Genomic DNA, 56,625 nt, shown 5'->3' with positions numbered 1-56,625 from the left:
ACCACCGGTACGGCTCAATCGTATAGCCGTGCAACGGAAAAGAGCCGCCCTTTCGGACAACTCAAACTGTAATGGGGCTAAAAAGACTGGTGGAGTACACGAGCTGGCGGATCGGCGTGTCGATGCGGGTGTCGGCGCCGCGCCCGCTGTTTGTTTCCAGACTGTGTATCTGCGCGTTGGAGAACCCGTCTCGCGCGCACGCCATGTTGTCAATGGGTTACAGTATGAACGGCGGCTATGTTTCCGCCAACGCACGAGAGAGTCGTCAACAAGGAGGATGCACGACGATGCAGCGTGCCAAACAGATATCGGAGTCTATTGAGCTGGGCATCATCTTGGCGCTCGCCGGTGGCTTTATGGACGTGTATTCGTACATTGGGCGCGACCATGTTTTTGCCAACGCGCAGACAGGCAACATCCTGCTCGTGGGCGTGAGCATTTCGGAGGGCAACTGGGCCCTTGCGGGGCGCTACTTCTTTCCTGTGGTGTCGTTTGCCGTGGGTATTATGCTTGCCGATTTGGTGCACGAGCGGTTTGGCAGCGTGATCCACTGGCGTCAGGTGACGGTGTTCTTTGAAGCCGTCATCTTGCTGGGCGTGAGCTTTATCCCGGGCGGCAATTTCAACCTGCTCGCCAACTGCCTCACCTCGTTTGCCTGCGGCATGCAGGTCGAGAGCTTCCGCAAGATCCACGGTCACGGCATCGCTACGACCATGTGCATCGGCAACTTGCGCAACGCGCTGCAAAACGTGGACGATTACATCATCACCCACAGGCGCGGCTTTTTGGAAAACGGCCTGCTGTACTTTGGCGTGATCTTTACCTTTGTGTTTGGCGCCGTGTTGGGCAACTGGTGTATTGAGCGCATGGGCCTGCACGCCATCGTCGTGGCGAGCTTGCTGCTGTTTGTCGCGTTTGCCATCATGTTCATCGACCGCGAGCGCGACTTGCGCTTACGCTGGAAGGTTGCGGCCGAGGCTTGGAAAGAGGGCTGCCGAAAGTAACCGAATGCGGCAAAGGGGCTGTCCCTTTGCCAGATAGATCGATAATGGGGAGGGGACGGCCATCTCGGCCGCCCCCTTTTTTGAGTCTTAAGCCTAAGGTGCATGTTTGTAATGACAAGATTTGACGTCAGCAAAGCGTGCTGCTTAAGGCTATAGAATAAAAATGTCATCTTTCTAGCTATAATTATTAGTTGAGGGGATGGACATATGCCAGAGCTTTTTATTCAAAAATAAGACGACAGTAATCAAGTTGATAATCAAGGCGGGGAACTGCCCTCTTTATTGCTTTGTAGAGCCTTTCTGAGCAGCTATTCTATTATTAGTCTAGATGAGTTTTGCAACAATTTAGATAGTGTTTCGATATCCTTTTTGAAAGTAGCGTTTACGCAGGAGATGAAAAAACATACCGCCATTACTGCGGATCATGGACATGGTTTTGAACAATTTGCAGACTATGTAATACAGTTCCAGGAGCCAGAAAAAAACTATCTAGCTCCTGAATGTTGCTACGAACTGCTTTTTGCGATTTATTCGAGATGCTCTTCAATCCGAGCCCTAAGAAGGGCAATGGCTGTAGGTATTCCAATTGCGGCGGCTAATTCGGCTTTATCCAAAACCTGTATGCTAAAGCACGATTGTTTATCACATTGAAGGACGATAACTGAAGATAGTTTCACTTCCCGTTGGCTGAATATATCGTAATCTCCAAATAGGAAGTTACCTTTTATTGAGTAATTCGGTATGTTCGTTACGCACTTCATCTCAAGTCTGTTTAGGCCATAATCAAACACCGCAACTTCCTTGTGTTCGATGATGAGCGCAACCCTGGGCATGTTGCTAAAACCACCGTCGACGACAGTGAAGAGTTTTTCATTTGCATCGTCATAAACGGTATATTTAAGACTCAATAGCTGTCCTAGTGGACCCGTGAACCCATGTTTTTTGATGGTGAGGTTGTCTCCCGCTGGGTTGATGAGGGCCAGAGTATGCGGATAAGGGTTACCTTCAATTGAGATTCGATATTCGTTTGTAGCCGTCTTGCTCGATTTAGGACCAGTAGCCACCACGTGTCATCGCCTCGATCGAATTGGAACCGCCTTCTGCTTCGTGCGGAGAATTACGCTGTACGTTGCAGTACATGCAGCTGCAATAACCGCATGGGCAATTTCTAACAAAATGAATGACGCTATCTGCTTCATGCATGTTATTTACTATAAAGTATCCTTTTATAAACGTATTGTCAAACATATATTGCTAAAACAGAAACAATTTATAGACTGAGTTGGTCGTATTCTTTGGGCGATGCTCCTATAATCTAGCCTCCGCTGCTGTCGGGAGGGAAGGACTAGGGCTCCGTTATTCTGTTGAAACGCTTTAACACTTTTGACGTTCTCACGCGTTTTTTGTTTCAAAAGCGTTAGGATGGGAGCCATAGCGTGGGGCGTAATGGGTGCCCCGCACACGATGGGAGGCTATCAATGGCTAATCGTTTCGTTCTCAACACCATCTCTTATCATGGTTCTGGCGCCATCAAGGAGATCCCCGGCGAGCTTCAGCGTCGCGGCTACAAGAAGATCTTCGTCTGCTCCGACCCCGATCTGGTCAAGTTTGGCGTTACCGCTAAGGTGACCGACGAGCTCGACGCTGCCGGCATCGCTTGGAGCCTCTACTCCGAGATTAAGCCCAACCCCACGATCCAGAACGTCAAGGACGGCGTCGAGGCCTTCAAGGCCGCCGAAGCTGACGCTATCGTGACCATCGGTGGCGGCTCCTCCATGGACACCGCTAAGGCCATTGGCATCATTATCAACAACCCCGAGTTCGCCGATGTCCGTAGCCTCGAGGGCGTTGCTCCGACTAAGAACCACGCCGTGTTCACCATCGCTGTGCCGACGACCGCCGGTACCGCCGCTGAGGTGACCATCAACTACGTGATCACCGACCCCGAGAAGGTCCGCAAGTTCGTGTGCGTTGACACCAACGACGCCCCCGAGGTCGCTGTCGTCGACCCCGATATGATGGCCTCCATGCCCGCTGGTCTGACCGCTTCCACCGGCATGGACGCTCTGACCCACGCCATCGAGGGCTACACCACCAAGGGCGCTTGGGAGCTCTCCGACATGTTCCACTTTGAGGCTATCAAGCTGATCAGCGAGAACCTGCGCGACTCCGTCGCCGAGGCCAAGTCCGGCAAGCCCGGCTCCGGCCGCGAGGGCATGGCTCTTGGCCAGTATGTCGCCGGCATGGGCTTCTCCAACGTTGGCCTGGGCATCGACCATGCCATGGCTCACACCCTGTCCGCTCACTACGACACCCCGCACGGCGTCGCTTGCGCCATGCTGCTGCCGATCGCCATGGAGTTCAACAAGCCGGTTTGCGCCGAGCGCCTGGCCAAGGTCGCCGTCGCCATGGGCGTTGACACCACGGGCATGAGCACCGACGAGGCTGCCGACGCTGCTATCGCCGCCGTCAAGCAGCTTTCCGCCGACGTGAACATCCCGCACGTCTGCGAGGCCATGAAGGCCGACGAGATCGAGGTCCTGGCCAAGGACGCCATGGCCGACGCTTGCTTCCCGGGCAACCCGCGCGAGGCGACGCTCGACGACGTCATCGAGCTCTTCAAGAAGATCTGCCCGGCTGCCTAACTTGGTTCGGCGGGCCCCTGCCCGTTAGCCCCACAATCGTCCTCGGACATGTCGGAAGCCCCCGCTGCGCACTTCGTGCGGCGGGGGCTTCCTCCGTCCTGCGGAAAGATTGTGGGGCTAACGGGCAGGGGCCCGCCGGCTCGTTATCGTGGCGGGCGCAGTTCTGGGGAGCTCGATGGGTCATCTCGCTAGGTAAAAAGATGGTTCGCGGTGGTATTGTTGCTGTGGGTTTAACTCGATATGAAAGGGTGACTTTGGTGTCCAAGATGGATTCTACGCTCTCCTATATTACTGACCAGTTGAAGGCGCTGACTTCTATTGCTTCGCCTACCGGCTATACCCGTGCGGCGACTGATTATCTGATGGAAACGTTGCGCGATATGGGCTTTGGCCCCGAGCGTTCCAATAAGGGCAACGTGCTGGTCGAGCTTGGCGGCGAGGGTGAGCCGCTTGTGTTGGCGAGCCATGTCGACACCCTGGGCGCCATGGTGCGTTCCATTAAGGACAATGGTCGCCTGCGCCCCACGACCCTCGGCGGGCACCAGTGGTCTACGGCCGATGGCGAGAACTGCACCGTTTATACGCGCGACGGCAATGTCTACACGGGTGTGGTCCTCAATACCGAGCCTTCGGCGCACGTGGCCGACGAGCCGGTCAAGACCATCGAGAAGAACATGGAAATCCTGCTCGACGAGAATGTCGACAGCAAGGACGATGTGCTTGAGCTGGGTATTCAGACCGGCGACATCATCGCTATGGATCCGCGTACCACGGTGACGGAGAGCGGCTACATTAAGAGCCGCTTCCTGGATGACAAGCTGTCGGCGTCGATTCTGCTGGGTCTGGCCCGCGCCGTTGCTGACGGCGAGGTGTCGCTTTCGCGCAAGGTGTCGCTGCTCTTCACCGTGTACGAGGAGGTCGGCCACGGCGGCGCTTTCGTGCCGGCCGACACGCGCGAGATGATCAGCGTGGACATGGGCTGCGTGGGCGACGACCTGGGCTGCACCGAGCGCATGGTGTCGATTTGCGCCAAGGATTCGGGTGGCCCCTACAATTACGATTTGGTGACCGAGCTGTCCAATATCGCGCGCGAGCTTGAGCTTGATTATGCCATCGACGTGTACCCGCATTACGGCTCGGACGTCGAGGCCACGCTCTCGGCCGGCTACGACATTCGCCATGGCCTGATCGGCCCCGGCGTGTACGCGAGCCACAACTACGAGCGCAGCCACATGGACGGCGTGCGCAACACCTACGAGCTCGTCCGCGCCTACGTCCAGCGCTAGGGGAGCAGCTTGCGACTCGGCTGACCAATCACTAAGGCCCGATTTCTCGGGCCTTTTTTCTCTTTAGGACGTTTAGTATTATGATGTATGTAATCTATTAACTAAACGCGTAAATTACTTAACGAGGTGATGCGGCGTATGGATACGTCTGAGTACTTGTCTATGGGTGACGCCGCCCACCTGTTGGGCGTTACGAAAGCCCGCATATCTCAACTTTCCGCATCGGGAACGCTCGCGTGCGATATTGTGGGCGGACGGAAGATGGTTGAGTATGATTCTGCGGTCGCTTATCAAAAGGTCCGCAAACGTGGACGCCGTCCTGCGGCCGATGTGGGGCGCAAGTTTACGCTGATGTCCGCCGACCATGAGGTTGCGCGTGTTTCGTTTGATCCGACGCGCGAGTTTCCCTTCGAAATCGCCGAGGTCCTCGATGCGCAACGAATGCCGTTTGGCACATGCTCGAGCTCTTCTCTTACGGTGAATAAACGGGAGCTCAACGTGTGGTGGAGCCATCGGTCGGTGCCTGACGTCCGCCCCGGGCTCGTCTCGCGCTATCGTGAACTGGGAATTGCCAGTGGCATCGAGGTTCCGGTTCGGTGCCTGGGCCTATCACTTTCGGATTGTTATTGGCTGCGACCGGCAGAATGCGACGGGCTCGAATGGCGAAACCTCAATTACTTCGAGAATGATTTTGAGCGATCGGCGCCCGAAGAGCGTTCGGGTTGGCTGGAAGGCATCGGTCTTAAAAATCCGGATAACACGTCCGAGGGCGAGCTCCCTAAATCGTGGATGATCCGAAACGGCATTCGCGTTTTGGCTAAAGGGTGCGGGATGGACGATCAGCGTCCCTTTAACGAGGCGGTTGCAACGGCTCTGCATCGTCGCTTGCTGTCGGAGGGCGAGTTTGTTTCTTATACGGTTGAGCGGATGTTCGATGGCCCTGTGTGTCTGTGCGACGACTTTCTAGACGGCCGCGAGGAATATGTTCCGGCTGTTTACGTTAAGAACGCCCTTGGCGGCCAGCGAGGAAGCTCGACGTACGACCGGTACTGCCGCTACCTCGGCAAGCATGGTGTCGATGAGGCCGCTGTGAGAAGGTCTATGTCGCAGATGATTGTCTGCGATGCCCTTTTGGCCAACAGCGACCGCCATTGGCGAAACTTCGGCATCATCCGCAATGTCGATACCCTGGAGATAAGGCCTGCTCCGCTGTTCGATAGCGGCAATTGCCTGTGGTACAACGTACCAACTGCCGTGCTCGCAGCTGGGGAGTTTGGGTTTTCCGCTAAGCCGTTTGGGCCCGACCCTTCCGTCCAGCTGGCGCTTGCGGACTCGCTCGATTGGTTCGATCCATCGCGGCTCAACGGATTTGTTGATGAGGCGATCGAGATTCTTTCGCAGAGCGAATGGGCGACGGCGGAGGGTCGACTCGAGGCCATTTGCCGCGGCCTCGAGCGTCGCGTAATCGAGGTTAGTGCCGCTGTTGAGGTGCTTCGACACGTGCAGCGATAAACCTGTGGCTACTTAAGTGCGCCGGTCACCGTGCCGCCGCCCAGGACGACGTCGCCGCGATAGACGACGACGGCTTGGCCGGGGGCGATGGCTCGTTGCGGCTCGTCAAAAGTTAGCAGCATTTGCCCGTCTTCGTCACGCGTAAGGGTCGCTGCCTGGTCTTTCTGACGGTAGCGGTACTTGGCACCTACGCGAATGCCGCCGGCATCCAGCTCGGCCTCCATGCGTGCGTCCGGCGCGCTCCAGATCCAGTCATTGGCCGTGAGCGCTGTGGCCGTCAGGTCCTCGGCCTCGCCCAGAAGCACAATGTTGCTGGCGGCGTCGACGCCCGTTACGTACACGGGATGCGCCATCGCGACGCCCAAGCCTTTGCGCTGACCGATGGTATAGCGCAGCGCGCCGTTATGGCGTCCGACCACGCTGCCGTCGCGCCACACAATGTCGCCTGGCTCGGCGGCATGTCCGCAGCGGCGCTCGATATAGCCCGCGTAGTCGCCGTCCGCGATAAAGCAGATATCCTCGCTCTCGGTCTTCTTGGCGTTTATGAAGCCCTGCTCGGCGGCAATGCGGCGCACGTCGCGTTCTTTGTCTAGGCCTGCCAGCGGAAAGATCGTGCGTGCCAGGCGCTCTTGTGTGAGCGAATACAAAAAGTAGCTTTGGTCCTTTTTAGGGTCCTCGCCGCGGTGCAGCTGCCAGGTGCCGTCGGACGACTGGCTCGTTTTGGCGTAGTGGCCTGTGGCGATGTAGTCGCAGCCCATATCCAGCGCCGCATCGAGCAGCGCACCAAACTTAATATGGCGGTTGCAGATGATGCACGGGTTGGGCGTCAGCCCCTCCTGGTAGGCGGTCACGAAGCGCTCGATAACATTGCGGTCGAAGGTCTGCTGCAGGTCGAGCACATGGTGGGGTATCCCCAGGCGCTCGGCGACGGCCTTTGCATCGGCGATGTCGCGGTCGACCTTGCTCATGCCCGTGATGGGATCGGGCACGGGGCAGGTGAGGCGCATGGTGGCGCCGACGCATTCGTAGCCCTGGCTTTTGAGCAGATAGGCAGTCACGCTGGAATCGACGCCGCCGCTCATGGCGACGAGCACGCGCTTGTTGTGCATGGGGAGGTTCTCCTTGGTGGCATGTGGCCAAAAAAGAAAAGCGGCGCGGGAGGCTGGTTCCGCGCCGCAGACATTGTAGCAAGTTCGGACGTCTCGTGGGACACCCTGATGGGATGGGCTCAGACTGCCGGGAGAGAGGAGGCCGGCTCGTCCCTGAGCTCAACCTATGGGCGACGGGCCCTAGTCCTGGAAGAGTGCCGTGGACAGGTAGCGCTCACCGGTATCGGCGAGCAGCGCCACGATGGTCTTGCCCTCGTTCTCGGGGCGCTTGGCCAGCTGCAGTGCGGCCCACACGGCGGCGCCGGACGAAATGCCCACGAGCACGCCCTCCTTGTGGCCCACGGCGCGGCCGGTGGCAAAGGCGTCCTCGTTCTCGACGGGGATGATCTCGTCATAGACCCGGGTGTCGAGGACGTCGGGCACAAAGCCGGCGCCGATGCCCTGGATCTTGTGCGGGCCGGCCTGGCCCTTGGAGAGCACCGGGGAGGTGGCGGGCTCAACGGCGACGACCTTAATCTCGGGGTTCTGCTCCTTGAGGAACTCGCCCACGCCGGTCACGGTGCCGCCGGTGCCAACGCCGGCGACGAAGATGTCGACCTTGCCGTCGGTGTCATCCCAGATCTCGGGGCCGGTCGTGGCCTTGTGAATGGCAGGGTTGGCGGGGTTCACAAACTGGCCGGCGATGATGCTGTTGGGCGTCTCCTTCTGCAGCTCCTCGGCCTTGGCGATAGCGCCCTTCATGCCCTTGGAACCGTCGGTGAGTACGAGCTGTGCGCCATATGCCTGCATAAGCTTGCGGCGCTCGACGGACATGGTCTCGGGCATGGTGATGATCACCTTGTAGCCGCGGGCGGCCGCCACCGAGGCGATGCCGACGCCGGTGTTGCCGCTCGTGGGCTCGATGATGGTGTAGTCGCCGCCGCGCACAAGCTTGCCGGCCTTCTCGGCCTCGTCGATCATGTTCTTGGCGACGCGGTCTTTGACGGACCCGGCGGGGTTGAAGTATTCCAGCTTGACGAGCACGCGGGCCTTGAGGTCCTCATCGGCCTCAAAGTGAGTGAGCTCCAGAAGCGGAGTGTGACCGATAAGCTGATCGATGGACGTGTAAACATTGCTCATGGTGAACCTCCAAAGTGTTCAAATGACTGGATACCGTGTGGTTTTACGGTGTGTGTAACAGCGAAACCCATAAACCTTATAGGTTGTTCGTTTGCTGTTGGCAAGCATAGTAGGCACTAAAGCCTAGTAACGCAATAGGAAATAGAAGATTATTACGAGTCGATTAACCAGCTTGACGGGAATAGGTATTTTCAAAACCAATTTTTCGGCTAGAATTTCTACGAATTAAAAGACCGAAAGGCAGCAATATATATGTTGGTTTCCACAAAGGGCAGATATGCCCTGCGCGTTATGGTTGACCTGGCCGAGCACCAGGCGGCAGGCCGCATTCCCCTCAAAGAGATCGCTGCGCGTCAGGGGATTTCGGAGAAATATCTGGAGAATATTTTGGCCACGCTCGTGCGCGCCAATATGCTCTCGGGCATGCGCGGCAAGGGCGGTGGTTACGTGCTCACGCGCCCGCCCGAGCAGTACACGGTGGGTGAGATCTTGCGCCTGACCGAGGGCAGCCTGGCGCCGGTCGCATGCCTGGACGGCGACTGCAAGGGCTGTTCGCGTTCGGATGAGTGTCCCACGCTCGACGTGTGGAAGAACCTGGACAAGCTCATCAACGACTACCTCGACGGCGTGACGCTCGATGCGCTCGTCGCCCCCAACGAGGGCTACGACTACGTCATCTAGTCCCACCTGCCATTTGGGGACGGGGTAGAAATGGTAGATTTTCTTGCCCTCTGAGGCTTGACAAATGACAAGGCCGCCCATCGTTGCGATGGACGGCCTTCTTTTGGCGTGTTGCGGCGGTCCGTATCCGGTCGCTTTAGTTCCTGGCGATGCTGTCGAGAATGCTGCGCATGATGGATACCAGGATGCTGCCCATAAAGGCTGATCCAAAGCCGGCAATGGAGATACCCGCGCCCAGCAGATTGACCGACAGGTAGCTGGCCAGCTCGAGCATAAAGCTGTTGACTACGAGCTGAAAAATACCAAGCGTGATAATAGTGAGCGGCAGCGAGATGACCGTCAGGAACGGCTTGACGAGCGAGTCGACGATGTTGAGGAACAGTCCCACGAAGGCAAAGCAGACCCAGGCGTCGGCCATGCCGAAGGGCTGAATGCCGGGGACGAGAAACGTTGCTATCGCGATGGCGATTGAGGTCAAAAGCCAGTTGAGCAAAAAGCGCATGGTGGGAATCCTTTCTTGCGCATGGCGTGGTGAGGGGGCGTGAGGGGCACATACCTTTGCAACTCGGATAGATGCGCGGGCTCGGCCCTGTTCGGCCGCCCATTGTCTCAGATATTCGTGGAGCTTGCGTGCGCATTCGGTTTCAAAACGGCGTTCGTCCTAAAAAACGTGCCGCTGGCAGAGAGTCTTGTCGCTTTAGTTTGGTGGTGTGCTAAACTGCTACGGGCAAAAGCCACAGGCGTTGCCCTATTGCATATTACGGGTGAACGATGCCCGATGTCAGTATCAACTTCGATGCCTTTTGGCGGGTTTGGCGGTGATCGATGAATATCGAGAACATGTTTGACAAGCCTGATGTCAAGCAGCTGGTCCACGCATTTAGCCTTTTGGACGACGAGAAGGATATCCAAGCGTTTTTGACCGATATCTGCACGCCGCGCGAGATTTGCGATCTATCGCAGCGTCTGCAGGTCGCGCGTTACCTGGACGAGGGCGAGCCCTATGTCGAGGTTCAGGCACGTACCGGCGCTTCGTCCACCACGGTGAGCCGTGTGTCCAAGGCGCTCAACGGCGAGTACGGTGGCTACCGCAAGATCCTCATCAAGCTGGAGGATGGCGAGTAGGCCGCGCCAAAACGGATTGTGTAAAACCGCTCCTTCGGGGGCGGTTTTTTGATCCCTTGGGGACGGAGGAAAACGGATCATCGAGGGGATCTGGTGCAAAGTAGCCTGACCCCGATGCGCCAAAACATGTTGGTGTGGTGCCATGTTGTCCGTGCGGGCGGGTAGGATAGATGCGTTGAATATTGCGAACAGTTTGAGTGGAGGACCATGCCTGTTCGAATCTATACCACCAATGCCGGCACGGATTTGAGCGATGCCGAGGCGGCGCTGCTGGCCGACCTGGTTGCCCGCCACGGGCGCGCTGTTCTGTTGGCGCCCTCGTTTGCCGAGCTCGACTTGTGCCGTCATGATGCGGCAGAAGCCGGGGTTTCACTGGGTGTCGATTACAAGACGCCCACATCGTGGCTCCGCTCGCTGTGGGAGCTTATGGGCGATGGCCGCAGCTTTGTGGATAACCTTCAGCGCCAGATGCTGTTCTCGGACATGATCGACCGCCGCGACGACGCTGCTCTGCAGCCGCTCTCGCGCAGCCAAGGCACGGTACGCATGCTTGCGCGTATGGCCCGCGACGTGTTGCCGGGCGTGGCGGGGACGGGCGACGAACGCTGCCGCGATGCCGCCGCTCAGCCCGAGCCCAAAAGCGACGCCGAGGCCCGCGTGTTCGAGCTGTTGAGCGCCTATGCGAGCGGCTTGGACCGTCGAGGCATGGTCGAGCCCTGCGAAGCCGCCGATATGATGGCGGAAGCCCTGGCGAACAACCTGCCGGGGTGCGCCCGCGCCGTCTACGTGCGTGGTGTCACGTCGTTTACGCATGGTCTGCTCGAGCTGTTGTCGGCCGTGGCGAACCGCGGGGGAGAGGTTGTCGTGCTGCTCGCTTGCGAGCAGGCGGCGATGCGCGAGGAACTTGCTGCCGCCTTTGATGCCCGCGGTGTGCTGTTTGAGGCCGCCCCGTTGGGGGAGGACGCCGGCGCGTCCGAGACCGCTTCTGCGCCTGCTGCTCAGCCTATTTTTATAGAGGTGGCCGGTCCCCATGCCCGCGCCCGCGCTTATGTGGATGCTCTTGAGAACCTGGTCGCGGCATGCGAGGAGTCCATGTCGCGCGACGGCGCCGCGACGAACTACGACCCCGCGCGCGTGCTCGTAGTTTCCGCCCGGGCGCCCCAGCTGTTCGTCGAACTCGCTGCCCGTTTGGCGGCGCGTCACATTGCGGCCGAGACGACTGAGTTCACGGCGTTTTCCCAGTCCATCGCGGGCAGGCAGTTCACGGCACTCGCCAATCTGATCGAGCGCATGAAGGCTGCCGACGAGGGCACCGCCTCCAAGACCGAGTGGTGGCCCGCGCCGGAGCTTACCGACTGGATTTATAGCCCGCTTTCGGGTGCCGACGCCGCGAGCGCCCGCGGCTTCGACAAGAACATGCGCCTGTCGCGCAACAAGACCACTGCGGGCGTCAAGAGCCTGCTGCAGAGCGTGCAGGGCCAGGTGAGGGGCGCCCGCAAGGCCGCCAGCGAAGATAACTGGTTTAAGAACGTGCCATGCGTGGTCTCGGACGTGTTTCAGGCGCTGTGGCGCGACAAACCTGTGACGGCGCTCAAGGCCATGCTCGCCGTTGCCGAGGCGCTGCCCGATCGCGCTCTAGGCGGCCTTGACGGCCAGGCCCGTCGCCAGGCAGAGACGGCTTTGCTGCGCCATGCCATCGACATCCTTATGAACGATGCTCGCGCGCTCGACGTGTCGCAGGCCGCGACCGTGCCGGTTCTCGACGGCGTTCGAACCAAGGTGGACAAGCGCAGTACCGCTTACGATTACGAGACCTACGAGGTCGATCGCACACCACGGGCACAGGTGCGCTTCGTGCCGCTTGCCGATGCGTCGGTCCTGCGCCCTGGCAGCTACGATGCCGTGCTGTTTGCCGATGTCGACCTGGACAGCTATCCGCTTTCGCACGAAGAGGGCCCGCTTGCCACGTTGACGGCCGAGCTGCGCCGCGACGGTGTGTCTTTGGAGCCCGCCGCCCTGCTGCGCGTGCGCTTTGGCCGTGCAATGCAGGCGGCGAACGGTCCGGTCGCGCTCGCCCGCGTGACACACGATCGCCAGGCACGCGAATGCTACCCGGCAGCCGTATGGACCGAGCTGCGGGCACATGCCGAGGCCGCTGGCGCTGTCAAACCCACGCGCGTGGGCGAGGGCGATATCATCGCCGACTTTGATCCTGCGGCAGGCGAAGGTCTTAGGCGCGAGCGCGTGACCTGCGAAGCTCCTCAGCATCTGAGCGATGAAGCCATTCCGTATCTGGTCCTGCGCCGTCGCGATGGCGAGGGCGAGGATGCGCCGCTGGTGCCGCGCCTGACGTCCGCTTCGCAGATCGAGGCCTATTCGACCTGCCCGCTATGCTGGTTCGTCTCGTACCGCGTGAAGCCCCAGTCGATCGACGCCGGCTTTGGCAATATGGAGAAGGGCAACTTTGTCCACGACGTGCTGGAACACCTGCACGCCCGTCTGCCCCAGGAGGGCATGGAGCGCGTGACGCCCGAGAACCTGCCACGTGCTCAGGAGCTGCTGCGCGAGGTCTTTGACGAGACTTTGGCCGAGCATGCCTCCAAGCGTGGCAACGAGGGCCCGCTCGTGCCGCTCTCTCCGGTAGAGGAGCGCCAGGTGGCCGAGATTCTGCCGCAGCTGGAGGGTGTGCTTGCCTATGAAGCCGAGGCGCTGGCTCCTTTTGCTCCGCGCTACCTGGAGTTTGCCTTTAACGATCTTAACGTTGAGTATGCCGGCTGGCCACTCGGCGGGCGCATCGACCGCGTGGATGTGGACGCCGAGAACCGCGCTGTGGTGATTGACTACAAGCATCGTTCGGGTGTCGAGGAGTTTAAGCTCGCCGACCCCACGGTGCGCGACGAGGAGTCGGGCGAGGCCCCCATCGATGATCCGCGCTGGCTGCCGCCCCATACCCAGACACTCATCTACGCGCAGGCCATGCGTCGGGCACTGGGCCTAGATACCCGCGCAGCGCTCTATTTTTCGACCAAGGGCGGCAAGCCCGCACTGCGAGGTGCGTCGAGCGCCGAGTTGCTCGAGGAAGAGCGCGGCGACGGTCGCATCCCGGGCCTTAAAAAGGGCTTTCCCGGCGAGGGCGGCAACATGGACTTCGATGCGCTGCTCGACCGCGTGGAGGCCGGCATCGCCGAGCGCTTGCGCGAACTCGAGGCGGGCAACGTCGCCGCTGTCGACCCGACGTCGGCACAGGCCGCGCATGCGCGCTGCTCGTATAACCACGAAGGAACGTTTGTAAGGAGGGACGTGTAGACCATGGATCTTTCGACTTTGATGCCGCAACAGCTGCAAGTCGTCAAAACGCTCGACCGCCCGCTGTTTGTCTCGGCGGGTGCCGGCTCGGGCAAGACCTTTACCCTCACGCGCCGCATCGTCTACGCGCTCTCGCCCGAATCCGGTCCGTTTGTCGAGCATCTGGACCAGGTGCTCGCCATTACCTTTACCAAAGACGCCGCGGCCGAGATTCGCGACCGTGTGCGCCGTGCGCTTATCGAAGAGGGCATGGACGAGGAAGCACTGACCGTCGACGACGCGTGGATCTCGACCATTCACGGCATGTGCTCGCGTATCCTGCGCGCGCACGCGCTGGAGCTGGGTATCGATCCCGAGTTCACGGTGCTTACCGATACCGATGAGCTTATGGATCAGGCTGTCGAGCATGTGCTGGGGCGCGCGACAGCGCCCGATGCCGCGCCCGAGCTCGCCGCCTCGCTTAAGGCCCTCTACGCTTGGTATCCCATGGCGGGTGAGGGCGGGCCGTTTGGCGCCGGTACCACCATCAAAGGCCTGGTGCGCGACCTGTTGGAGCTATCGAGCCAGCTGCCGGGCGGCATGGACGACGTGTGCGTGGCGCGCGGCCAAGCCGACACCTCGGCGCTTGCCGATGCCTATCGTGCGGCGCTGGGCGCAAGCAAGGCCACGACCGAGAAAGCGCAGGTGGCACTCGACGCCATCGACGCGTTTGAGGCGAGCGGCAAAACCATGGAGGATGCGGCGCGACTCATGATGTCGTGCGGCATGCCTCGGGCGAGCAAGGCGTTTCCTAAGGAGCAGGTGGAGCTACTCAAGGCCGAGGCCGCCGATGCGTTTATCAATATCGTGCTTGCCTGCGGCGGCCCGGCGCTCGATGCGCTGGTGGGGCTTGCCCGTGCCGTAGAGGCGGAGTACCGTGCGCTCAAGGCCGACCAGTCCGCGCTCGATAACAATGACCTGCTGCGCATGGCGTACGAGGCGCTGCGCGACTACCCGGCTGTTCGAGCTGCCTATGAGGGCCGCTTTAAGATGGTCATGATCGACGAGTTCCAAGATACCGACCAGATGCAGGTCGATCTGATTCGCTATTTGACGGGTGCGGGCGAGCGCGCGCTGTGCACGGTGGGCGATGCGCAGCAGTCGATCTATCGCTTCCGTGGTGCCGAGGTCGAGGTGTTTCGCCGCCAGGAGCGCAAGGTGGGTTCGACGACGGCGTCCGAGACGGTCACCACGTCCGATGCTCCCGCCGGCGAGCTCGTCAAACTCGTGCGCAACTTCCGCAGCCACGACGAGGTGCTGCGCTATGTGGCGCGCGTCTTTGACGGCGACACCGGTGGTTTGATGCAGGGGTTCTTGGATCTTGAACCGAGCGACAAACGCAAGGACATGCTCAAGGCAAAGGCTTCGCGCCGCCAGGCGCTGTTCGTTGCCGGCGGCAGTATGCAGGAGCGCACGCAGGCCAAGGCCCGTGCGATCGCCGAGCGATTCCATGCGCTTGCCGATGCCGGCCAGCCCCAGGGCGGCATGGTGCTGCTGCTGGGTCGCATGACCAATGCCGGCGTCTACGCGCAGGCCTTCCGCGACCAAGGACTCGACTGCGTCATCGCAGGCGGCTCGGTCTTTGCCCAGGCGGCCGAGGTGCAGACGGTGCGTGCCCTGGTCTGCGCGCTCGCCAATCCGGCCGATACGGCCCAAGGCCTTATGCCGTTGCTGGCCTCGCCGATGTTTGCACTCGGCGCCCAGGAGTTCCTGGCGCTGGCGACCAAGCTCGACGAGCAGACGGGCGAGACGTCGCGCCGCAATATCGATGTGGGCATCATGAGCGATTCCGATGTGCCGGGTTTGCAGAACCTGCCGCTCGTGACGCGTGCCCGCGAGGTGCTGCGCTACGCGCTTCGTCGCGTGGGACGCGATTCGTTCGCCGCCATCGCGCGCGATGTGGTCAATGCCTCCGGCTGGTTCGTGCGTCTGGCGCAGCGTGGCCCCGAGGGCAAGGCCATTGCCGCCAACGTGCTCAAGGCGCTCGACGCCGTGGCCGAGGCAGAGGCCGAGCTCGGCAATTCTCCGCGCTCCATCGCGCTCGCCTTCGACCGCTTCTTGGCGGGCAAGGAGGCCCCGGGCGCCCTCAACGAGGAGGGCGACGGCGCGGTGCGCATCATGACCGTGCATGCGTCCAAGGGCCTGGAGTATCCGGTCGTGGCGGTTGCCGAGTGTTTTGGCGTGCGCAAATCGTCCGGTGCGGCACAGATGGGTCGCGTCGAGGGCGGAGCGCAGGTCGTGGCACTGCCGGCACGCTTCGACGGCGTTAAGCTCGCCGACGGTACCTTTGTGAAGGGCGACGACGTCAAAAAACAGTTTGAGCATGCGTTTAAGGGCAAGGGTACGTCGCTGTGGCTGCCGCCGGAGCTCATGGAGGACGTCTGTGCGTCGGGTTCTCCCGCCGAGGCATTTGCTCGCCTGCGCAACGACGACCTGCAGCTTTCGCTCGAGGAGCGGGCCCGCTTGCTCTATGTTGCCATGACGCGAGCGGGCGAGCTGGTGATCTTGGCGATGGATGCCGGTGTGAGCCGCGGCAAGGTGACGGCGCCGACCTTCGACGTCGAGACCGATCTGACCTACGACGTGCTGCGCCGCATCCTGCCGACTGACAGTCTGGACATGCCGCAGCTCGATAGCGACCGTTTGGTGTTCGACAACTCCAAGCCGGGCGACTACGAGCTCATCTCGCTGGCGGACTTTACGTTTGGCGAGCAGGCGTTTGAGGCCAACGCTTCGCTGGATGTCGAGGGCAGGCTTGTTCGTGGCGATGTCGATGCCGCCGATAATGCTGCGCACTCAACTGTGCCCGGTCCTGCCGACCCCGAGTCCGATGCGTTTGAGCTCGTGTATCCCCAGGCAGTGGGCGTGCGCATGGGCACCTGTCCATTCCCGGCGCGTGACTCATATAGCTACTCGTCAATCGCCGCGGCACTGCATGCCGAGACGGAAGACCGTGCCGCCGAGGCTCGTGTTCCCATGGACGAGTCCGGCGATGATGCAGAGTCGGATGGCTCGGAGATGACCGATGCAGACGTGGCCGCCGTTGAGCCCGTCGGCAATCCCATGGCCTTGGGTTCGGCCTTCCACGCCGCCTGCCAGTGGCTCATCGAGATGGGTGCCGACGCGTTGCCCGCTGCGCGCGCCGATGCGCTGGCGCGCCTGTGGTGCCTGACGCCGGAGCAGCGCGAACGCTTCGACGTTGCCCTGAACCGCTGGCTCAAGTCAGCTGTTCGTGCCGACCTGCTCGCGTGGCCGTGCGTTCGCGCCGAAGTACCGTTCTTCTCACTGGGCTGCGAGGACGAGGACATCGCTCGCTACGGTGCATATGCCGAGGGCGCCATCGACGCTTTGGCGACGAATCCGGCGGATTCGTCATGCGCGCTGGTCATCGACTACAAGACGGGCGGCACACCGGATGAGACGCCGGAACAGCTGCAGGAGAAGCACGCCCTGCAGGCGCGCGTCTACGCTAATGTTCTGCACAAGGCGGGCTTTGAGGCCGTGACCGTCAAGTTCGTCCGCGTGGAGCAGCCGGATCCAACCATCTTCGTCGAACCCGCCGAACCTCAAGTAGTCACCTACAATCTCTAGCCCTCAGATAACTTGCGGTGGAATACGGACTGTTTTGGCCAAAAAAGCCGCCAAACAGTCCGCATTTCACCGCAACTGCAAGAGGAGCCGTGTTGGTTTGGCTAGGTTCTGGTGCTGTCCGTGCCGTGCGGTAAAATCGTTCAGTCAGAACACGAACCCGCATCGGAGCTCATCACATGGCATTCGTCCATCTGCACAATCACACTGTTTTCTCCATGCTCGACGGCGCAACCCGTATCCAGGATATGGTCAATCGTGCCGTTGAACTTGGCATGCCCGCCGTGGCCATTACCGACCACGGCTACATGTATGGCGTGCCCGACCTAGCGCTGGCCTGCGACGCCGTCAATCACAACACGCCCGAGTACAAAACCTGGAGCCACGACAAGGCCTTCTTGGAAAAGGACCGCCGCGACGAGCTGGTGGAGCCCGACCCCGAGGCAAACCCGCGCGAGCATGCCCAGTACGTCAAAGACATGGCCATGTGGGACGAGAAGGGCAACATCGACGAGCTCAAACCGCCCCTGGTCATCAAGCCCATCTTTGGCTGCGAGGTCTACTTTACGCCGGACGAGACCCTTGCCCGCGACCACAAGCCCGAGCTCTACCACATGATCCTTCTGGCCAAGGATCAGGAGGGCTACGTCAACCTAATGCAGACGGTCTCCGAGGCCGCCGTGCAGGGCTTTTACTACAAGCCGCGCGTGACGCTCGACAACCTGCGCCGCCATGCCAAGGGCATGATCTGCACGAGCGCCTGTATCGCGGGCATCATCCCCAAATACATCGACCGCGGCGACATGGAAGGCGCCATCAAGTGGGCCGAGACCTTCCGTGATACCTTCGAGCCCGGTGACTTCTACATCGAGATCCAGGAACACGGCATCACCACCGACAACGGCCTGACTGACGAGCAGATGGACCGCACGCTCATCGACATCGCCAAGCAGGTGGGCGTCAAGGTCATCGCCACCAACGACTTCCACTACCTGCGCCGCGAGGATGCGCCCGTGCAGGACGTCATCATGTGTATTGGCATGAACGCCAAGGTCGATGACCCCAACCGCATGCGCATGACCGGCTCGGAGTTTTACATGAAGACCGAGGAGGAGATGCGGGCGATGTTCCCGTATTGCCCCGAGGCCTGCGACAACACGCTCGAGATCGCCGACAAGTGCTACGTGGAGCTGGACTGGGACTCCATCATTCTGCCGCGCTTCCCGTTGCTCGATCCCGGTGAGACGCACGAGAGCCAGTTCCGCCGTGAGTGCGAGAAGGGCCTGCGCCAGCACTATGGCGACGACTGGGCCACGCGCGAGATCGGTGGAGTCAACATCAAAGAGCGCTTTGAGTACGAATACAAGGTCATCTGCGACAAGGGCTTTGCCGCCTACTTTTTGATTGTTGCCGAGTACGTGCAATGGGCCAAGGACAACGGCATCGGCGTCGGCCCCGGCCGTGGCTCGGCCGCCGGCGCTATCGTCGCCTACGCCATGAACATCACCGCGTTCGACCCGCTTGAGAACGGCCTGATGTTCGAGAGGTTCCTGTCCCCGCAGCGTACCGAGATGCCCGATATCGATATGGACTTCGACGATGAGCGACGCCTCGAGGTCGTGGAGCACGTTCGTCAGCTCTACGGCCCCGAGAAGGTCACCCACGTCATCACCTACTCGACCATCAAGGCCAAGCAGGCCATCAACGACGCCGCGCGCGTCCTGGACTACCCGGTCTACATGGGCCAGCGCCTGTCCAAGATGGTCTCGAGCGACCCCAAGGTCAAGCTCAAGCAGGTGCTCGACAAACAACCCGGCAAAGAGGATCTGTTTAACCCCGATTTTGCCGAGGCCTATAAAAAGGACGACGACGCTCGCCGCATCATCGACACGGCGCTCTCGATCGAGGGCCTCACCCGTGGCGAGGGCGTGCACGCGTGCGCCGTTCTGATCTGCCGCGACCCCGTCAACGAGCACGTGCCCACCAAGCTCGACACCAAGGGCGGCGTCGAGATTACCCAGTACGAGGGCCATACCGTCGCCGACATGGGCCTGCTCAAGATGGACTTCTTGGGCCTGCGCACGCTGACGGTTATCTCCAAGGCCAAGGCAAACATCAAAAAGAACTTCGGCATCGACATCAAAGAGGAAGAGATTCCCTTTGACGATCCCGAGATCTTTAAGCTCATGGGCTCCGGCCACACCGCCGGCGTCTTCCAGGTCGAGTCCGCCGGCATGACGGCCACGATCAAGAACATGAAGCCCACCGAGTACAAACACGTCGTGGCATTGATCGCCCTGTACCGCCCGGGCCCGCTGGGCGCCGGCATGGTCTCGTCCTACATCAACCGTATGAACGGCAAGGAGCCGGCCGTCTCCTACGACGACCGTCTGGACGACATCCTGGGCGAAACCTACGGCACCATGGTCTACCAGGAGCAGGTTATGCTCATCTCCGTCGAGATGTGCGGCTTCTCCAAGGGCGAATCGGACTCGCGTATCCGTAAGCCCGTGGCCAAGAAAAAGATTAAGCTGCTCACGTCGACGGTGCTCCACTGGGAGGATGGCTCGGACGAGACCACTTACGACCACTGGATGAATGGCGCTATCAAGAACAACTACACGCGCGAGGTCGCCCAGAAGATTTGGGACGATGTCCTTGAGTTCGCGTCCTACGCCTTCAATAAGTCGCACTCCGCCGGTTACGCCATCCTGGTTATGCAGACGGCATGGCTCAAGGCGCACTATCCGCATGAGTACATGGCGGCCGTTCTGACGTCCTATACGGGTAAGACCGACAAGATCGTGCACTACGTCTCGGCGTGCCGTCACGACGGCATCCCCGTGCTGTCGCCAGATGTCAACGAGTCCGGTACCGAGTTCACGGCTACCAAGGAAGGCGTGCGCTTTGGTCTGGCCGGTATCCGCGGCGTGGGCACCGGCGTGGCGCAGGCGATTATCGCCGAGCGCGAGGCGGGCGGTCCGTTTAAGACGCTGCACGACTTTGTCGAGCGCGTGGACTCGAGCCAGGCCAACCGTCGCGTGATCGAATCGCTGATCAAGGCAGGCGCCTTCGACTCCACGGGGTATCCGCGTCGCCAGATGATGCACTTTGTGGACAAGAACAACCCCGAGAACATCATCGATGCCGCGGTAAAGCGCCAGAAGGACCGCGCGAGCGGCCAGACGTCGTTCTTCGATATGTTTGGCGACGTTGAGGGCTCGGGCTTTGAGGTGAGCGTACCCGATCCGGATGGCCAGGAGTGGGACCGCCACCTTAAGCTGAGCCAGGAGAAGGAGGTCCTGGGCATCTATGTCTCGGACCACCCGCTGCGCCCGTTTGAGTATGCACTTAGCAAAGCGCGCGACTTCTCGTTCTCGCAGATCGACACCGGCTACGAGGTTCAGAATCCTACGGGCGGCACCATCAACCAGGAGATTCCCGAGGGTAAGGCGCTGTGGTGGGCCGGCATGGTCTCGAGCGTGTCCAAGCGCGTGACCAAAAACGGCGACCCCATGGGTATCGTGCAGCTCGAAGACATGGAAGGCGAGGCCACGGTCGTGGTGTTCCCCAAGACCTACAAGGAGGCCGAGGGGTACCTGTACGGCGAGGTCGATCCCGAGACCGGCGCGCAGCTGTCCGATGCGTTTGTGCGCATTAAGGGCAAGCTCGAGCGCTCGGACCGCGGCGACCAGATCATCGCGCAGGAGATCGTGCCGCTGGAGCTTAGCGAGGAGAAAAACAAGCCCAAGGTCTTTGAGGTCATGGTGCCCAACAGTCGATTTAGCCAGGGCAATATGGCGCGCCTGGCCACGGTGCTCACCACCAACCCGGGCGGCGACCGCGTGGAGATCTTTATTGAGCAAGTCGACGGGCGCGTGCTGCGTGCTGAGGTGCCGGCCAAGGTCAATGCACGCTCGATTCCGCTGCTGGCCGAGGCAAAGGCCATCGTGGGTAACCAAGGCAGAGTGACGGTAATTTAAGGACGGCGTTGGCGGGGTAGCTAATTTGGGACGGGGCTATTTTAGCTACCCTTTGACTGACGGCGAATGAGTCGGGGTCGGAATGCATCTCAACCGACATATGGGGGTAGCTAAAATAGCCCCGTCCCAAATTAGCTACCCCGGGTGAGATTGGAGGAAGTGATGGCGCAGGGGACGTTTGTGCAGGCGCTTCGCAAAGAGGCGGCGTTGAGCGGCACCTTTATGAAGGGGCGTTCGCTCATGCTCAACGGCGCCGTGCTGTCGATCGAGGACAGCGGCTCGCGCTTCTCCAAAAACGTGACGGTTGAGGGCTCGGTGCGCGGTTCGCGCGGCGACCTGTACAAGACGCACGTGGCGCTCGACATGGACGAGCACGAGGTGATCGACTACGACTGCGATTGCCCCGCCGCCTATCGTTACCCCGGTATGTGCAAGCACGCTATTGCCACGGCTCTGGCGTATTTGGATGCCAGCGGCGCCGAGCCCGTCGAAGGTTTGCGCACGCCGGTCCGCACGTTTACGGCGCAGCCGAAACAGCCCGCGCGCACCGCGCTCAAAGCGCCGGCCGTCAATCCCAACTTTCCCTTTCCGGCGCCCGTCCCCACGAGTCCCAGCCTCATGGCGGCGCTCTCCGATCTTTCGGACGCACGCATGGATGAGCTGGCGAGCATGCGCCGCAAGCTCGCTGGCAGTGTGGATCCCGATGCCCCCAAGGCGGTGTTGGAGCCCTCGTTGGTGCCGTACTACAATCCACTGTTTGCCAACCGCTTTAGCTGGGCGCTCGAGCTTCGCATTCGTTGTGGATCGGTCTCCTACGTGGTCAAGGATATCGACGGCATGGCCGACGCCTATGTCCGAGGCGGCACCTTCTCGTACGGCAAGAAGCTCACGTTTGTCCATACGCCCGAAGCCTTCGAGGACGTGTCGACAAAGCTGCTCAACCTTGTTGTGACGACAGTTGCCTATCTCGATGACATCACAAGCTCGCGTTCGGCGTCGTACGACTTTGCCCGCAGCGGTTTTGTCGCCGAGCGTCAGTTGCCGCTGTCCGAGCATAGCATCGTATATGTGCTGGACCTGCTGCGTGGCCAGACCATCTCCTTTGAGCCCGCCTGGTCGCGGGGGACGACGACGCATCGCACCTATGACGTGGCGGTTGAGATGCCTCCGGAAGGGGAGGACGAGGCTCTGTCTAAGCGCCCACCGCTCCTTGCCGCCAAAATCGCGCCGGCGGCTGGCGGCAGCTACGATCTACGCCTGCCGGCCGATGCATACTGCTTTGCTTCGGGCGACGTTGCCTATCTGGTCGACACCCGCCGTGCGCGCCGCGCCGATGTAGCGTTTGCCCAGCATGCGGCGCCGTTCCTATCGCGCTTACTGCCCTGTCGCACGCCGATCCATATCGCTGTCGACCAGGTGGGGGAGTTCTGTCGTATGGCGCTGCCCATTTTGCGCGACTACACCGACCTTACCGCGCCCGCCGTGCTCGACACCGTGGCGCCCGAGCCGAGCTTTGCCATGGCAATCGGTGTCGACGACGGGCTCGTGACCTGCAAGATTACGGTTTCCTACGGCGACTGGTCGGCAGATCTCTTTAGCCTGGGTGCTCCGGGAAGCCCCTTCGAAGAACAGCGCCCGGGCGTGCCGCCGCGCGACGAGATAGCAGAGTTTCGCGTTATGGACACGGCGGCCCTGTATTTCGACTTTTACGAGGGCGGCCTGGCGTTTGAGGAGCGCGACGACGAGAGCCTGTTCTGCTTGCTGACCGAGGGCCTGTCTGCCCTGTCCGAGCTGGGCGAGGTCATGCTCAGCGACCACCTACGCCAGATCTCGGTGCGCCCTGCGCCCAAGCTTTCGGTGCGTGCCACCGTCAAGAGCAACCTGCTCGATGTTGAACTGGGCGCGAGCGGTCTTTCGGCGGCAGATCTTGCCATCTACCTCGACTCCTACAAGCGCCATCAAACGTTTGCGCGCCTTACGTCCGGCGACATCATTCGCCTGGACGAGGGCGCTCGAGCCGCGTTTGGCCTCGCCAAGGACCTGGGCGTCGATGCCGTCGACCTGCTCGACGGCGTGTCGCTTTCCGCATCGAGCACCCTGTTCGTCGATAGCATGCTCGCGCGCACGCCCGCGCTCGAGGCCGATCGCGACGCTGCGTTCCGCCGTACCGTCGAGCGCCTGGACACGCTCGGCAAGATGGACTTTACGGTACCCGCCTCGCTCAAGGCCACGCTGCGTGGCTACCAGGTCGACGGCTACCAGTGGCTCGGCTCGCTTGAGCATCTGGGCCTCGGCGGTATCTTGGCCGACGATATGGGCCTGGGCAAAACGCTCCAGATGATCGCGCATATCCTGGTGCGCGTGGAGGCGGGGGACAACAAGCCCACGCTCGTGGTATGCCCGGCCTCACTCGTGTACAACTGGACTGCCGAGCTGGAGCGCTTTGCGCCCTCGCTGGATGTGTGCGCCATCGTGGGCGCCAAGGCTCAACGCCGCGTGCAGATAGCAGGCGCCGACGAGCATAACGTGGTCGTGACGTCGTATGACCTCATGCGCCGCGATATCGACGAGTATGCCGAGCGGGACTTTGCCCGCGTGGTGCTCGATGAGGCCCAGTACATTAAAAACCCGCTCACCCAGGTGGCGCGCGCCGCAAAGCGCCTGCCTGCCGGCGTGCGCTTTGCCCTGACGGGCACGCCCATCGAAAACCGCCTATCCGAGCTCTGGAGCATCTTCGACTTTTTAATGCCGGGCCTGCTCGGCACGCGCGAGTCGTTTGCCAAGCGCTTCGAAAGCCCGGTCGAGCATGCCGAGGGCGACAGTGCCGCTCGCCTGCAAGCGCTCGTGTCGCCGTTTGTGTTGCGCCGTGTCAAGGAAGACGTGGTGGCCGACCTGCCCGAGAAGATCGAGGATACGGTCATGGCGCAGCTCACCGGCGAGCAGCGCAAACTCTACCTGGCCAACCAGGACCGCATCGCCCAACAGGTGCAGCATCGCGAGGCATCCGAGTTTAAGAAGGACAAGCTCAAGGTGCTCGCCGAGCTCACCAAGCTGCGCCAGATCTGCTGCGACCCGCGTCTGCACTACGAGGATTACAAGGCGGGGAGCGCCAAACTCGATACGTGCATGGAGCTCGTGCACGGCGCACTCGACGGCGGACATCGCATCCTGTTGTTCAGCCAGTTTACGGGTATGCTCGATATTATCGGTAAGCGCCTGGCCAAGGAGGACATCGCCTTCCTTAAGCTCACGGGCGCTTCGTCTAAGGAGAGCCGCGCCAAGATGGTCGCGCAGTTCCAAGCGGGCGAGGTTCCGGTCTTTTTGATTTCGCTCAAGGCGGGCGGCGTGGGCCTTAACTTGACGGCTGCCGACGTGGTCATCCACTACGACCCGTGGTGGAACGTGGCGGCGCAGGACCAAGCGACTGATCGTGCACACCGTATTGGCCAGCAGCATACCGTGACCGTGTACAAGCTCATCGCCAAGGACACGATCGAGGAACGCATTATGCAGATGCAGGAGTCCAAGCGCGACCTGGTCAACAGCGTACTCGGCGGCGACGGCATCTCGTCGGCACTGTTCACGCGCGAGGATGTTCTGGCGCTTCTCGGCGGCGACGGGCGCTAGCCGCGCGCGGGGTGGGACTGCTGGAGTGGGCAGGACGGTCGACGCATTTTGGCCCGACCGCTTGCCTGATCCGTTATGTGTTCATTTGCAATGCCGTGGATGGTTTGTCTGCCTTTGGGCATAAGAACCATCAAGAACATTGGCACATCAGCAAAGGAGAACATCATGGCGAAATTCTTTAAGGACCCCGACGGTAAGCTCATCGCTGCCCTTGGCGACGACGTTGCGACCCCTGCCGGTTGCACGGAACTGACCGCAAACACTGAGGACGCGGCGCACGAGAAGCACGTGCCTGTTGTCGAGACCGAGCGCGACGGTCACGTGATTCGTGCACGCGTTGGCTCGGTCGAGCACCCCAGCCTGCCCGAACACTACATTGAGTGGATTGCGCTTGAGGCCGAGGGCCGCTTAGAGGTTCATTACCTTGAGCCCGGCATGAAACCCGCGACGTTTTTCGCGGGCGGCTCCAAGACCGGTACCGTCTATGCCTACTGCAACCTGCACGGGCTGTGGTCCGCGACATTCTAGGAGCGCGCCCCCGCTCGGGGTATCATAGCTAGCATATGCACATGCAAGCGCCGGCTGCATTATGCGGCCGGCGCTTTTACTACGATTTCGATGGTTTACGACGGAAAGGGCTGGGGCATGAAGCTCGCGCTTGCACAGATCGATATGCGCCTGGGTGATATTGAGGGCATTTGCGGCCGCATCGAGGACCAGGCTCGTCTGGCCCACGAGCGCGGGGCGCGCGTGCTGTGCGTTCCGGCTCCGCTCTTTATGGGTGCCATGCCCGGTGGCCTGGTGGGCGCTGCCGACTTTGAGCACGACGTGCTTGCCGGTTTGACTGGTGTCGCCGAGCGTATCCAGGAGCTTGACATGATCTGCATCGTGCCCGCGGCGGTTTCGTTTGAGGGCCAACCGCTGCTCGACTACATGATGCTCAAGGACGGTCATGTGGTGCCGGCGCGTTCGAGCATTGCCCTGCAGCGTGGCGAGAACAACGACACGCGTTGGGCGCCGCCGGTGTTCGACGTGGACGGCGTGCGCATCGCCGTGATTTTTGACTTGGACCGCGAGCTCGAGATGTTGCCGACCGGCGTCGACCTCATCGCGTATTTCCAATTCAACGCGTTTGACATGACCGACCGCGAGACTGCCGCCATTGCCGCCGTTCGCAGCGGCGCCTACCGCAAGATCGCATCCAAGCGCAGCGTGTGGTTTGCCTGCATGGCGCCGGTCGGTGCCTATGACGAGTCGGTGTATACCGGCGGTTCGTTTGTGCTCGACGACTGCGGTCGCGTGGTGGCCCAGGCGCCGTGTTTTGAGGAGAGCCTGCTGGTCCAGGAGATTCAGCGCGGCGTGATGCTTGATGCCCTGGAAGATCACGAACTGCCCGAGTTCCGTTCCGAGGAGTGGTTGTGGCAGGCGCTGGTGCTCGCCGTGCGCGACAACGCTCGGGCCCACGGTGCGTCGCGTGCTGTGGTGGCACTCGAGGGTGACCTGCCGTCATCCCTGCTGGCGGCGCTGGCCGTTGACGCTCTGGGTTCGCGTAACGTAATTGGCCTGGTGCTGGGGCGCAACCGTATCTTTACGCCGGCGCAGGAGGAGGCCGAGGCTGCCCGCTGTGCCGCCGTCCGCTCCATTGCCGAGCGTTTGCACATTCGCACCGTCGAGCGCGATGCACCGGATGCGGCGCGTGTGCTCGATCGCGACGTGTCGGCGGGCGATGCCGAGCGTCTGCGCTCGCGCACGCTGGGCCTCATGCTGGAGGACACGGCGCTCGAGCTGGGTGCGATGGCGCTGAGCCCGCTGTCCAAAACCGAGTATGCGCTGGCGGCGCCGGCGCTTTGCGGCGGCTACCAGGGCGACTTTGCGCCCTTTGGCGATGTGTACCTGTCGACGCTTGAGTTTGTGGCGCGTGTGCGCAACCGCACGTCTGCCGTGGTGCCCCAAGAGCTCGTGACGCTCAACGCGGTGGAGGATTGCATGGAGCGCGTGCTGGCGCAAGCGCTCTCGACGATCGACGGTCCGGTCGATATGCTCGACCGCGCGGCACAGCTGCTCGGCGGGCTTGAGCCGGGTGAGGTCGATGGCGCGCTCGAGGCGCACGTGGACCGCAATCGAGCTTTCGACGACATCCCGATGGCCGCTGGCAAGCCTGAGGCCTGCTCGCTGCTGCTGATGCTCGTTCGACAGGGTGAGGCTGCCCGCCGCATGTTGCCGATGGCGCCGATCGTCTCGGCCCGTTCGTTTGCCGAGCGTGCCTGGCCGTATATGCTCGCGTGGTCCGACCTGGGGCTTAACGGCAAGGAGCGTATGACGGTCGATTCGCTGGCGCGCGCCGAGGTGCGCCGTTTTGCTGACGAGGATACGAGCGAGCGCGTGCGAAACGAGATGATGGGCGTGCTGGGCGAGCTACTGGGTATTTCGCCCGAGCAAATGGAGGAGCTGCGCTCTGAGGACGGTCAGCGTCGTTTGCACGAGGGAATGAAAAAGTTCGAGGGCGAAGTTCAGGACGCCATCGATAAGATGATGGGCGGTCAGGGCGGCTCGCAAGGTAGTCCCCAGGGTGGCCCGATGCCGCATCCGCCGGTGGATCCGAGGCAGTTTCCCTTTTTCTCGCAGAACTAAACTGGGGATGGGATTTGCTCCCAACCCTGATACTTCAACTAAGCATCTTGACCCCGTTGTGTTATTCTAGAACAGACGTTCGTGAATGATGCGCGGGGCCTTGCCTTGCGCTGTGCTTGTGGCGAGGGGAGGTCGGCTTGGTTATCTTGGGCATTGACCCCGGTTTGGCTCATACGGGTTGGGGGATTATCGAGGAGCGGCGTGGCGAGGTTCGCTGCCGTGCCTATGGCTGCATCGAGACCAGTGCCGGAAGTCCGCTCGCGGTGCGCCTGTCGCATATCGCCCATGACCTTAAGGATGTCGTTGAGCGTTATCGACCCGACACGGCTGCTGTCGAGAGCATCTACTTTGGTGCCAACGTTCGTTCGGCCATTCCCACGGCGCATGCCCGAGGTGCTGCGCTTGTGGCGCTTTCGGAGTGCGCGCTCGAGATTGGCGAGTACACGCCCATGCAGATCAAACAGGCTGTGGTGGGCACCGGCGCCGCGGACAAGCGGCAGGTCGCCTACATGGTACGCACGCTAACACAGCTCGACCACGACCCGCATCCCGACCATGCCGCCGATGCCCTGGCCTGCGCCATCTGCCACGTAAACCTCAGCCGCACCCGCGCCCTCACCGGTGGCGAGTTCTATCAACAGAGAGGAACCGGATACTGATGATTTCCCAGCTCCACGGAACGCTTGTCGAGTCCACGATGAGCTCTGCTGTCGTCGATGTGTCGGGCGTTGGCTTTGAGCTCGGCATTTCGGGCAGCACTGCGGCCACGTTGCCGACGCCCGGTGGCGAGGTCCGCCTCTACACGCGTATGCAGGTGCGCGAGGACGCCATGACACTTTTCGGTTTTTCCTCAAAGGATGAGCGCACGATGTTCGACCGGCTCGTGTCCGTTTCGGGCGTTGGCCCGCGCCTGGCGCTTGCCGTGCTTTCCACCTATACCGTGGGGCAGCTGTATTCGCTGGTGATGGCCGAGGACGACAAGGGCATGGCCAAGGTACCCGGTGTGGGCAAAAAGACAGCTCAGCGCCTGATCCTGGAACTCAAGAGCACCTTTGCCAAGGATAAGGGCTTTGTGCCGGTCGACGTGATTCCCGGACAGGTTGCGATGCCCGTGCCCGCTGCCGCTCCCTCGGCGATCGATGATGCCCGTGCGGCGCTCCTTTCCATGGGCTTTAGCCCGCAGGAGACCGATGTTGCCCTGAGCGGGTATGATGGGCAGAATATGCGTGTCGAGGATCTGCTCGGCGCGGCGCTTAAGCGACTCGGAATGGATGCGTGATGTGGGAAGCCGATGACTCTCAGGACCTGTGGGCGACGCCCGGTAACTCGCCGGCGGCATCCATGGCGCACGGCGAGCGCATGGTGGGCTCGGAGCTGACGGCCGAGGATCTCGATGTCGACCGCACTTTGCGCCCTCAGCGCCTGGACGATTACTGCGGCCAGGAGCACATCAAGCAAAGCCTGCGCGTGTTGATCGAAGCGGCGCAGAGCCGTGGCGAGACGCTCGACCACGTGATCTTCTCGGGTCCTCCGGGCCTGGGCAAGACCACGCTGGCCACCGTTATCGCCAACGAGCTGGGCGCTCAGATCAAGACCACGAGTGGCCCTGCCATCGCGCGCACGGGCGACCTGGCGGCCATCCTTACTAACTTGCAGCCGGGCGATGTGCTGTTTATCGACGAGATCCACCGCCTCAACCGTTCGGTCGAGGAGGTCCTGTACCCCGCGATGGAGGACTTTGCCCTCGATATCGTGATTGGCAAGGGTCCGGCGGCGCGCTCGATTCGCTTGGATATCCCCAAGTTTACGCTGGTGGCGGCAACGACCCGTTCAGGCATGTTGACCGGCCCGTTGCGCGACCGCTTTGGCATTTCATATCGCCTGGATTACTACACGGTCGAGGAGCTCGCGCAGATTGTGACGCGCTCGGCGACTATCCTGGGCGTGACGATCGACCATCCCAGTGCACTCGAGATCGGCTCGCGTTCGCGCGGCACGCCACGTCTTGCCAACCGTCTGCTCAAGCGCGTGCGCGATTACGCACAGGTGCGCGGCAACGGCCCCATCGAGCTCGATATCTGTCGCCAGGCGCTCGAGTTCTTCGAGATCGACGAGCTCGGTCTGGACTGGATGGATATTCGCATTTTGGAGACGCTCGCCAAGACGTTCTCCGGTCGCGCCGTGGGACTTACGACCCTTGCCAGCGCGGTGGGCGAGGACCCGGGCACGCTCGAGGATGTCTATGAGCCCTATTTGCTGCAGTGCGGATTGATGATTCGTACGCCGCAGGGCCGTCAGGCAACCCTCCGCACCTTTGAGCACCTGGGGATTGAACCTACCGTTTAGGGCGTTTTGTTTTGGCGGGCTGTTGGACTATCGCTGGGCATCGGGTAAACATATCGCCGTTCATCGGTTATGGGCGTTTTACTATTGCGCGCCCGTGCTATGCTGAATTGGTCTTTTTCTCATTCGGTAACGAAAGGACCGCCCATGCCTACTGACATCGAAATCGCACGTTCTGTCACGCCGCTGCCTATTACCGAGGTGGCCAAGAACGCCGGCGTCGACGTTAAGCACCTTATTCCGTACGGCTTCGACAAGGCTAAGGTCGACTATTCACTGCTCAACGAGCCGACTGATCACCAGGCCAAGCTCGTCCTCGTGACCGCTATCAACCCAACGCCCGCGGGCGAGGGCAAGACCACCACGACCATCGGTCTGGCCGATGGCCTGCGTCGTCGCGGCGTCAAGAGTGCCGTGGCCCTGCGTGAGCCTTCGCTCGGTCCCGTCTTTGGCGTCAAGGGCGGTGCCGCTGGCGGCGGTTGGGCCCAGGTCATTCCCATGGAGGACATCAACCTGCACTTTACCGGCGACTTCCATGCCATCGGTGCTGCCAACAACCTGCTGGCCGCCATGCTCGATAACCATATCCAGCAGGGCAATCAGCTCGGTATTGACGTTAAGCGCATCACCTGGAAGCGCGTTGTCGACATGAACGACCGTCAGCTGCGCCATGTTATCGATGGCATTGGCGGTAAGGCCCAAGGTGTGCCGCGCGAGGACGGCTTCGACATCACCGTTGCCTCCGAGGTCATGGCAATCCTGTGCCTGTCTACGAGCATCAGCGACCTCAAGGAACGCTTGGGTGAGATTGTCGTCGGCTATAGCTTTGCCGGCGAGCCCGTCCGTGCCCGCGACCTCAAGGCCCAGGGTGCCATGGCCGCGTTGCTTAAGGACGCGCTCAAACCCAACCTGGTGCAAACGCTCGAGGGTACGCCCGCGTTTGTCCACGGCGGTCCCTTCGCCAACATTGCCCACGGCTGCAACTCTATCATGGCCACGCGTATGGCGATGCGCTTTGGCGATGTTGCCATTACCGAGGCCGGCTTCGGTGCCGATCTGGGTGCCGAGAAGTTCCTCGACATCAAGTGCCGCATGACGGGCGTTCGCCCCAGCGCCGTCGTGGTCGTCGCGACCGCTCGTGCGTTGAAGTACAACGGTGGCGTCGCCAAGGCCGACCTCAACGAGGAGAACCTCGAGGCCCTCAAGGCCGGCATGCCCAACCTGCTGCGCCACGTCGACAATATCCAGAGCGTCTATGGTCTTCCCTGTGTGGTCGCCATCAACCGCTTCCCGACGGACACCGAGGCAGAGCTTGCGCTCATCGAGTCCGAGTGCCAGAAGCTCGGCGTTAACGTTAAGCTGTCCGAGGTTTGGGCCAAGGGCGGCGAGGGCGCGCTCGAGCTGGCCGACGAGGTCATGCGCCTGATCGAGCAGCCGAGTGAGCTCAAGTTTGCCTACGAGGACGGCGCCGATGTTGCCGATGCCCTCGAGGCCGTTGCCACCAAGGTTTACCGCGCCGATGGCGTCGACTTTACGCCGGCTGCCAAGCGCCAGCTCGCCGAGCTGCGCGAGAACGGCTTTGGCAACCTGCCGGTGTGCGTCGCCAAGACGCAGTACAGCTTTAGCGATAACGCCAAGGCTCTGGGCGCTCCCGAGAACTTCCGCATCACCGTGCGCGAGCTCAAGGTTTCCGCCGGCGCCCACTTTGTGGTCGCGTTGACTGGCAGCGTTCTGACCATGCCGGGCCTGCCCAAGGTGCCCGCGGCGGAGAATATCGACGTCGACAACGACGGCAACATCACCGGCCTGTTCTAAGCCTGCTGCTCATAGCCGCTTGCCCGCCCCGCCGCGCCCACCAAGGCCCGGCGGGGCTTTTTGATCCTTGGGCACGCGCATGTCTTGTAGATACCGGCGGGCTTTGCCCATCATAGGCTTTTGCGCGGGTAGAATGCATGGATAACTTGATGCTTACAGGCGACGGAAAGGAAACGTTGCATGGACCAGGACAAGACGACCGTGATGGGCGGATATGGCTCCGCACAGGCTGGCGATAGCGCCGATGCGACTCGCGTTGTTCCCAACCCCGGTTATACCGACCCCGCCGCGACGCAGACGTCTGCCGAACCCACACGGGTTATAGGCTACGGCGATACACCACGGGATCCGTTTGATTATGCACCGCAGGACCCGTATGACAATGCGGCGCCGGACCCGTATGGCAATGCGGCGGCAGGCGCTTATAACAACCTGCCGCAAAATCCCATTCCGCAGCCTCAGCAGACGACGTATATGCCGCGCACGGCGCAGGCCCAGCCTCGCTATGAGTCGCGCGATCCGTATGCGCGCCAGCCCCATCGCGAGTATCCCAAATCGATTCCGCAGTATGGTGAGGACGAGGAAGAGACGCCGTCGCGTTCGTCGAGTGTGATCAAGAAGATCCTGATTGTGCTGGCAATTTTCTTTGCCCTCTCGATTGTGTTCGCCATTGTGACGGGCATGCTCAACAAACGAGGTGCTACAACCAGCACGACGGCCGAGCAGACAGAGGTCGACCAGACAGGTGCAGTAGAGCTGAGCGATATCCCGGGACAGTACTGGTCCAACGCCAAGAAGCTCCTCAAGTCGCGCGGAGCCGACCTTTCGAACGCCGTGATTCTGACCGACGATGGCTCAACGCCCGTCATCGATTCCAACTGGGTTGTTACGAATGCCTACTATAACGACAACGGCAACCTGGAGATTCAGCTCACGCACAAGAACAACTATGGCAACTCGTCCGGCGGCCAAAGCGGTACCGACAGCTCGAGCTCCAATACGCTGGAGGACTTGAGCAACAAGGCGCAGGAGTTGGGAGATAAGGCGCAAGAGCTGGGCGATACGGCACAAAACCTGGGTGATACTGCTCAGAATCTGGGCGATATGGCTACCAATGCCTGGGACGCTCTGCAAAACGGCATTTCGGGCGCACAGGGTAACTAGCTGTTAAGCGGGCTACAGCTGCCCTGCCGGACGCTCGGGCGAGCTAAAGCCCGAATCGAACGTGACGACGCATGACGCATCGGGCCGGCGCTCGTGCACGATGCGCGTGACGAGCTCCAGCAGCTCCTCGTCGGATATGTCAAAGCCGTCGGGACGCACCAGGTCAAACGAAACAAAGCCGTCGTGCTCATGTAAGTCGTGGATGGAGAGCGCAGGGTCGATCTGCGCTACGCCGCGCTTTACCCAGCCGCGCAGGTCGTCACCGGTTGTTGCAATGGGATCGCAGTGCAGCGTTATGGCGATGCCCATCTGGCGTTTGATGTCGTGTTCGATGGTGTCCAGAATCTCGTGGTGCTCAAAGGCATCGCCCTCGCCGGGCATTTCGACGTGTGCGCTGGCAAACTGGCGGCCGGGGCCGTAGTCGTGCACCATGAGGTCGTGCGTGCCTAGAACCTGGGGGTATGACATGATCCTGTCGCGGATTTCCTGGACGAGCTTGGGGTCGGGCGCTTGCCCCAACAGCGGGCTGATGGCGTCGCGCACCAGGCCCATGCCGCTGATGCAAATGAAGATGCCAACGCCCAGGCCCGCCCAGCCATCGAGGTCAAAGCCGGTCGTCTGCGAAATAAGCGCCGCCACCAAGACCGAGCCCGAGGTGATGACGTCGTTTTTGGAGTCCTGCGCCGTGGCGATGAGCGTCTCCGAGTCGATGCGATCACCCAACGTGCGGTTGAACGCGGCCATCCAGAGCTTAACGAGCATGGATGTAGCCAGTGCCGCAAGGGAAACAAGCGTGTAAGCGGTGGGGGAGGGCTTGATGATTTTGGTGACCGACTCCAGGATTAGGTTGATGCCGACGGCACAAACGAGGACGGCGACAACCAAGCCGGCGAGGTACTCGTAGCGGCCGTGGCCATAGGGGTGGCCTTCGTCGGCCGGGCGGCTGGCAAGTCGGAATCCGAGCAGACTCACGATGTTGCTCGAGGCGTCAGAGAGGTTGTTGAAGGCGTCGGCGATGAGCGAGACAGAGCCGGCGAGCAGGCCCGCCCCGCCCTTGGCCAGACACAGGGTGATGTTGAGGCCAATGCAAATGAGGCTTGCGGCAAAGCCCGCGTTGGTGCGGCAGGAGGTATCGACCGGTTCGCTTTCGCTGCCGGGAACAAGCGTATGTACCAGCCGATTTACAAATAACATAACGATCGTCCTCACAATCATGGTTAAGGGGATAGTGTAGCTCGCATGGGCGCACCGTGCGCCGGTGCTCAGAAAATGCAGCAATGGTCTGCCGGTGCTAACGAGCGCGAGGCGGAGGGGGACGACTGCCCGCGCGCCTTCCCGTCCGACCGAGTGCTCCATTTTGGGCCACATGGGTATGGGTACGCGCCGATTTGCTCGACATACTTAATGTCGACAGCCCCTGTGCAAAGGAGGACGTATCCATGGACGAGATGTTTGCCATTAAATGCCAAAACTGCGGCGGCCCTATGTACTCACACCAGGCTAAACGCAGCTTTGAGTGCGCCTATTGCGGCACGGTCGTTCCGTGGCAGGCCGATGCGGGGGAGCCCAAGAGCGCCCTGGGCATTCGCCATACGCCGCTGACGGTTGTCGATGGACTGCTTAAGCTCACTCACGTGTCGCAGCTCGAGCGCCCGGTAGACCCGGACTGGTATTTCTTTAATTCGCACTGGCGCAATCAGTCGGTTCTGGAGCATCTGCTGTGGGAGGACCGCGGCACGGCTCAGGAGTTCCAAGAGGCTACGCATGTGAGCATCCCGTGCCCCTTCTGCGGCGCGTCCTTTGAGGGGTCATCGACCCAGCGCGTGTTTGAGTGCCCGTCCTGCGGCAATAAGATCGGCGTTGCCGACCTGCTCAAGCCCGGCACCTTTAGCAAACGCTTGACCTTGGGCGTTGGTGCGGAGTATGTACCCGAGCAGGGTATTCCCTGCGAAATCTCGCCGCAGCAGGCACGTGCCAACGCGCTGCAGCTGGTGCGCCAGTACCCTGACGCCTTTGCCGGGCACGACGTGGAAGACGCGATTCAAAATGACATGATGCTTTTCTACTTCCCCATGGCGCTCGCGGACCTGCGCATGATGGCAAGCTTCCCGGGCAAGGGGCTGAGCAAGGAGACCCTGGTGTACTACGAGGTGCTCGACTGGGCGTATCCGCGGGCAAACTACCTGGACGTTCGCCTTATGGGCATTCTGGAGCCGTGGGACTTTGCCAAGGTTGGGCCGTTTGACCCGGCCATGCAGGAAGGTGACTTCCGCGTTGTCTCCGTCGATGCGTCTACCAAGGACCAGGTGGTCATTGATAAGCTGGCGCTCGACATTGCCGGCAACGATGCCGAGGCGGTGCTGGGGCTCAATAAAAAGAGTATCCGCACGTGGGCGCGCAAGGCCCGCAAGCATAAGGACGGCCTGGTGATGGTGCCGGTCTACTTTGTCGATCGTCCGGCGACGGACAGCCGCGATGGCGAGCAGGTGCGCATTGCCGTAAACGGCCAGACGGGTCGCGCGGCCGCGGTGGTGTTTAGTGACAAGCGCGAGACGCATGTGGTGGCGCCGCTCAACCCGAGCCTGCATCTGTCCGGCGAAAGTACCGTGCATGCCACGCCCATCGAGGTCAAATACGTTAAATCGCCCTTCCTGTACCAGATCGTGCGCCGTGGAGGCGGCGAGCAGCTGCGTCAGGTGGCAGTGGCGGCAGAGGGTTCCTACCGAGAAGAAAAGCCCAAACGCAAGGGATTGCTCGCTGCGATTTTTGGTAAGTAGGGGAGCGGTGCCGGTTGGGGTCGTGATGCGATAACCAGCGACGCGGGGCAGCCCGCAGGAGTGCGGACTGCCCCGTTTTTTGCGGCGAGACATGGCGTCCGAGCTGCCGTAGAGACTTAGCTAAATGGCTATTTAGAAGAGTTGGCCGCGCTTGAGTTCTCTAGACGATTTGGCGAGATTGAATCGTCTATTGATCTCGGTAAGGTTCTCTCGATTTCAACAAAAACTTTGAAACCGCAAAACTGTCACGGAGAAATTTGGGAGCACTACAGCATTCCCGCTTATGATGCAAACCGTCGGCCTGTTTTTGAGTTGGCCGACGGCATCAAGAGCAACAAATATGTTATTGATGCCAATTGCATCTTAATTTCCAAGCTTAACCCTAGTATCAGGAGAATTTGGATGCCCGCCTGCTCAAGCAAGCAGGCTGTGTGTTCAACGGAATTCATTGTTTACAAGCCAAAGAACCCCGTCCATAAAGCTTTCTACTATGCCGCAATTGGCGCACCAGCTTTTAGAGACTTCCTTCTTGCGCATGTTACCGGTTCAACGGGTAGTCGCCAAAGGACGAAGCCTAAAGCAACGCTAACATATCCGATTCCCAACCCTGGTTTGGAATCTGTCGAAGATTTCTGTGCGTTTGCAAACCCGCTATATGAGCAGATAAAAGTCAATGAACGCAATTCGGCACAACTCGAGGAGCTTCGCGACACCCTTCTCCCCAAACTCATGACGGGCGAGATCGATGTCTCAGAGCTCGATCTCAAGCAGCTAAATAGCCATTTAGGCGAGTGTTGAGATTGATTTTTCGTTCTATCGCGGCGAGAAAGGAAACGATGGCGTCTTGCTTTTCTTTTGGGGGCAAGTCTAATCTCATGCCAAGTAGGCTTGTTTGGCTCAATTTTGGCTGTGTTGAGCCGGTAATATAGGCGGAGATGTCAGTTGAGTTTAAATAGAAGCGCAAATAATCAATGTTGCACTTATTCGTTTCGCACAGCACGTGTGCGTGATTGTTTACACGGAATTTGCCATCGACGGAATTGGCGATTGGGAGTTTGCGGCTCCTTAGGTTCTCTCCGTCTTCGGCAACCAATAAACGCTTGCCTTCGAAGGTATAGTCGCTTAAATAGTCGACTATACCCTGGGCTCCGTAATATGGATATTGACCTTTTCGGCTTGCCCTTTGCATTGACGATAGCGGCTCTCTTTTCGAATCTTCGAGAAGAATGATGTCCCCTAGAAATACGGGTGACGATGGCTTATATCCCATAACCAATCGCCTCCAGATTCTTCTTAATCTGCTCCTGCAAGCGGTTGGATTCTTCAAAGCACTTTGAAATTTCGCTGGTCAGGCGTGCCATCTTCTCATCAAACGGCTCACCGTCGTCTTCGACCTCGGCAATGCCTACGTAGCGACCGGGCGTCAGGATGAAATCTTGCTTGGCGATTTCATCCAAATCCGCTATGGCGCTGAACCCCTTCACGGGCTCGAACTCGCCCTTGCGGAAGGAGTCGAATGCGGATGCAACTTTGTTGATGTCCTCTTCGGTAAACTCGCGTAGTTTGCGAGAGACCATGGTGCCCATTTCGCGGGCATCGATGAATAGCGTCTTGCCGGACTGAGCCTTCTTCTTGTTCAGGATCCACAGACACACGGGAATTTGGGTGCTGTAGAACAGCTGCCCCGGCATGGCCACAATGCCCTCGACCAAATCGTCCTCTACGATAGCGCGTCGAATATCGCCCTCGCCGCTCGTCTGGCTCGAGAGCGACCCGTTTGCCAATACGAGGCCAATCTTGCCCGTGCCGTTAAGATGCCAAATCATATGCTGCATCCAAGCGAAGTTTGCGTTGCCCGTGGGCGGCATGCCGTACTTCCAACGTACGTCTTCCTGCAGCGCTTCGCCGCCCCAGTTCTTAAGATTGAAGGGTGGGTTTGCCAGTACAAAATCGAACTTTTCATTCTTGTGTTGGTCGGCACTGAAGGTGTCGGCGTAGTTGCCCAAGTCAGCCTCGATGCCGCGAATACCGAGGTTCATCTTTGCGAGCTTCCACGTGGTAGGGTTACTTTCCTGGCCAAAGATGGTGATGTCCTGTACCACGTTGCCGCCATGGTGCTCGACGAAGGCGGCGGACTGCACGAACATGCCTCCGCTACCACAGCAGGGGTCGTACACACGACCGTGGAAAGGCTGGAGGATTTCCACCAGCGTGCGCACGATGCACGACGGTGTATAGAATTCACCGGCGTTTTTGCCCTCCATTGATGCGAATTTCTGCAGGCAATATTCGTATGCGCGCCCTAACAGGTCTTTCTCGCTCTCGTTATCGGTCATTTGTACGTTGGTGAATAAGTCAACGACGTCGCCTAAGCGCCGCTTATCTAGTTCGGGACGAGCGAAGTTTTTGGGCAGCACGTCTTTGAGCTTATCGTTCTCGCGCTCGATGGCGCGCATGGCATTGTCAATGATCTGGCCAATTTCGGGCGTATGTGCCGCCTGTGAGATGTTCGCCCAACGTGCTTCTTCGGGAACGAAGAAGACATTCTGCTCCATGTAGCAGTCACGATCTTCCTCGTCGCCGTAACCCTCTGCGACGAGCTCTAGGTAGCGCTCGTCGAAACGGTCCGAGAGGTACTTCAGGAAAATGAGGCCTAATACGACGTTTTTGTACTCGGCAGCGTCCAAGTTGCCGCGCAGCACGTCTGCGGCGTTCCACAGTTGGTCCTCAAAGCCAACATCGGCCGTGTTCTTCTTGGTGTCCTTAGCTTTGCTTTTAGCCATGCTGTTTTAACTCCCTATGCTGCATTGTCGGCCCAAAGTTCGCACTGATCCATCACGGTGGCCAGTGCCGACTCCATGCCCTCTGGCGGATACTTATGATGTTTGAGCAGACGCTTAATTGCAACACGCATAGCAGCGCGTGCACTTTGCTTCTTCTGCCAATCGATCGTGCGCATTTCGCGCATCTTCGCAGCGAGCTCTTGCGTGATGGCGACCAATTCGTCATTCCTCTCGCGATAGTAATCGGCGACTGCTTGCGGTTGTGTTAGCGCCTCGTAAAACGCAAACTCCTCTTCGCTAAGCCCAAGCTCCTTTGCCTTTTGGTTTTCGGAAAGCATCTCCTTAGCCATCTTGAGCATTTCTTCAAACACTTCAGCGTTTGTGAGCTGCCCGTTGAGATAGCCATTTACCATGCTTTGCATGAGTTCTGAGTACTTCTTTGCCTGCGTTACGCTCTTCTTGCGGTAGCCCTTGATCTGGTCGTCGATGAGTTTTTTCAACAACTCGTAAGCCAAGTTCCTCTCTTTCATACGCGAGAGGCTCGACAGAAACTTGGGATCAAAAATCGAAACCGTTTCGTCTTCCACCTTAAACAGGTCTATTACGCCGTCGGTGTGGACGATGTTCTGTTCGAGCAGTGCATTGATGCGCTCATTTACCTGCTTAAGGGTAAGTTTGCCCCCGTTTTTGCTGCGGGTGCCGCCCTGCTCGGTGAGCTGAAGGATGAGCTCTCGAACAACCTGGAAATAGCCAGCCTCGATGCGCTGCATGTCTGTTGCGCGACTTTTGGCGAGTCCATAGGCCTTGAGCATGACTCCTGCCTGCTCAGCAAAGTCGCGGGCGGCATCTTCGTCGCCGGGTGCAAGGATATGATTTACTCCACCCGTTATGAGTTCGCTTCGACGTGCGGCGGACTCGGTGTTCATGAATTCCGAATAATCGTATCCGAACATTTTGTCGCGACAGACCGCCAGCTTTTCCAAGAACTTGGGATAGGCAGTTTTTCCGATATCCATGTCGCCGTATTTCTTTTGGTCGCGCTTGGTGTAGTCCTTCATGGCGCGTTTAAGGGCGTTGGCTATGCCTACGTAGTCAACAACCAATCCGCCAACCTTGTCTTTATATACTCGGTTTACGCGTGCGATTGCCTGCATCAGGTTATATCCGCGCATTGGTTTATACACATACATAGTGGCAAGGCTCGGCACGTCAAAACCGGTGAGCCACATGTCTACGACGATTACGATTTTGAGCGGGTCGGCGTCATCCTTAAACCGCTTTGCCATCTCCTTAACATGGGCCTTATTGCCTACGACGTCGAACCACCACTCGGGGTCCTGATTGCCCATGGTCATGACAACGCCGAGCTTGCCCTCGTCCTTCCAAGAGGGTCGCAGCTCGCATATACGTTGATATATAGCCATGGCAGCAGGGCGCGAATACGCAACGATCATTGCCTTGCCGGTGAGTTCGTGCGCACGGTTTATCTCATAGTGCTCTACGATGTCCTGACATAGGGCGTCGATGACTTCGGGTGCACCTAGAACGGCGTCCAGATTTGCAAAGTTGCGCTTGCTTGCGTCAATGGTTTCGGCGTTAGCCTGCTCGGTGAGCTTTTCGTACTCATCATCAACTTTTGCAAGGATGCCCTGATCCAGTTTGAGTGCGACGACACGGCTCTCGTAGAACACGGGTCGAGTTGCGTCGTCCTCTACTGCCTGAGTCATGTCGTAGACGTCAATATAATCGCCGAAAACCTCGCGAGTCGATCGATCTTCGGCAGAAATAGGGGTACCGGTAAAGCCGATGAAGGTGGCATTCGGAAGGGCGCGGCGGATGAGCAGCGCGGTGCCCGTGTGCTTTTTACCGTCACGGTCGTATTTTTCCTCGAACCCGTACTGTCCGCGGTGCGCCTCATCTACCATCACCACGACGTTCTTGCGCTCGGAAAGGGCGATGGCCTCCTCCTCGAACTTCTGCATGGTGGTGAAAATGATGCCGTTGGCACGGCGGCTCGAGATCTGCTGCGCAAGATCGGCGCGGCTCTGCGCCTGAACGGGCGTCTGGCGCAGGAAGTCTGAGCATTTGGAGAACTGCGCGAACAGTTGCGAGTCGAGGTCGTTGCGGTCGGTAATCACCACGATGGTCGGGCTGTCGAGTTTCTCTTCGAGCAGATGGGCAAGGAAAACCATCGAAAGCGACTTGCCCGAGCCCTGCGTGTGCCAGAAGACGCCGCCCTTGCCGTCGCCTCCGATGGCCTCATGCACGCTCTCGAGTGCTTTGTTCACCGCGAAGTACTGATGGTATCCCGCGAGGATTTTCGCGTCCTCGGAGAACAGGATGAAGTTCTTCAGGATGTCGATGAGCCGCTCCTTGGGGAACATGCCGTCCAGAGGGGTTTTCCAATCGGCGTACTGGGTGGCCTCGTAGCTCCCATCGACGCTCTTCCACTCAACGAAGCGCGACTCGTTGGCGGTGATCGTGCCAACCTTGGTGTGAAGCATGTCACTGGTGACGCAGAAGGCGTTGTACACGAAAAGCGATGGGATCTGTCGTTTGTAGTTTTGAATCTGTTGGTAAGCATCTTCGCTGTCAGCGTCGGCTCGAGCGGGTGACTTCAATTCAAAGAGAACGAGCGGAAGCCCGTTGACGAATACGATGACATCTGGACGTTTGTTGGTGCCACACTCGATGTAGGTCCACTGGTTAACAACGTGGAAGCAGTTCTTTTCGGGATTGTCGTAATCGACCAAGCGCACGATGTCCGTATGCTCTTCTTTGCCGTCAAACCAGCTTGTCTCCACGCCGTTCTGGAGCATGTCCATAAAGATGCTGTTCTTGGCGATGAGATCGCTGCCCTCGATTTCCTTTAGTCTGGTTATTGAGGCATCAATCGCTCGTCGATTGAGCGTGGGGTTAATGCTTTCAAGAGCGGGCCCAATGACGTCAGGTAGGAAGGCGTCGTCAAATGCGTCGGAGGAACGAGCGACATCAGGTCCATAGAGGTGCTCGTACCCCAGACTCGTTTGCAAGTGGTCAATGATGCCTTGTTCGAAAGCATCCTCATTAAATGACGTTGAGGAGCTGTAGTCGACAGCAATCATGCGCACTCCTTACCTTATGCTTCTACGACGCTGGTGAGCCTGTCCACCATTGCATTCTAGCAGTTAATCTTGCATATATTGGTATATCTGACACCCGTTAGTTGCCATTTGACTTATCGGTTGATCGCGCCAGAATGACAATTGGTGGCAGGGCTCTCTTGCTTATTTAAATCGACTTCTATTTATGGGTGCTCGTGTTGCGACAGCTGCCCAAGCGCTTGCTTGAAGCTGTTGTTAGTGATCTTGAGATCATTTCCCGCTTGCATTTTAATGAGTGTCGGGTAGTCGTCCGGATTGTTCTCGACGCGAGCGATGAAGCTCGAAGCTTCATCGGCGCCCGGAGTCTTGTGAGGCATGGGACCAGCAAGGATTGCGGCGTAGCCCATCGAGCCGCGTATTTTGCCGAAGTTGAAGTGCTTGAGTCGGGAGTATTCGAGTTGAAACTCAAATCGATCCGGATCGAACCCTTTCTTGCGGGCGATGCTGCGCAACTTGTCGACGTTAACGACGCTGGCGCCCACAACGAGGACCTTACCCAGAAAGCGTTCCTCATAGGGATCGTTTTCACTTACGAGAAGGTCGGACATTCCAAGGGATGCCAAAAGATCCTCAAGGGTGTTTTCGCGATTTGCCTTTGTTATGGCGGGCAGTAGTTCGAGACCCATGCGCCCCATCATCTCGTCGCAAAGGTCGGAGAGCTCCTGAATGGTGAGATGCGCCAAGGCTAACCCTCCTCATCGAAAAGGTCGGTAAGTTCCTGGCGAGCTCGAGATAGGCGTAGCTTTAACAACTTGATCTCGTCTGTCTTGGCGAGATAGGCATCGGCGATCGTCTTCTGACGATCGGCGTCCTCGAGGGGCACCTTGATGCTGCTGAGAGCTTTGATGGGCACGCTGGGTATGGTGGTGCCGACTGCTTCACGGGCAAGGAGTTCTTTGCCAGAAGGGCTCGAGAAAAACGCGGCGAGGTAGTGCGGATCAATCTTATCCCTGTTGACGCTCAACACGTACAGGTTTCCATTCGCGATGATTTTTCGATCTTCAGGGACCTCGGCAACCGCAACCTTGAACGGGGCGCCGGATTTCGAGATGAGGACGTCACCGTTGTGGATACGATACTTTTCAAGTTTCGTGTCGAGCGTGGAGAGATTTGGAAGGTCGTCGTCGATAGACCCATCAGAGATATTTCCCAGGTTGAGATAGCTGAGTCCGGTGTCTTCGTCACAGACAAGTGCATCGAGTTCTGCCGCGCGAACGCTTGCGCCTCGCATGATTTTTGCGACGCTCCCGAGTTCAACTCCATTCGGGATCTCGATTTCTTTTTCGAGATAACGCTTTGCAGAGAGATCGAAGTCGCGTGCCGCAATTTCATCAAGTGTTTTGAAAACGCTCTTTTCGGAATCGATGCCAAGGCGCTCGACAATCGCGTTAATGGCGGCTTCGTCAATTGAACAGCTGCGACGATCATTGGTGCCCAAATCAGTTGCGTCGACAAAACGGACCCCCTTGGAGGCGCCCGTGGTAAGGACGACGAACGACGTTTGGATCATCGTGTAGGGGGCAAAGACCCCCTTTGGTAGTGCGACGATTGCCTTAATGAAACCGTTTTTAACGAAGTATTCGCGAACTGGTTTATCCGTACCATTGAAGCATGCGCCATTTGACATGATTGCGGCGGCGGTCCCACCCTTTTTGAGGGAATCGACAAGCAGGCGGTTGAAAACCCAATCGGATGACGACGGACGCCTGTAGCGCTCCTGGCCCTTCATGACTTTCTCAATGTAATCAGAGTTCTTGGAGAACATCTTGGTCCGCATGCCCCAGGGGTAGTTGGAGAACGCCTTGTCTACGGGATTGTGCTCAATGCTGCTGTCGAAATAGCGGAACATATCATCATGGGCATAGCAAATCTGCGATCCCGTGACTTTGGATCGAAGCTTTGCGATGGCGAGAGTGCTTTGATTGAGCTCGACGCCCATGGGCTTCGCATCCGGGCATTTCGCCGCAGCAGCTTCGAGGAAATTGCCCGTTCCACAGCCGAAGTCCATGACCTTCTCGCCGGATTTTATATCTAGAACGGCAAGTGCGAGTTGTGCGATTCCCTCGGGGGTTGAGGACTCGCCGCCAAAGACTCCCTGGCTGATCGGACCGTTCTGAAGGTATTCGTCGATTGCTTCTCCGCTGAAATTTGAAAGAAAGGCAAGGAGTTCGTCGAATGGTCCGTCTGCGGAAAGGCGCTTATAGGCTCGATCGAGCAGTGCGGCGATATCGTCGTCTCCCTGGGATGCAAACTTGATCATCTCGGCGTAGTTATCGGGTCTGCCGGTTTTCTGAGCGAAGCGCGCGAGATAAACGAGCGGATAGAGATAGTCGGACGGCAATGAACTGCGGAGACGGGTCGTGAGAGTCCAGCCGATTTCCTTTGCCTGTGTGTTGACGTTAAACAATTTGAATCCTTTCATTGATTGGTTATCAATAACCTCTGATTGAACTATAGCACATAAGGTTATTGATAACCAGATGGTTTTCAGGTTATTTATAACCAAAGCCCTTGTTCTAGTCGCATTGATCCGTCGGAGCCAGCTGGTTTTGCCCACAAGCTAATGATTTGGTAACGGATAAAGGCATGAGAGCTGAATCGGAGCAGCGCGCAATTGCTGTTTCAATCTATTCACTGTTGAGGACGAGAGCGCACGGCATGCCATCTCACGGTTTTGGAACAGTGCCGATCTAACTGGTAATCTAGCAATATGACAGCTCGAACCGCAATCTAACCGACGTCAACAAAGAGGAGTAGAAATGGACAACGACACACTGCTGTTTAGGGATAAGGGTGCCGGTGTATTCAAGGAAATCTGCATCTACCCGAACCGGATCACCACGCTCAAGAAGAACCGCTTCTTCGGCACGCATGAAGAGGTGGTTTACCTGAATGACGTTACCGGTGTCTATAGAATCAATGGCAAGCAGGTGATCTTGAACAACAGGCTGCGGACGGGCTATGACTACAGGCTGAGCAGCCGCTCCCAGGCACAGGAATTCGTAAGGGTCCTGAACTCGATTATGTAGCCGATAGCTATTCCCCGCACGCGCGGTGGTGATCCCTCAGGTAATACAACGGGCATTGCGCTAGCCTGCTGTTTCCCACACACGCGGGGATGATCCCTGCCTGTCCGAGTATGAAGTCAGGCGGCCGAACCGTCTCGTCACGATGTGACTCGACACGCTAGAGGACAGGGTAGAGCGTCACGTTCTGACGAGCATGGAGGGCTGCGAGTGCCTGGGCAAGTCCGGGGAGTGGCTTAGACGGCGGGATGGCTTTAGCTCCGCTCCCTTGGGGGTCGAAAGATATGAAGACATACGTTTATCAGGCGGTGCTCACGCCCGATGAGGACGGTGGTTACGACGTGGAGTTTCCCTCGCTACCGGGATGCTTTGCCTGCGGTGACACGATTGCCGAGGCCGCCGAGCAGGCCGTGGACGCGGCGAGCACCTACGTGGCCGTGCTCGTGAGGGACGGCCTCGCCGTGCTGGAGCCCGAGTTTATCGAGCCCGCAGACGGCGGCCTCTCCATGATGGTCGCCTTCTCCACGGACGAGGGGTATATCGTGGAGGGGGAGACGGTCTCGGCGGCCGGAGCCGCGCGCGGGCTCTCCGTTTCCCCCGGCAGGATTACCCACATGCTCGACTCGGGAATCCTCACGGGCTACCGCAAGGGCCGCCGCACCTATGTGACCGTGGAGAGCATAGCGGCGCGCCTGACCGACACGCCCCGCTCGGGCAGGCCCAAGCGGGGCGTGGTCGCATAGCTTTTGTCCGTCATGAAAGGTGGCCGTAAAAAGGGCTCTTCGGCTGTCCCCCGGGGCGAACTTTTTATGCCGAGTTGAGGTAGCGATTGCCTCTCGAGAAGTCTGGGAAATGTCCCGAAAAGCGTTGCCGCTCTATCTGGCGCCTCGGTTATCTCCAGGATAGTGAGCCCAACGCCGCGCAGTGCCCTGACCCTCTCCATCATTTTCCTAGCATATGCTATGTAGACTCCAAGCCGAACCTCGATTGTCCAACTTCTTCTCCGTAATCTCGCTCCTTTCTGTCCATTCGGGGCGCAAACTTTTGGTTTTAGATCCCGATGTTGGTAGATGTAAATAAACGGTGGAGCGGCTGCAAAAGATCCGCCTCGCTGGGTAAAATCAGGATGTGCCGCGGAACCCGCTCCTCAGCTACTCAAACTTCGGAGACGCGGGCAACGCAGGTGCTAATGTCTAAAGGGCCGGCTGCAACCGGCCCTTTTCATGACTCCCTTCGCTATCCGTTACTGCTTATATTCCCGCCAGATCGAGTAGAGGTTCCGGGCAATGCCGGTCACATACATCGAGAGGCGCAGGATTTCAAGAAACAAGTTCATAGGCTTCACCCCAATCGGAGATCGGAGCGTTGCCCGCAGGCGGATTCCGCGGCAGTCAAGATTTTACCTCACAGGCCGCGGTGGGAGGCACCCTGCCCATCACCTGGTTTGGAGCAGTGTCGATCTAACGGGCAATCAAACCCCTAGCGCTCTTTGAATTGAGCAAGCATCTGCCCGAAGAAGCTGAGCCCGGATGGCTCATAAATGAGTGAACCGCCGTCCGCGGTCCTGTAGAGCCCGCAGGGGAGGTAGCGCCCGTCGGGAAGGACATAGAGGTTGGCTTCTTTCTTCAGTCCTGCTGGAAATAGCGGAATCCCGTTTTCGTCCATTTGGAACTCATCAATATTCGCTATCTCTCTTTCCATGGCGCCTGCTGGTCAGTTTCTATCGTAAGTGCGCCCTAAAACAAACACTGCTCTATCAGCTCTTTACCGCGCAAGGCGTCGATCCACTCTCGTGGAATTGCGTCGATGCCGTATGCCGTGCCGGCGAGCGCACCTGCGACGGCTGCGGTGGTGTCGGTGTCGTCGCCCAGGTTGACGGCGGCAAGCACGCAATCTTCGTAGCTGTTAGTGTTGACGAAGCACCAGGTGGCTGCCTTAAGCGTGTCGCGCACGAAGCCACCTGACCTGATCTCCTGCTCAGGCACGCCTTTCAGATGGAATGCCCACGAGTGGAGCGCGTCGTTCATCACATCCCTCATCAGCTCGACAAATATGATGCACGCGTCGGTCGATGTTCTGTGAGCGTGCGTTATCGCGGAGACCTCGCAGATTTCGTCGTCGGTCGCGTCGGTGAACGCCAGGGGCGCGATGCGCATGAGCGAACCGTTGCCGTTGTCGCGCTCGCCGGAGCCTCCTTTGCCGGTGTGCAAGGCGCGGGCGGTCGTGCCGCCATAATCGAAAACGCCGTCGATCGTATACTCGCCACGGGCAATCCAGCTGACGAATTTGTCGCGCATGTCTGCGGTGTCGATGTGCCCAAGCTCTCTAATCGAGTCGCAGGTAGCAAGCGTCATGGACGTGTCATCGCTCCAGGTGCCGGCGGGCTGTCCGTGCGTGCCGTAGCCGATCATGTCGGTGCATTCGAACGTGCCGCGAGGCATAAACTCGTATGGAACGCCCAGCGCGTCGCCGACGGCAAGCCCATAGATGCAATCGCGTAGTGTTGTTTTCGGTCTGTCTGTCATGGAGCGCTCCTCTTATGTCGGGGGATATGAAACGCCGTCGGGGGTATCGGTCGCAACGTGCTGCTACCCTTGCGCTTTGCCATTAGTCGCTTCGTTGATGGCGCGGTACTCGGCACTCAGCTCGCGCGCCAGCTCTTCCTTGCTTGGAAGATACGGCAGGTATTAGGCGGCAAACACTTGGTCGTTGTCTTCGGGCAGCGTGTACTCGACAATCGAATCGCTTTTGTCCGCGCAGAGCACGATGCCTATGGGCGGATTGTCGCCTTCGTTCATGAGCTCGCGCGTGTAGTAGTTCACATACATTTGCATCTGGCCCAGGTCCTGATGCGTAAGGTCATCGGTCTTAAGGTCGATGAGCACGAAGCAGCGCATCAGATAGTTGTAAAAAACAAGGTCAATATAGAAATGGCGCCCATCAAAGGTGATGCGCTTTTGGCGCGCCTCGAAAGCGAAGCCACGACCAAGCTCCAGCAGGAACTTCTGAAGATGCGTGATGAGCGCCTGCTCTAGATCGCTCTCGCGAAACGTAGCATCGTCCGAGAAACCTAAAAACTCCAGTACATATGGGTCGCGGATGATATCCTCGGGGCGACGAGCCGGGGCGCTCTCTTGGATTTCCTGGGTGACGGCCTCTTTGTCCTTGCTGGTAAGTAGGCGCTCGCGGAACATGGTGTTGATCTGGCGTTCGAGCTGGCGCGTGCTCCAGCGAGAAACGGCGCATTCGTTCATGTACCATGTGCGAGCATCAGGGTCGGGAATGCGCATCAACCTGCGGTAATGAGTCCAGCTCAATTCGCTACGCAGTGCGTCGCGAATTGGAAACGCAAGAAAGAACTGACGCATATTGCGAAGGTTTGCGATGCCAAAGCCTCTTCCGAAATCCGCGGTAAGCCTTCTGGAGAGGCCTGCAATCAATGCCTCTCCATATGCTGCGCGCCCCTCTCCGCCCTGCTCATCAACAATACTTTTGCCGATCTCCCAATATGCCTCAACCATCGCAAAGTTAACGGCGGTATAGGCCTTGTTGCGAGCGGCGTTGAGAATCGAGGAAACCTGCTTGTAAAAAACTTCTGGCACGATTGCCGATTCTCCACGGTTTACCAGTTCGCCCATCACTGTCGCCCCACTTTCCTCTTGTGGAATGCATCTTTATCGCATTTAGTTTAAAGCCTCGCGCGGACACGAATTGCTGTGCTGTCTGGCACCTTCGCATGGGAGCCTTGCGGTGACTAAAATGTGACCATAGAGGCAGTTTTAGCGAACCCCACGGGAGTGACGCGTATGGACAACAACACGCTGCTATTCCAGGACAAAGGTTCGGGTAGGTATAAAGACGTCAAGATCTACCCCAACCGTATTGAGGTGCTCAAGAAGGGCACTTTTGGTGGCAAGCACACCGAGATTGTCTACCTTAAGGACATCACGGGGGTCAACAGGATCAAGGGTCGCGACGTTTTCCTGCGTAACAGGCTGTTGACCGCTTGCGTCTTTAGCCTGAGTAGCCGTGCGAAGGCCCAGGAATTTGTGAAAGCGCTGAACATGGTGATGTAACCGATAGCGGCGTTCGGGCCAAGGTAAAAATCGGGGCGCAGAACGGTATTCTGCGCCCCGATTGAGTTAATGCGCCCAAAAGACTGGCTTGCCTATTCGTTAACGTCCTCGGTATTGTCGCGGTCACTGGCAAGCATTGCTGCACCTGCGACCGTTGTCGCCACGGCGGCAGCGGCGAGCCCGGCGGCGATGCCGGAGCCATCGCCCGTGCCGGCGAGTTTTCCGCCCGAGCTCTTGCCCTTGTTGCCCTTACCGTTCTTATCAGCGCTGCCTGCGTTGGAACCCGTGCCACCGTCGGTGCCGCTGCCGGTGCCGCCCGCACTGCCCGAGGCCGCTACGGTAAAGCTTGCGGCTCCGTCGCTGGCGAGCGTGTAGTTCTGCGCCGCGTTGCCCAAGAGACCGTTCACGCGCACCCAGTACGTCCCTGCGGCAAATGTTTCGCCCTCGGCCATCGCCGTTCCCGGAGCGCCGTTCGCGTCGTGCACAAACTCGAGCTGGGCCGTGCAGGCATCGGTTTCGAGCTTGCCCTCGAGTGATGCCGCAATCTTGGCGCGCACGTCTTCGCCGGCCTTAAGGCCTTCGAGTCCCTCAAAATGGGGCGTCAGCGCGCGTGGATCGATATCGATGGGTACGGAGCCCTGCAGCCCTGTAGCGGTCTCGTTGCCCAAGGCGTCGACATCAACGTATTCGATGGCAAATGCACGGCCCGAAGCCGCTACATTGAGTACGTTGCTGCTGTCGGCAAGGCGGAAATGACCCTCGCCAACGGTCTTGCCATCCTGGAATGAGGCATCGCTCAGCGAGTCGCCGTACGTCATGCGTATGCGGGTCGGGAGATAGTACGGGAGATAGTACGAAGCCGTCTGCTTGTGCTCCGTATCGTAATTGCGCTGATAGATGCTCCGGGCCAGCGCCGCATCAACAAAGTCGGATGCGATGATGCCAATGTGCTTGAGGTAATCTGACTTTGTATCCTCGATGCCGCTGGGATTGATGTACGGGCTCTTATACAGATGCTCGTTGACTACTCGTGCCGAGGTAAAAGGATTGCCTCCGTGCGACAAGCCCGTGCAGCTGGTGTAGTTGATAGACCAGCAACGCTCCAGGACTTTCTCCTTGGCCCCGTTATCGTCCTCGACATCTACCTCGTTGCGCGTGCGCCCGGACGTTTCCTTCAGCGCATTATCGACCCAGCTGAGCTTGTCGGTTCCCGTGAGTTTGTACTTGTCCTGGGCGTATACCTTGGTGCAATAGGGCTCTTTGTCGCCTGTTTCCCCCGCGGCTTCAAAGCCCCGCGCGTCTTGGACGAGACACATAGTGGCGCTGTCGGAGTGAGCCTTGATCTGGTCATCCCATTCGGTAAGGTCGAGGCCCCACGTGTGGCCGCTTACACTGTTGCCGGCGAGCCTAAATCGACGCAGCAGAACGATCTTTCCGCGCACCTCGTGTAGCGTGGGGATTCAGCTCGACGTATAGAACAGTTTGGGGTTGTCGTCCAAAACCTTGGCGAAAGCCGTCGTAACACTTTCGTCGGTAGCCTCGTCGTTGCCTCGTGATACAAGCATGATGAGCGCTTCTGTCGGGTTTTCGTTCAAAAACGTTTTGAAGTAGCCTATGACATCGGAAAGATGCATAAAGTACGCGTCTTTTTTGAGCAGGTAGTAATCCCCGTGGTCGATACCGGGGTTGTCGCCCTTTCCGAGCCGGATATCAAAATAGCGAATGCCTTCGAGCAACTGCGTGGGAATGTAATCCTGCTGGCATTTTACTTGCGAGGATTGGGGCTCGGTGTCGTTGTCCACACTGCAAGTGCTCGAATCGTGCGTGCCCGGGATGCTCAGCTCGTCGAGGAACTTATTGTCGTCGACGTATTTCATCCAACATGGCCCATCGACGTAGCTGCTGTACGTGATCCAGTCGAGGCTGCTAACCGTGGCATCGTTCTTTTTCATGTCGTAACCGATAAGTTCGAGCTCCCACGGAATGCTCTTACTCTTATGGCAGATCTTATTGTTGTCCTGGTCTTCGCCGTTCGATTCTATTGCCAGGTACTTAATGTCTTTTTTCTCGGTTTCTTTCTCGACCGTGCGGTCTCGGATGATATAGGTTCCGTTTGATTGACGCTCGAACGCAAAAGAGCGGCTGGGCTTGCCGTCATGCTCGCCACTCCATACGTGGATGACCTTTCCGTCTTTGTCCGAGTCGCCATCGACCGACCAAATGCTGTAGCCCGTCTTTTTATGCTCTTCGAAATTGAGCAAGGTGCGGATAGCATACCAGTTTGTATCGTCATTCTTGGTCGTTACGTTCTCAAGGATGAGCTTGCTGGACGTGCCGTCATTAAACAGATGGCAGACGTTGCCGATGACGTTGCCGTCTTCGTTAACGCTTGCGGTACGAAAATAGCCCGCGGGGCGAAGGCGAATGACGAAATTGTTGAGGCTGACTGCTGGCCCGGCCGTGCCGTCCGCAAAGGCTGCCCGCGGGCTAATGCCCAGCATGGCGGTTTCGGGCAGGCTTGCAAGTGGCGACAACGCCGCGAGTCCAAGGCCCAACGTAAATGCTCGGCGGCTGATGGCGTGATGTTCGGTCATAACTTCTCCATTCGCAGAGTGCGGTTATGCGATAGTTTTGGTCACTATACTGCTCAGATGTTTAAAGATGCTGGTTTAATTGTCTGCGCGGCACAATAAATCGGCGGGCGGACGTGTTGGGGCGTTTGTCGTTTTCGTACTGTTGCCACATTTGGGGCGGTTCCGACGTCCGGCATCCTCGCGTTCGTCGGCTACAGGCATAAGAAAGGGAGGGTCGGTTTACCGGCCCTCCCTGGGTACGAAGCGCTGGGGTACCGTCGCTTGTTTGCACTGCGACCGTGTTTTCCGTTGCGCTCGCCAATCGCTTAGCGCTTGATCTCGATATCGTCGAGCTTGACGTCCATGGCCTCGGTCTTGGCCTCGGCGATGTCGTCGGCAAATTCCAGAGACTTCATCATGGTCTCGACGGCGTCCTTGTGTTCCTCGACGTTGTCGATGCGCACGTACACGCTGCCGCCGTCAACGTCGGTGAAGTACTCGGTCGTCACGCCGCCCGAGTGCGTAAAGTAGGCGCTGCGCCAGGTCTTGCCGTTGTACTTAACGGGATCGCTCTCGGTCCATCCGGAGTTGGCCTTCCACTTTGCCTCGTAGTCGAACAGTTCATCGGCGTTCTTGTCAGGATCGAAGACGGGGATGAAGCGGTCGCTGGCATGCTCGCTCTCGGTGAACTTAAACTGGGCCCTGTCGGCGGTGTCGCCTGCGACGTCGGTGATCTCGACGCCCTCGGGGACCTCGACCTTAAACCAAATGAAGTCGGTCCTCATATCCACGGCTGGCTTTTCTGCGCCGCCGCCACCGCCACCGCCACTGCCGGTAGCGCCGCCGCTGCCGCCGCCACCGCAGCCCACCAGGGCAACTGCGGCAAAGAGGCTTATGCAGAGGGTGAGAATCGCAAAGGCCTTCTTTTTCATGGTCGTGTCCTCCTCGATCTGTAACCGCCCACGGATTACCTGCCTTTACTGTACGCGTGGACGGCTCGCTAGGGTGGGCCATGTGTCCCATTCTGGGGGCTGGAATTGCGCCGACAAGTGGCAATATGTGCGGTCGCAAAAGAGGGGAGGGCCGATGCTGTCGGCCCTCCCCGGGGTGAGGTGCCCGTTGATTTAATGGGGCGCGCGTGCGTGGGCGTTGCCCCAACAGGTTCCTTGTTTATAGATATGCCTCAGTTTTTGACGTCCGGAAGTCTCGAAAGGTGGGCCATGTGTCCCATGTTTGCGGTGCCGACGCCTATCGTTCGTCATAGAAATCCGCGATGGCCAGGTGCGCTGACGCTCATGTACTTATGGGCTAGACTTAGCACCATTATGTGATTGATGCGGTCGGTCGGCGGTTGCCACCCGACCGATGTATATGACTTGAAGGTGCGTGCGTATGAGCCAAGAGATGATGGATAAAACCTGTCGAGAGTTTGCCCAAGCGCTGGCTGCTCGCGAGCCGGTTCCCGGTGGCGGTAGTGCGAGCGCCTTTGTGGGCGCACTGGGCGCCTCGCTTTGCGGGATGGTCGCCCGCTACGGTGCGACCAATCCCGCGCTTGCTGATCGTGCGGATGACCTGGCGCGCGCGTTTGCTCAGGCTGATGAGCTGTCCCAGGAGCTTGTCGAGTTGGTTGCCGAGGACGTTCGTGCCTACGGGCAGGTGTCCGCGGCGTACGGTATTCCGCGTGACGATCCGGCTCGAGCGACCGCGATTCAGGATGCGCTGCATGTGGCCGCTATGCCGCCGTATCGCATTATGGATGCCTGCGGGCGTGCGCTGGCGCTGCTCGAGGACATGGCGGACAAGGGCTCCCGACAGCTGCTGTCCGACGTGGCGTGCGGCGCCGTATTCTGCCGCGCCGCCATGCAAGGCGCGAGTTTGACGCTCTTTGCGAACACCACGTCTATGAAGGATCGCGCTCGTGCTAAGGAGCTCGAGACGGCGTGTGATGAGTTGCTCGACACATGGTTGCCGCGCGCCGATGCGCTGGCGCGCCGCGCCTCCGACGCTGCAAGGAAGAGAGGATAGCCATGGCTGAACTGCTGAAAGGTGCTCCCGTTGCTCGCGCTTTGACTGAGGAACTTGCTGCTCGCTGCGCAGCCCTGCGCGAGCGGGGCGTTGTTCCGACGTTGGCTATCGTGCGTGTAGGTGAACGCGAGGACGACCTGTCCTACGAGCGCGGTGCCCTCAAGCGCTGCGAGAAGGTTGGCATTGAGGCTCGCCGCGTTTTGCTTCCTGCCGATGTTTCGCAGGACGAGCTGTTGACGGCCGTCGAGGACATCAATACCGATTCGGCTGTTCATGGCTGTCTGATGTTCCGCCCGCTGCCCGCCGGCCTTGACGAGAACGCCGTCGCTGCAGCGCTCGATCCCGCCAAGGACGTTGACTCCATGACGCCGGCTTCACTGCTCACCACGCTTTCGGGGCGCGGCGAGGGTTTTGCCCCCTGCACAGCCGAAGCCGTGCTTGCTTTGCTGGATCATTACGGCGTTGAGCTGGATGGGGCCAAGGTTGCTGTGGTCGGACGCTCACTGGTAATTGGCCGCCCCGTTGCCGCCATGCTTACGGCGCGCAACGCAACCGTGACGACGTGCCATACGCATACGCGCGATCTTGCCGCCGAGTGCTGTGCTGCCGACATTGTGGTTGCCGCCGTTGGACGCGCGCGCACGATTGGCGCAGATGCGGTCCGCGAGGACCAGGCGATTATCGATGTTGGCATTAATTGGGACGAAGCCGCTGGCAAGCTGGTCGGCGACGTCGATTTTGATGCCGCGGAGCCGGTTGTTGGCGCAATCACCCCCGTGCCGGGTGGCGTGGGCGCCGTGACGACAGCAATTCTCGCCAAGCACGTGATCGAGGCGGCGGAGCGCGCATCGAAATAGGCGTTTTTGCCCACAGGGGCTGCCGAGGCCGTGGTTTCGCCCTTTCTGCGCCGAAGCGATACACTGTTGCCGTTTGATTTCTTCGCTCAAGGAGGATGCGCATGCCGTGCACAACGATTCTGGTCGGTAAAAACGCAAGCTACGACGGGTCGACCCTGGTCGCGCGTAACGAGGACTCGTCCAACGGGGTATTTGAGCCCAAGCGCATGCGCGTAGTGCATCCCGACGAGCAGCCGCGTGTCTACACGAGCGTCCTGAGCCACCTGACCGTTGAGCTGCCCGATAACCCCATGCGCTATACGAGCGTCCCCGATGTTGTCCCGGGCCACGGTATCTGGGCCGAGGCCGGTTTCAACGAGCTCAATGTTGGCATGTCCGCAACCGAGACGCTTACCACCAACGAGCGCGTCCGCGGCGCCGATCCGCTCGTGGACTACGTGCCCGCCAAGGGCAACGAGGGTGAGGACGGCTATGTGCCGGCGCAGCCCGGTGGCCTGGGCGAGGAGGACATGGTGACCCTGGTGCTGCCGTATGCCAAGTCCGCCCGCGACGGCGTGCGTATCTTGGGCGACCTGCTCGAGCGCTACGGCACTTACGAGAACAACGGCATCGCCTTTAGCGACGTGGACGAGATCTGGTGGCTCGAGACCATCGGCGGTCACCACTGGATCGCCAAGCGCGTGCCTGACGACGCCTATGTGACCATGCCCAACCAGCTGGGCATCGACAGCTTTGACCTGGATGACGCCGAGGGCGCCCAGGCCGACCATATGTGCTCCGCCGACCTGCGCGCCTGGATGGCCGAGTGGCATCTGGACCTGACGCTGGGCGTCGAGAGCGACGGCCCGGCTGCCGTCTTTAACCCGCGCGAGGCCTTTGGCTCGCACAGCGACAGCGATCACGTCTACAACACGCCGCGCGCCTGGTACATGCAGCGCTGCCTCAATCCCAGCGATGTGTGGGACGGTCCCGAGGCCGACTACACGCCCGAGAGCGACGATATCCCCTGGAGCCGCGTGCCCGAGCGCAAGGTGACCATCGAGGACATTAAGTACGTACTCTCGAGCCACTACCAGGGCACGGAGTACGACTGCTACGGCAGCAAGGGCACGCCCGCTACGCGTGGCGCCTATCGCCCCATCGGCATCAACCGCAACAGCCAGCTCGCCGTGCTGCAACTGCGTCCCTATGCGCAGCCGGCCTATCGCGCCGTGCAGTGGATGGCGTTTGGCTCCAACTCGTTTAACGCGCTGGTTCCGCTGTACGCCAACGTCGAGACCATGCCCGAGTACTATGCCGACACGCAGGCTCGCGTGACGTCCGAAAACTTCTACTGGGCCAACCGCCTGATCGGCGCGCTGGCCGACGTCCGTTTTCATGAGTGCGGCCGCGCCGTGGAGGACTACCAGGAGAAGGTCGGTGGCATGGGCCACAAGCAGATCCATGACGTCGACGCTGCCGTAGCCGCTCTGCCCGAGGCCGAGGTGCCTGCCGAGCTTGCCCGCGCCAATGAGACTTTCGCCGAGCTTGTGCGCGTGGAGACCGATGCCCTGCTGGGCAAGGTGCTCTACACCACGAGCTGCGCCATGAAGAACTCTTTCGCGATGAACGACAACGTGAGGTAGGGATTTCCCGTCGATCGAATAGCGCTAAAACGCTTTGTCGCTTTCGCTCAATCTTGGGTACAAGAACGCCAATGCAGTTGTTTGTGATTGGAGACAACCATGGTTATGAAACTCGATCAGCTTGTTAACGGCGCCATTAACGTGGGCTTTGGCGCTGCCGCCGTTGCCGTCGAAGGCGGCAAGAAGGTCCTCGACGACCTTAACACCAAAGGCGAGCAGGTCCGCAAGGACACCGCCACTCCCGATATCGCCCGCAGTGTGTCCGACATGTTCGAGCAGGCCGGCGGCACCATCTCCGACCTGACCGAGCGCTTGGGCATGCAGGGCGAGACCGCGGCCCAGCGCGTGCTTGACGAGCTCATCCTTGCCCGGGTCCGCGTCATGACCGCTCCCGAGCGCACGGCCTTCCTGGCCCATGTGCGCGACATCGTCGATTCGGTCGAGGACAACGTGACCTCGGTGCCCGTCGAGTCCGTTGAGCCCGACGATGCGAAGGATACCGAAGAGGCTGAGTAGCAGCGCAGATGGCAGATTCCACCACCGATTACAACAATCTAGATCCCTTGGGTGACGAGGCGGCGGTTGTCGATGAGGTCGACGCCGTCGTCTCGGGCGCTCGCAAGAAGCCGCGCGCCGTCGATATGGTGCCCGAGGAGCCCGACGCGATGGCGCCGGACGAGGAATACCAGCTCACGCCGGCGGGTCGCCGCGAGCGCATCGGACAGATTGTTCGCCTGGTCAAAAAGTACCGCGTGTGGGATAA

General features: G+C 59.5%; 43 protein-coding genes (1 of these 43 cut by a window edge). 27 read left to right on the top strand and 16 right to left on the bottom strand.

Annotated elements, in window-relative coordinates:
• Nucleotides 1–287 precede the first annotated feature (287 nt).
• Entirely contained in the window at nucleotides 288–1,004 is a 717-nt protein-coding gene (locus tag I2F59_RS00710; protein WP_055310199.1) for a YoaK family protein, read from the top strand.
• A 527-nt stretch (nucleotides 1,005–1,531) separates the two neighbouring features.
• On the opposite strand, the gene I2F59_RS00705 is transcribed toward I2F59_RS00710, so the two are convergent.
• Nucleotides 1,532–2,068: an LURP-one-related/scramblase family protein gene (locus tag I2F59_RS00705; RefSeq protein ID WP_195502789.1), complete on the bottom strand. Its 537-nt coding sequence runs from the start codon at nucleotides 2,066–2,068 to the stop codon at nucleotides 1,532–1,534.
• Nucleotides 2,069–2,482: 414 nt separating this feature from the next.
• On the opposite strand from I2F59_RS00705, the gene fucO reads away from it, so the two are divergent.
• The 3 genes from fucO (at nucleotide 2,483) to I2F59_RS00690 (ending at nucleotide 6,447) form a co-directional block, all read left to right on the top strand.
• Nucleotides 2,483–3,649 carry a lactaldehyde reductase gene (gene fucO, locus I2F59_RS00700; RefSeq protein WP_195502787.1) on the top strand — a complete coding sequence of 389 codons (1,167 nt, stop codon included), beginning with the start codon at nucleotides 2,483–2,485 and terminating at the stop codon, nucleotides 3,647–3,649.
• Between the two features lie 266 nt (nucleotides 3,650–3,915).
• Complete coding sequence (locus tag I2F59_RS00695; RefSeq protein WP_195502798.1) at nucleotides 3,916–4,935, top strand: M42 family metallopeptidase; 1,020 nt, start codon at nucleotides 3,916–3,918, stop codon at nucleotides 4,933–4,935.
• A 138-nt stretch (nucleotides 4,936–5,073) separates the two neighbouring features.
• On the top strand, nucleotides 5,074–6,447 hold the full coding sequence (locus I2F59_RS00690; protein ID WP_195502785.1) for a HipA domain-containing protein: 1,374 nt from the start codon (nucleotides 5,074–5,076) through the stop codon (nucleotides 6,445–6,447).
• A gap of 8 nt (nucleotides 6,448–6,455) precedes the next feature.
• Here I2F59_RS00690 and mnmA read toward each other — a convergent pair whose 3' ends face one another.
• Nucleotides 6,456–7,679, bottom strand: coding sequence for a tRNA 2-thiouridine(34) synthase MnmA (mnmA, locus tag I2F59_RS00685; protein ID WP_267473342.1), 1,224 nt, complete (start codon nucleotides 7,677–7,679; stop codon nucleotides 6,456–6,458).
• Nucleotides 7,680–7,736: 57 nt separating this feature from the next.
• Nucleotides 7,737–8,675 carry a cysteine synthase A gene (gene cysK, locus I2F59_RS00680; protein ID WP_195502781.1) on the bottom strand — a complete coding sequence of 313 codons (939 nt, stop codon included), beginning with the start codon at nucleotides 8,673–8,675 and terminating at the stop codon, nucleotides 7,737–7,739.
• A gap of 252 nt (nucleotides 8,676–8,927) precedes the next feature.
• Between cysK and I2F59_RS00675 the strand changes: the two genes are divergently transcribed.
• A complete protein-coding gene (locus I2F59_RS00675) occupies nucleotides 8,928–9,356 on the top strand; it encodes an RrF2 family transcriptional regulator (RefSeq protein ID WP_055250949.1) in 429 nt (142 codons plus the stop codon).
• Between the two features lie 136 nt (nucleotides 9,357–9,492).
• On the opposite strand, the gene I2F59_RS00670 is transcribed toward I2F59_RS00675, so the two are convergent.
• Nucleotides 9,493–9,858: a phage holin family protein gene (locus I2F59_RS00670; protein ID WP_118256363.1), complete on the bottom strand. Its 366-nt coding sequence runs from the start codon at nucleotides 9,856–9,858 to the stop codon at nucleotides 9,493–9,495.
• Nucleotides 9,859–10,181: 323 nt separating this feature from the next.
• Between I2F59_RS00670 and I2F59_RS00665 the strand changes: the two genes are divergently transcribed.
• From I2F59_RS00665 to I2F59_RS00610, 12 genes are all read left to right on the top strand, one after another.
• Nucleotides 10,182–10,481 carry a YerC/YecD family TrpR-related protein gene (locus tag I2F59_RS00665; protein WP_022094855.1) on the top strand — a complete coding sequence of 100 codons (300 nt, stop codon included), beginning with the start codon at nucleotides 10,182–10,184 and terminating at the stop codon, nucleotides 10,479–10,481.
• A 207-nt stretch (nucleotides 10,482–10,688) separates the two neighbouring features.
• The gene (locus I2F59_RS00660; protein ID WP_195502779.1) at nucleotides 10,689–13,787 is read left to right on the top strand and encodes a PD-(D/E)XK nuclease family protein; all 3,099 of its coding nucleotides are present in this window, start codon (nucleotides 10,689–10,691) and stop codon (nucleotides 13,785–13,787) included.
• A gap of 3 nt (nucleotides 13,788–13,790) precedes the next feature.
• On the top strand, nucleotides 13,791–17,417 hold the full coding sequence (locus I2F59_RS00655; RefSeq protein ID WP_195502777.1) for a UvrD-helicase domain-containing protein: 3,627 nt from the start codon (nucleotides 13,791–13,793) through the stop codon (nucleotides 17,415–17,417).
• A 176-nt stretch (nucleotides 17,418–17,593) separates the two neighbouring features.
• The gene (gene dnaE / locus I2F59_RS00650; RefSeq protein WP_195502774.1) at nucleotides 17,594–21,397 is read left to right on the top strand and encodes a DNA polymerase III subunit alpha; all 3,804 of its coding nucleotides are present in this window, start codon (nucleotides 17,594–17,596) and stop codon (nucleotides 21,395–21,397) included.
• 162 nt (nucleotides 21,398–21,559) lie between these two features.
• Nucleotides 21,560–25,024 (top strand): DEAD/DEAH box helicase, encoded by a 3,465-nt coding sequence (locus I2F59_RS00645; protein ID WP_195502773.1) that lies wholly within the window; start codon nucleotides 21,560–21,562, stop codon nucleotides 25,022–25,024.
• Nucleotides 25,025–25,189: 165 nt separating this feature from the next.
• Nucleotides 25,190–25,552, top strand: coding sequence for a desulfoferrodoxin family protein (locus I2F59_RS00640; RefSeq protein WP_055285739.1), 363 nt, complete (start codon nucleotides 25,190–25,192; stop codon nucleotides 25,550–25,552).
• Between the two features lie 117 nt (nucleotides 25,553–25,669).
• Nucleotides 25,670–27,655 (top strand): NAD(+) synthetase, encoded by a 1,986-nt coding sequence (locus I2F59_RS00635; protein WP_195502771.1) that lies wholly within the window; start codon nucleotides 25,670–25,672, stop codon nucleotides 27,653–27,655.
• Nucleotides 27,656–27,792: 137 nt separating this feature from the next.
• A complete protein-coding gene (ruvC, locus tag I2F59_RS00630) occupies nucleotides 27,793–28,314 on the top strand; it encodes a crossover junction endodeoxyribonuclease RuvC (RefSeq protein ID WP_022095142.1) in 522 nt (173 codons plus the stop codon).
• The gene (ruvA, locus tag I2F59_RS00625) at nucleotides 28,314–28,934 is read left to right on the top strand and encodes a Holliday junction branch migration protein RuvA (RefSeq protein WP_099431955.1); all 621 of its coding nucleotides are present in this window, start codon (nucleotides 28,314–28,316) and stop codon (nucleotides 28,932–28,934) included. The genes ruvC and ruvA overlap by 1 nt, the downstream gene beginning before the upstream one ends.
• A complete protein-coding gene (gene ruvB / locus I2F59_RS00620) occupies nucleotides 28,934–30,001 on the top strand; it encodes a Holliday junction branch migration DNA helicase RuvB (protein WP_022095140.1) in 1,068 nt (355 codons plus the stop codon). The genes ruvA and ruvB overlap by 1 nt, the downstream gene beginning before the upstream one ends.
• A gap of 144 nt (nucleotides 30,002–30,145) precedes the next feature.
• Nucleotides 30,146–31,813, top strand: a complete 1,668-nt coding sequence (locus tag I2F59_RS00615; RefSeq protein WP_195502769.1) for a formate--tetrahydrofolate ligase — start codon at nucleotides 30,146–30,148, stop codon at nucleotides 31,811–31,813.
• Nucleotides 31,814–31,993: 180 nt separating this feature from the next.
• Nucleotides 31,994–32,977, top strand: a complete 984-nt coding sequence (locus I2F59_RS00610; protein WP_148332062.1) for a hypothetical protein — start codon at nucleotides 31,994–31,996, stop codon at nucleotides 32,975–32,977.
• A gap of 12 nt (nucleotides 32,978–32,989) precedes the next feature.
• On the opposite strand, the gene I2F59_RS00605 is transcribed toward I2F59_RS00610, so the two are convergent.
• Nucleotides 32,990–34,171: a cation diffusion facilitator family transporter gene (locus I2F59_RS00605; protein WP_195502767.1), complete on the bottom strand. Its 1,182-nt coding sequence runs from the start codon at nucleotides 34,169–34,171 to the stop codon at nucleotides 32,990–32,992.
• 245 nt (nucleotides 34,172–34,416) lie between these two features.
• Between I2F59_RS00605 and I2F59_RS00600 the strand changes: the two genes are divergently transcribed.
• Nucleotides 34,417–35,754 (top strand): TFIIB-type zinc ribbon-containing protein, encoded by a 1,338-nt coding sequence (locus I2F59_RS00600; RefSeq protein ID WP_195502765.1) that lies wholly within the window; start codon nucleotides 34,417–34,419, stop codon nucleotides 35,752–35,754.
• 141 nt (nucleotides 35,755–35,895) lie between these two features.
• A complete protein-coding gene (locus I2F59_RS00595; protein WP_195502763.1) occupies nucleotides 35,896–36,552 on the top strand; it encodes a restriction endonuclease subunit S domain-containing protein in 657 nt (218 codons plus the stop codon).
• Here the strand turns inward: I2F59_RS00595 and I2F59_RS00590 are convergent.
• The 5 genes from I2F59_RS00590 to I2F59_RS00570 form a co-directional block, all read right to left on the bottom strand.
• Nucleotides 36,518–37,024, bottom strand: a complete 507-nt coding sequence (locus I2F59_RS00590; RefSeq protein WP_148332066.1) for a restriction endonuclease subunit S — start codon at nucleotides 37,022–37,024, stop codon at nucleotides 36,518–36,520. The genes I2F59_RS00595 and I2F59_RS00590 overlap by 35 nt on opposite strands.
• The gene (locus I2F59_RS00585; RefSeq protein ID WP_148332067.1) at nucleotides 37,014–38,537 is read right to left on the bottom strand and encodes a type I restriction-modification system subunit M; all 1,524 of its coding nucleotides are present in this window, start codon (nucleotides 38,535–38,537) and stop codon (nucleotides 37,014–37,016) included. The genes I2F59_RS00590 and I2F59_RS00585 overlap by 11 nt, the downstream gene beginning before the upstream one ends.
• A gap of 14 nt (nucleotides 38,538–38,551) precedes the next feature.
• Nucleotides 38,552–41,641 carry a type I restriction endonuclease subunit R gene (locus I2F59_RS00580; protein WP_148332068.1) on the bottom strand — a complete coding sequence of 1,030 codons (3,090 nt, stop codon included), beginning with the start codon at nucleotides 41,639–41,641 and terminating at the stop codon, nucleotides 38,552–38,554.
• Nucleotides 41,642–41,823: 182 nt separating this feature from the next.
• Nucleotides 41,824–42,363 carry a hypothetical protein gene (locus tag I2F59_RS00575; RefSeq protein WP_148332069.1) on the bottom strand — a complete coding sequence of 180 codons (540 nt, stop codon included), beginning with the start codon at nucleotides 42,361–42,363 and terminating at the stop codon, nucleotides 41,824–41,826.
• Between the two features lie 2 nt (nucleotides 42,364–42,365).
• Entirely contained in the window at nucleotides 42,366–44,087 is a 1,722-nt protein-coding gene (locus I2F59_RS00570) for an N-6 DNA methylase (RefSeq protein ID WP_195502761.1), read from the bottom strand.
• Between the two features lie 352 nt (nucleotides 44,088–44,439).
• Here I2F59_RS00570 and I2F59_RS00565 point away from each other — a divergent pair, with 352 nt between their 5' ends.
• On the top strand, nucleotides 44,440–44,709 hold the full coding sequence (locus I2F59_RS00565; protein ID WP_148332071.1) for a hypothetical protein: 270 nt from the start codon (nucleotides 44,440–44,442) through the stop codon (nucleotides 44,707–44,709).
• A 281-nt stretch (nucleotides 44,710–44,990) separates the two neighbouring features.
• Complete coding sequence (locus I2F59_RS00560) at nucleotides 44,991–45,449, top strand: type II toxin-antitoxin system HicB family antitoxin (protein ID WP_148332072.1); 459 nt, start codon at nucleotides 44,991–44,993, stop codon at nucleotides 45,447–45,449.
• Nucleotides 45,450–46,185: 736 nt separating this feature from the next.
• Here the strand turns inward: I2F59_RS00560 and I2F59_RS00555 are convergent.
• The 3 genes from I2F59_RS00555 to I2F59_RS00545 all read right to left on the bottom strand — a co-directional run bounded on the left by I2F59_RS00555 (nucleotide 46,186) and on the right by I2F59_RS00545 (nucleotide 48,344).
• Entirely contained in the window at nucleotides 46,186–46,407 is a 222-nt protein-coding gene (locus I2F59_RS00555; RefSeq protein ID WP_148332073.1) for a hypothetical protein, read from the bottom strand.
• A gap of 35 nt (nucleotides 46,408–46,442) precedes the next feature.
• Nucleotides 46,443–47,231 carry an ADP-ribosylglycohydrolase family protein gene (locus I2F59_RS00550; RefSeq protein ID WP_148332074.1) on the bottom strand — a complete coding sequence of 263 codons (789 nt, stop codon included), beginning with the start codon at nucleotides 47,229–47,231 and terminating at the stop codon, nucleotides 46,443–46,445.
• A gap of 162 nt (nucleotides 47,232–47,393) precedes the next feature.
• The gene (locus I2F59_RS00545; protein ID WP_229065247.1) at nucleotides 47,394–48,344 is read right to left on the bottom strand and encodes a PDDEXK nuclease domain-containing protein; all 951 of its coding nucleotides are present in this window, start codon (nucleotides 48,342–48,344) and stop codon (nucleotides 47,394–47,396) included.
• A gap of 168 nt (nucleotides 48,345–48,512) precedes the next feature.
• Between I2F59_RS00545 and I2F59_RS00540 the strand changes: the two genes are divergently transcribed.
• A complete protein-coding gene (locus tag I2F59_RS00540) occupies nucleotides 48,513–48,782 on the top strand; it encodes a hypothetical protein (protein ID WP_148332076.1) in 270 nt (89 codons plus the stop codon).
• A gap of 92 nt (nucleotides 48,783–48,874) precedes the next feature.
• Here I2F59_RS00540 and I2F59_RS00535 read toward each other — a convergent pair whose 3' ends face one another.
• The 3 genes from I2F59_RS00535 to I2F59_RS00525 form a co-directional block, all read right to left on the bottom strand.
• Nucleotides 48,875–50,224, bottom strand: coding sequence for a PI-PLC domain-containing protein (locus tag I2F59_RS00535; protein WP_195502759.1), 1,350 nt, complete (start codon nucleotides 50,222–50,224; stop codon nucleotides 48,875–48,877).
• A gap of 18 nt (nucleotides 50,225–50,242) precedes the next feature.
• Entirely contained in the window at nucleotides 50,243–51,376 is a 1,134-nt protein-coding gene (locus I2F59_RS00530; protein ID WP_195502757.1) for a phosphatidylinositol-specific phospholipase C domain-containing protein, read from the bottom strand.
• Nucleotides 51,377–51,681: 305 nt separating this feature from the next.
• On the bottom strand, nucleotides 51,682–52,287 hold the full coding sequence (locus tag I2F59_RS00525) for a hypothetical protein (protein ID WP_148332078.1): 606 nt from the start codon (nucleotides 52,285–52,287) through the stop codon (nucleotides 51,682–51,684).
• A gap of 460 nt (nucleotides 52,288–52,747) precedes the next feature.
• Between I2F59_RS00525 and I2F59_RS00520 the strand changes: the two genes are divergently transcribed.
• From I2F59_RS00520 to I2F59_RS00500, 5 genes are all read left to right on the top strand, one after another.
• On the top strand, nucleotides 52,748–53,380 hold the full coding sequence (locus I2F59_RS00520) for a cyclodeaminase/cyclohydrolase family protein (RefSeq protein ID WP_195502755.1): 633 nt from the start codon (nucleotides 52,748–52,750) through the stop codon (nucleotides 53,378–53,380).
• 2 nt (nucleotides 53,381–53,382) lie between these two features.
• Nucleotides 53,383–54,237 carry a bifunctional 5,10-methylenetetrahydrofolate dehydrogenase/5,10-methenyltetrahydrofolate cyclohydrolase gene (locus I2F59_RS00515; protein ID WP_195502753.1) on the top strand — a complete coding sequence of 285 codons (855 nt, stop codon included), beginning with the start codon at nucleotides 53,383–53,385 and terminating at the stop codon, nucleotides 54,235–54,237.
• Between the two features lie 101 nt (nucleotides 54,238–54,338).
• Nucleotides 54,339–55,862 carry a C69 family dipeptidase gene (locus I2F59_RS00510; RefSeq protein ID WP_195502751.1) on the top strand — a complete coding sequence of 508 codons (1,524 nt, stop codon included), beginning with the start codon at nucleotides 54,339–54,341 and terminating at the stop codon, nucleotides 55,860–55,862.
• A 99-nt stretch (nucleotides 55,863–55,961) separates the two neighbouring features.
• The gene (locus tag I2F59_RS00505) at nucleotides 55,962–56,378 is read left to right on the top strand and encodes a hypothetical protein (protein ID WP_117583986.1); all 417 of its coding nucleotides are present in this window, start codon (nucleotides 55,962–55,964) and stop codon (nucleotides 56,376–56,378) included.
• An 8-nt stretch (nucleotides 56,379–56,386) separates the two neighbouring features.
• Nucleotides 56,387–56,625, top strand: partial view of an ABC1 kinase family protein gene (locus I2F59_RS00500; RefSeq protein WP_195502749.1) — the beginning only. 1,525 nt of this gene lie beyond the right edge of the window; only the first 239 of its 1,764 coding nucleotides appear in the window; its start codon is at nucleotides 56,387–56,389; its stop codon lies off the right edge, out of view.

It is taken from the genome of Collinsella aerofaciens (assembly GCF_015556945.1).
Lineage (GTDB): Bacteria > Actinomycetota > Coriobacteriia > Coriobacteriales > Coriobacteriaceae > Collinsella > Collinsella aerofaciens_AO.
Note: the sequence above shows the minus strand (reverse complement) of the source record. Positions and strands in the feature narration are given on the sequence as shown.

Coding starts and splice junctions, on each gene's coding strand:
- I2F59_RS00665 (WP_022094855.1), top strand. CDS start 10,182: ATGAATATCGAGAACATGTTTGACAAGCCTGATGTCAAGCAGCTGGTC.
- I2F59_RS00610 (WP_148332062.1), top strand. CDS start 31,994: ATGGACCAGGACAAGACGACCGTGATGGGCGGATATGGCTCCGCACAG.
- I2F59_RS00505 (WP_117583986.1), top strand. CDS start 55,962: ATGGTTATGAAACTCGATCAGCTTGTTAACGGCGCCATTAACGTGGGC.
- I2F59_RS00675 (WP_055250949.1), top strand. CDS start 8,928: ATGTTGGTTTCCACAAAGGGCAGATATGCCCTGCGCGTTATGGTTGAC.
- ruvA (WP_099431955.1), top strand. CDS start 28,314: ATGATTTCCCAGCTCCACGGAACGCTTGTCGAGTCCACGATGAGCTCT.
- I2F59_RS00600 (WP_195502765.1), top strand. CDS start 34,417: ATGGACGAGATGTTTGCCATTAAATGCCAAAACTGCGGCGGCCCTATG.
- I2F59_RS00510 (WP_195502751.1), top strand. CDS start 54,339: ATGCCGTGCACAACGATTCTGGTCGGTAAAAACGCAAGCTACGACGGG.
- I2F59_RS00560 (WP_148332072.1), top strand. CDS start 44,991: ATGAAGACATACGTTTATCAGGCGGTGCTCACGCCCGATGAGGACGGT.
- I2F59_RS00565 (WP_148332071.1), top strand. CDS start 44,440: ATGGACAACGACACACTGCTGTTTAGGGATAAGGGTGCCGGTGTATTC.
- I2F59_RS00540 (WP_148332076.1), top strand. CDS start 48,513: ATGGACAACAACACGCTGCTATTCCAGGACAAAGGTTCGGGTAGGTAT.
- I2F59_RS00695 (WP_195502798.1), top strand. CDS start 3,916: ATGGATTCTACGCTCTCCTATATTACTGACCAGTTGAAGGCGCTGACT.
- I2F59_RS00520 (WP_195502755.1), top strand. CDS start 52,748: ATGAGCCAAGAGATGATGGATAAAACCTGTCGAGAGTTTGCCCAAGCG.
- I2F59_RS00655 (WP_195502777.1), top strand. CDS start 13,791: ATGGATCTTTCGACTTTGATGCCGCAACAGCTGCAAGTCGTCAAAACG.
- I2F59_RS00530 (WP_195502757.1), bottom strand. CDS start 51,376: ATGACCGAACATCACGCCATCAGCCGCCGAGCATTTACGTTGGGCCTT.
- I2F59_RS00710 (WP_055310199.1), top strand. CDS start 288: ATGCAGCGTGCCAAACAGATATCGGAGTCTATTGAGCTGGGCATCATC.
- I2F59_RS00580 (WP_148332068.1), bottom strand. CDS start 41,641: ATGATTGCTGTCGACTACAGCTCCTCAACGTCATTTAATGAGGATGCT.
- I2F59_RS00590 (WP_148332066.1), bottom strand. CDS start 37,024: ATGGGATATAAGCCATCGTCACCCGTATTTCTAGGGGACATCATTCTT.
- fucO (WP_195502787.1), top strand. CDS start 2,483: ATGGCTAATCGTTTCGTTCTCAACACCATCTCTTATCATGGTTCTGGC.
- I2F59_RS00515 (WP_195502753.1), top strand. CDS start 53,383: ATGGCTGAACTGCTGAAAGGTGCTCCCGTTGCTCGCGCTTTGACTGAG.
- I2F59_RS00545 (WP_229065247.1), bottom strand. CDS start 48,344: ATGGGCGAACTGGTAAACCGTGGAGAATCGGCAATCGTGCCAGAAGTT.
- I2F59_RS00645 (WP_195502773.1), top strand. CDS start 21,560: ATGGCGCAGGGGACGTTTGTGCAGGCGCTTCGCAAAGAGGCGGCGTTG.
- I2F59_RS00670 (WP_118256363.1), bottom strand. CDS start 9,858: ATGCGCTTTTTGCTCAACTGGCTTTTGACCTCAATCGCCATCGCGATA.
- I2F59_RS00555 (WP_148332073.1), bottom strand. CDS start 46,407: ATGGAAAGAGAGATAGCGAATATTGATGAGTTCCAAATGGACGAAAAC.
- cysK (WP_195502781.1), bottom strand. CDS start 8,675: ATGAGCAATGTTTACACGTCCATCGATCAGCTTATCGGTCACACTCCG.
- I2F59_RS00585 (WP_148332067.1), bottom strand. CDS start 38,537: ATGGCTAAAAGCAAAGCTAAGGACACCAAGAAGAACACGGCCGATGTT.
- I2F59_RS00615 (WP_195502769.1), top strand. CDS start 30,146: ATGCCTACTGACATCGAAATCGCACGTTCTGTCACGCCGCTGCCTATT.
- I2F59_RS00660 (WP_195502779.1), top strand. CDS start 10,689: ATGCCTGTTCGAATCTATACCACCAATGCCGGCACGGATTTGAGCGAT.
- I2F59_RS00550 (WP_148332074.1), bottom strand. CDS start 47,231: ATGACAGACAGACCGAAAACAACACTACGCGATTGCATCTATGGGCTT.
- I2F59_RS00525 (WP_148332078.1), bottom strand. CDS start 52,287: ATGAAAAAGAAGGCCTTTGCGATTCTCACCCTCTGCATAAGCCTCTTT.
- I2F59_RS00640 (WP_055285739.1), top strand. CDS start 25,190: ATGGCGAAATTCTTTAAGGACCCCGACGGTAAGCTCATCGCTGCCCTT.
- I2F59_RS00690 (WP_195502785.1), top strand. CDS start 5,074: ATGGATACGTCTGAGTACTTGTCTATGGGTGACGCCGCCCACCTGTTG.
- ruvB (WP_022095140.1), top strand. CDS start 28,934: ATGTGGGAAGCCGATGACTCTCAGGACCTGTGGGCGACGCCCGGTAAC.
- I2F59_RS00605 (WP_195502767.1), bottom strand. CDS start 34,171: ATGTTATTTGTAAATCGGCTGGTACATACGCTTGTTCCCGGCAGCGAA.
- I2F59_RS00635 (WP_195502771.1), top strand. CDS start 25,670: ATGAAGCTCGCGCTTGCACAGATCGATATGCGCCTGGGTGATATTGAG.
- dnaE (WP_195502774.1), top strand. CDS start 17,594: ATGGCATTCGTCCATCTGCACAATCACACTGTTTTCTCCATGCTCGAC.